Source organism: Chryseobacterium gwangjuense, from assembly GCF_021311115.1.
GTDB lineage: Bacteria > Bacteroidota > Bacteroidia > Flavobacteriales > Weeksellaceae > Chryseobacterium > Chryseobacterium gwangjuense.
In genome coordinates this window covers 307,732-365,402 of record NZ_JAJTNP010000003.1, presented here as the reverse complement: position 1 = coordinate 365,402, position 57,671 = coordinate 307,732, and the positions used below count along the sequence as shown (strand labels likewise).

General features: G+C 34.5%; 56 protein-coding genes and 7 tRNA genes (1 of these 63 running past the window's edge). 16 read left to right on the top strand and 47 right to left on the bottom strand.

Annotated elements, in window-relative coordinates:
* Positions 1-205: the 3' portion of an AraC family transcriptional regulator gene (locus LV842_RS08290; protein WP_233110973.1), read on the top strand. It extends 650 nt beyond the left edge of the window; 205 of the gene's 855 nt are visible here — the last part of the coding sequence; the start codon falls outside the window, past its left edge; it ends in the stop codon at positions 203-205.
* A gap of 93 nt (positions 206-298) precedes the next feature.
* Here LV842_RS08290 and lipA read toward each other — a convergent pair whose 3' ends face one another.
* Together lipA and LV842_RS08280 are read right to left on the bottom strand one after the other, a co-directional pair.
* Positions 299-1,165, bottom strand: coding sequence for a lipoyl synthase (lipA, locus tag LV842_RS08285; protein ID WP_047437713.1), 867 nt, complete (start codon positions 1,163-1,165; stop codon positions 299-301).
* Positions 1,166-1,292: 127 nt separating this feature from the next.
* Entirely contained in the window at positions 1,293-1,853 is a 561-nt protein-coding gene (locus tag LV842_RS08280) for an RNA polymerase sigma factor (RefSeq protein ID WP_233110972.1), read from the bottom strand.
* Between the two features lie 186 nt (positions 1,854-2,039).
* Between LV842_RS08280 and tyrS the strand changes: the two genes are divergently transcribed.
* Positions 2,040-3,335 carry a tyrosine--tRNA ligase gene (gene tyrS / locus LV842_RS08275; RefSeq protein WP_233110971.1) on the top strand — a complete coding sequence of 432 codons (1,296 nt, stop codon included), beginning with the start codon at positions 2,040-2,042 and terminating at the stop codon, positions 3,333-3,335.
* Between the two features lie 145 nt (positions 3,336-3,480).
* Here the strand turns inward: tyrS and LV842_RS08270 are convergent, their stop codons facing one another.
* A complete protein-coding gene (locus LV842_RS08270) occupies positions 3,481-3,927 on the bottom strand; it encodes a hypothetical protein (protein ID WP_233110970.1) in 447 nt (148 codons plus the stop codon).
* A gap of 228 nt (positions 3,928-4,155) precedes the next feature.
* Between LV842_RS08270 and LV842_RS08265 the strand changes: the two genes are divergently transcribed.
* From LV842_RS08265 to LV842_RS08255, 3 genes are all read left to right on the top strand, one after another.
* Positions 4,156-4,794 carry an alpha/beta hydrolase gene (locus LV842_RS08265; protein WP_233110969.1) on the top strand — a complete coding sequence of 213 codons (639 nt, stop codon included), beginning with the start codon at positions 4,156-4,158 and terminating at the stop codon, positions 4,792-4,794.
* Positions 4,795-4,904: 110 nt separating this feature from the next.
* The gene (locus LV842_RS08260; RefSeq protein ID WP_233110968.1) at positions 4,905-6,230 is read left to right on the top strand and encodes a PDZ domain-containing protein; all 1,326 of its coding nucleotides are present in this window, start codon (positions 4,905-4,907) and stop codon (positions 6,228-6,230) included.
* Position 6,231: 1 nt separating this feature from the next.
* On the top strand, positions 6,232-6,756 hold the full coding sequence (locus LV842_RS08255; protein ID WP_233110967.1) for a hypothetical protein: 525 nt from the start codon (positions 6,232-6,234) through the stop codon (positions 6,754-6,756).
* Here the strand turns inward: LV842_RS08255 and LV842_RS08250 are convergent, their stop codons facing one another.
* From LV842_RS08250 to abc-f, 31 genes are all read right to left on the bottom strand, one after another.
* The gene (locus LV842_RS08250) at positions 6,757-7,797 is read right to left on the bottom strand and encodes a L,D-transpeptidase (protein WP_233110966.1); all 1,041 of its coding nucleotides are present in this window, start codon (positions 7,795-7,797) and stop codon (positions 6,757-6,759) included.
* A 176-nt stretch (positions 7,798-7,973) separates the two neighbouring features.
* Positions 7,974-9,095 carry an ABC transporter permease gene (locus LV842_RS08245; RefSeq protein ID WP_233110965.1) on the bottom strand — a complete coding sequence of 374 codons (1,122 nt, stop codon included), beginning with the start codon at positions 9,093-9,095 and terminating at the stop codon, positions 7,974-7,976.
* The gene (locus LV842_RS08240; protein ID WP_233111062.1) at positions 9,092-10,198 is read right to left on the bottom strand and encodes an ABC transporter permease; all 1,107 of its coding nucleotides are present in this window, start codon (positions 10,196-10,198) and stop codon (positions 9,092-9,094) included. The genes LV842_RS08245 and LV842_RS08240 overlap by 4 nt, the downstream gene beginning before the upstream one ends.
* Position 10,199: 1 nt before the next feature.
* Positions 10,200-10,940, bottom strand: a complete 741-nt coding sequence (locus tag LV842_RS08235; protein WP_233110964.1) for an ABC transporter ATP-binding protein — start codon at positions 10,938-10,940, stop codon at positions 10,200-10,202.
* A complete protein-coding gene (locus LV842_RS08230; RefSeq protein ID WP_233110963.1) occupies positions 10,941-11,867 on the bottom strand; it encodes an ABC transporter ATP-binding protein in 927 nt (308 codons plus the stop codon).
* Between the two features lie 6 nt (positions 11,868-11,873).
* On the bottom strand, positions 11,874-12,809 hold the full coding sequence (locus LV842_RS08225) for an HlyD family secretion protein (RefSeq protein WP_233110962.1): 936 nt from the start codon (positions 12,807-12,809) through the stop codon (positions 11,874-11,876).
* 12 nt (positions 12,810-12,821) lie between these two features.
* A complete protein-coding gene (locus tag LV842_RS08220; protein WP_233110961.1) occupies positions 12,822-14,120 on the bottom strand; it encodes a TolC family protein in 1,299 nt (432 codons plus the stop codon).
* 42 nt (positions 14,121-14,162) lie between these two features.
* Positions 14,163-14,786, bottom strand: a complete 624-nt coding sequence (locus tag LV842_RS08215; RefSeq protein ID WP_233110960.1) for a TetR/AcrR family transcriptional regulator — start codon at positions 14,784-14,786, stop codon at positions 14,163-14,165.
* A 257-nt stretch (positions 14,787-15,043) separates the two neighbouring features.
* Positions 15,044-15,117: transfer RNA gene (locus tag LV842_RS08210), tRNA-Asp, on the bottom strand.
* Positions 15,118-15,149: 32 nt separating this feature from the next.
* A tRNA-Asp gene (locus LV842_RS08205) sits at positions 15,150-15,223 on the bottom strand.
* A 32-nt stretch (positions 15,224-15,255) separates the two neighbouring features.
* Positions 15,256-15,329: transfer RNA gene (locus tag LV842_RS08200), tRNA-Asp, on the bottom strand.
* Between the two features lie 32 nt (positions 15,330-15,361).
* Positions 15,362-15,435, bottom strand: a tRNA-Asp gene (locus tag LV842_RS08195).
* Between the two features lie 126 nt (positions 15,436-15,561).
* Positions 15,562-15,879 carry a thioredoxin gene (gene trxA / locus LV842_RS08190; RefSeq protein ID WP_233110959.1) on the bottom strand — a complete coding sequence of 106 codons (318 nt, stop codon included), beginning with the start codon at positions 15,877-15,879 and terminating at the stop codon, positions 15,562-15,564.
* Between the two features lie 85 nt (positions 15,880-15,964).
* A complete protein-coding gene (locus LV842_RS08185) occupies positions 15,965-17,140 on the bottom strand; it encodes a cysteine desulfurase family protein (protein WP_233110958.1) in 1,176 nt (391 codons plus the stop codon).
* Positions 17,141-17,142: 2 nt separating this feature from the next.
* The gene (locus tag LV842_RS08180; protein ID WP_233110957.1) at positions 17,143-17,610 is read right to left on the bottom strand and encodes a hypothetical protein; all 468 of its coding nucleotides are present in this window, start codon (positions 17,608-17,610) and stop codon (positions 17,143-17,145) included.
* A gap of 23 nt (positions 17,611-17,633) precedes the next feature.
* Entirely contained in the window at positions 17,634-18,221 is a 588-nt protein-coding gene (locus LV842_RS08175) for an HAD family hydrolase (RefSeq protein WP_233110956.1), read from the bottom strand.
* A 6-nt stretch (positions 18,222-18,227) separates the two neighbouring features.
* Complete coding sequence (locus tag LV842_RS08170) at positions 18,228-18,953, bottom strand: SDR family NAD(P)-dependent oxidoreductase (RefSeq protein WP_233110955.1); 726 nt, start codon at positions 18,951-18,953, stop codon at positions 18,228-18,230.
* Positions 18,950-20,275 carry an FAD-binding oxidoreductase gene (locus LV842_RS08165; protein ID WP_233110954.1) on the bottom strand — a complete coding sequence of 442 codons (1,326 nt, stop codon included), beginning with the start codon at positions 20,273-20,275 and terminating at the stop codon, positions 18,950-18,952. Before LV842_RS08165 ends, LV842_RS08170 begins: the two co-directional genes overlap by 4 nt.
* Positions 20,276-20,351: 76 nt before the next feature.
* A complete protein-coding gene (locus LV842_RS08160) occupies positions 20,352-21,239 on the bottom strand; it encodes a decaprenyl-phosphate phosphoribosyltransferase (protein WP_233110953.1) in 888 nt (295 codons plus the stop codon).
* Positions 21,240-21,350: 111 nt separating this feature from the next.
* Positions 21,351-22,040 carry an OmpA family protein gene (locus tag LV842_RS08155; RefSeq protein WP_233110952.1) on the bottom strand — a complete coding sequence of 230 codons (690 nt, stop codon included), beginning with the start codon at positions 22,038-22,040 and terminating at the stop codon, positions 21,351-21,353.
* A gap of 24 nt (positions 22,041-22,064) precedes the next feature.
* Positions 22,065-22,556, bottom strand: a complete 492-nt coding sequence (locus LV842_RS08150) for a hypothetical protein (RefSeq protein ID WP_233110951.1) — start codon at positions 22,554-22,556, stop codon at positions 22,065-22,067.
* A gap of 124 nt (positions 22,557-22,680) precedes the next feature.
* Positions 22,681-24,357: a S8 family serine peptidase gene (locus LV842_RS08145; protein WP_233110950.1), complete on the bottom strand. Its 1,677-nt coding sequence runs from the start codon at positions 24,355-24,357 to the stop codon at positions 22,681-22,683.
* A gap of 1 nt (position 24,358) precedes the next feature.
* Positions 24,359-24,982, bottom strand: coding sequence for a WbqC family protein (locus tag LV842_RS08140; RefSeq protein ID WP_233110949.1), 624 nt, complete (start codon positions 24,980-24,982; stop codon positions 24,359-24,361).
* A gap of 55 nt (positions 24,983-25,037) precedes the next feature.
* The gene (gene lepB, locus LV842_RS08135) at positions 25,038-26,699 is read right to left on the bottom strand and encodes a signal peptidase I (protein ID WP_233110948.1); all 1,662 of its coding nucleotides are present in this window, start codon (positions 26,697-26,699) and stop codon (positions 25,038-25,040) included.
* Between the two features lie 114 nt (positions 26,700-26,813).
* Positions 26,814-27,515 (bottom strand): 4-hydroxy-tetrahydrodipicolinate reductase, encoded by a 702-nt coding sequence (dapB, locus tag LV842_RS08130; RefSeq protein WP_233110947.1) that lies wholly within the window; start codon positions 27,513-27,515, stop codon positions 26,814-26,816.
* Positions 27,516-27,568: 53 nt separating this feature from the next.
* Positions 27,569-28,216 (bottom strand): DUF5683 domain-containing protein, encoded by a 648-nt coding sequence (locus LV842_RS08125; protein WP_233110946.1) that lies wholly within the window; start codon positions 28,214-28,216, stop codon positions 27,569-27,571.
* Positions 28,217-29,107: a ParB/RepB/Spo0J family partition protein gene (locus tag LV842_RS08120; protein WP_233110945.1), complete on the bottom strand. Its 891-nt coding sequence runs from the start codon at positions 29,105-29,107 to the stop codon at positions 28,217-28,219.
* A gap of 30 nt (positions 29,108-29,137) precedes the next feature.
* Entirely contained in the window at positions 29,138-29,911 is a 774-nt protein-coding gene (locus LV842_RS08115; RefSeq protein ID WP_233110944.1) for a ParA family protein, read from the bottom strand.
* A gap of 164 nt (positions 29,912-30,075) precedes the next feature.
* Entirely contained in the window at positions 30,076-30,921 is an 846-nt protein-coding gene (locus LV842_RS08110) for an energy transducer TonB (protein ID WP_233110943.1), read from the bottom strand.
* Positions 30,922-31,147: 226 nt separating this feature from the next.
* Positions 31,148-32,434 (bottom strand): adenylosuccinate synthase, encoded by a 1,287-nt coding sequence (locus LV842_RS08105; RefSeq protein ID WP_233110942.1) that lies wholly within the window; start codon positions 32,432-32,434, stop codon positions 31,148-31,150.
* 352 nt (positions 32,435-32,786) lie between these two features.
* Positions 32,787-34,376, bottom strand: coding sequence for a ribosomal protection-like ABC-F family protein (abc-f, locus tag LV842_RS08100; protein WP_233110941.1), 1,590 nt, complete (start codon positions 34,374-34,376; stop codon positions 32,787-32,789).
* 607 nt (positions 34,377-34,983) lie between these two features.
* On the opposite strand from abc-f, the gene LV842_RS08095 reads away from it, so the two are divergent.
* The 3 genes from LV842_RS08095 to obgE all read left to right on the top strand — a co-directional run bounded on the left by LV842_RS08095 (position 34,984) and on the right by obgE (position 37,334).
* Positions 34,984-35,538: a phosphoribosyltransferase gene (locus LV842_RS08095; RefSeq protein ID WP_233110940.1), complete on the top strand. Its 555-nt coding sequence runs from the start codon at positions 34,984-34,986 to the stop codon at positions 35,536-35,538.
* A 155-nt stretch (positions 35,539-35,693) separates the two neighbouring features.
* Positions 35,694-36,272, top strand: a complete 579-nt coding sequence (locus LV842_RS08090) for an adenylate kinase (RefSeq protein WP_233110939.1) — start codon at positions 35,694-35,696, stop codon at positions 36,270-36,272.
* A 78-nt stretch (positions 36,273-36,350) separates the two neighbouring features.
* On the top strand, positions 36,351-37,334 hold the full coding sequence (obgE, locus tag LV842_RS08085) for a GTPase ObgE (RefSeq protein WP_047437783.1): 984 nt from the start codon (positions 36,351-36,353) through the stop codon (positions 37,332-37,334).
* Between the two features lie 82 nt (positions 37,335-37,416).
* Here the strand turns inward: obgE and LV842_RS08080 are convergent, their stop codons facing one another.
* Positions 37,417-38,916 (bottom strand): T9SS type A sorting domain-containing protein, encoded by a 1,500-nt coding sequence (locus tag LV842_RS08080; protein WP_233110938.1) that lies wholly within the window; start codon positions 38,914-38,916, stop codon positions 37,417-37,419.
* A 282-nt stretch (positions 38,917-39,198) separates the two neighbouring features.
* Here LV842_RS08080 and LV842_RS08075 point away from each other — a divergent pair, with 282 nt between their 5' ends.
* Both LV842_RS08075 and LV842_RS08070 read left to right on the top strand, forming a co-directional pair.
* Positions 39,199-39,687 (top strand): DUF6438 domain-containing protein, encoded by a 489-nt coding sequence (locus LV842_RS08075; RefSeq protein ID WP_233110937.1) that lies wholly within the window; start codon positions 39,199-39,201, stop codon positions 39,685-39,687.
* 84 nt (positions 39,688-39,771) lie between these two features.
* The gene (locus tag LV842_RS08070; RefSeq protein ID WP_233110936.1) at positions 39,772-41,067 is read left to right on the top strand and encodes a DEAD/DEAH box helicase; all 1,296 of its coding nucleotides are present in this window, start codon (positions 39,772-39,774) and stop codon (positions 41,065-41,067) included.
* A 26-nt stretch (positions 41,068-41,093) separates the two neighbouring features.
* Here the strand turns inward: LV842_RS08070 and LV842_RS08065 are convergent, their stop codons facing one another.
* The 8 genes from LV842_RS08065 to LV842_RS08030 all read right to left on the bottom strand — a co-directional run bounded on the left by LV842_RS08065 (position 41,094) and on the right by LV842_RS08030 (position 49,333).
* The gene (locus LV842_RS08065; protein WP_233110935.1) at positions 41,094-42,257 is read right to left on the bottom strand and encodes a hypothetical protein; all 1,164 of its coding nucleotides are present in this window, start codon (positions 42,255-42,257) and stop codon (positions 41,094-41,096) included.
* 7 nt (positions 42,258-42,264) lie between these two features.
* Complete coding sequence (locus LV842_RS08060) at positions 42,265-43,029, bottom strand: TatD family hydrolase (RefSeq protein WP_233110934.1); 765 nt, start codon at positions 43,027-43,029, stop codon at positions 42,265-42,267.
* A gap of 5 nt (positions 43,030-43,034) precedes the next feature.
* Positions 43,035-43,562, bottom strand: coding sequence for a DUF4269 domain-containing protein (locus tag LV842_RS08055; RefSeq protein WP_233110933.1), 528 nt, complete (start codon positions 43,560-43,562; stop codon positions 43,035-43,037).
* On the bottom strand, positions 43,555-44,514 hold the full coding sequence (locus LV842_RS08050) for a GSCFA domain-containing protein (protein WP_233110932.1): 960 nt from the start codon (positions 44,512-44,514) through the stop codon (positions 43,555-43,557). Before LV842_RS08050 ends, LV842_RS08055 begins: the two co-directional genes overlap by 8 nt.
* A 76-nt stretch (positions 44,515-44,590) precedes the next feature.
* Positions 44,591-45,562, bottom strand: a complete 972-nt coding sequence (locus LV842_RS08045; protein WP_233110931.1) for a polyprenyl synthetase family protein — start codon at positions 45,560-45,562, stop codon at positions 44,591-44,593.
* 101 nt (positions 45,563-45,663) lie between these two features.
* On the bottom strand, positions 45,664-46,806 hold the full coding sequence (locus LV842_RS08040; RefSeq protein WP_233110930.1) for an inorganic phosphate transporter: 1,143 nt from the start codon (positions 46,804-46,806) through the stop codon (positions 45,664-45,666).
* Positions 46,807-46,826: 20 nt separating this feature from the next.
* Positions 46,827-47,465, bottom strand: coding sequence for a DUF47 domain-containing protein (locus tag LV842_RS08035; protein WP_233110929.1), 639 nt, complete (start codon positions 47,463-47,465; stop codon positions 46,827-46,829).
* A gap of 152 nt (positions 47,466-47,617) precedes the next feature.
* Positions 47,618-49,333 carry a DEAD/DEAH box helicase gene (locus tag LV842_RS08030; protein WP_233110928.1) on the bottom strand — a complete coding sequence of 572 codons (1,716 nt, stop codon included), beginning with the start codon at positions 49,331-49,333 and terminating at the stop codon, positions 47,618-47,620.
* Positions 49,334-49,607: 274 nt separating this feature from the next.
* On the opposite strand from LV842_RS08030, the gene LV842_RS08025 reads away from it, so the two are divergent.
* From LV842_RS08025 to LV842_RS08015, 3 genes are all read left to right on the top strand, one after another.
* Positions 49,608-50,273 (top strand): DUF2461 domain-containing protein, encoded by a 666-nt coding sequence (locus tag LV842_RS08025; protein WP_233110927.1) that lies wholly within the window; start codon positions 49,608-49,610, stop codon positions 50,271-50,273.
* 137 nt (positions 50,274-50,410) lie between these two features.
* On the top strand, positions 50,411-51,205 hold the full coding sequence (locus tag LV842_RS08020) for an FkbM family methyltransferase (RefSeq protein WP_233110926.1): 795 nt from the start codon (positions 50,411-50,413) through the stop codon (positions 51,203-51,205).
* Between the two features lie 8 nt (positions 51,206-51,213).
* Positions 51,214-52,692 (top strand): lipopolysaccharide biosynthesis protein, encoded by a 1,479-nt coding sequence (locus LV842_RS08015; RefSeq protein WP_233110925.1) that lies wholly within the window; start codon positions 51,214-51,216, stop codon positions 52,690-52,692.
* Here LV842_RS08015 and LV842_RS08010 read toward each other — a convergent pair.
* From LV842_RS08010 to LV842_RS07995, 4 genes are all read right to left on the bottom strand, one after another.
* Complete coding sequence (locus LV842_RS08010) at positions 52,685-53,752, bottom strand: hypothetical protein (RefSeq protein WP_233110924.1); 1,068 nt, start codon at positions 53,750-53,752, stop codon at positions 52,685-52,687. The two genes, LV842_RS08015 and LV842_RS08010, sit on opposite strands and share 8 nt — an antisense overlap.
* Positions 53,749-54,603, bottom strand: coding sequence for a glycosyltransferase family 2 protein (locus tag LV842_RS08005; protein ID WP_233110923.1), 855 nt, complete (start codon positions 54,601-54,603; stop codon positions 53,749-53,751). Before LV842_RS08005 ends, LV842_RS08010 begins: the two co-directional genes overlap by 4 nt.
* A gap of 62 nt (positions 54,604-54,665) precedes the next feature.
* Positions 54,666-56,066: an aspartate ammonia-lyase gene (aspA, locus tag LV842_RS08000; RefSeq protein ID WP_233110922.1), complete on the bottom strand. Its 1,401-nt coding sequence runs from the start codon at positions 56,064-56,066 to the stop codon at positions 54,666-54,668.
* Between the two features lie 67 nt (positions 56,067-56,133).
* A complete protein-coding gene (locus tag LV842_RS07995) occupies positions 56,134-57,159 on the bottom strand; it encodes an N-acetylmuramoyl-L-alanine amidase (protein WP_233110921.1) in 1,026 nt (341 codons plus the stop codon).
* 136 nt (positions 57,160-57,295) lie between these two features.
* Between LV842_RS07995 and LV842_RS07990 the strand changes: the two genes are divergently transcribed.
* The 3 genes from LV842_RS07990 to LV842_RS07980 all read left to right on the top strand — a co-directional run bounded on the left by LV842_RS07990 (position 57,296) and on the right by LV842_RS07980 (position 57,580).
* Positions 57,296-57,380 (top strand) — tRNA-Ser (locus LV842_RS07990).
* An 18-nt stretch (positions 57,381-57,398) separates the two neighbouring features.
* Positions 57,399-57,473, top strand: a tRNA-Pro gene (locus LV842_RS07985).
* A 33-nt stretch (positions 57,474-57,506) separates the two neighbouring features.
* Positions 57,507-57,580, top strand: a tRNA-Arg gene (locus tag LV842_RS07980).
* Positions 57,581-57,671: the final 91 nt, after the last annotated feature.

Here is a 57,671-nt window from a genome sequence, read left to right as displayed (position 1 = left end):
AACCAATATGACCTTTACCGATTTTGTGAATAATTACAGAATCAATCAAGCAAAACTATTTCTTTTACAAAATGAATGTGTCACAGATGTTTGCTTTCATGTGGGTTTTGAAAGCCTTTCCTATTTTAATAAATTGTTCAAAAAATACACTGGTGAAACACCAACCGAATTTAAGAAAAAGCATTTGACGAAAATGGCAGGCTAGCTGCTCAAGCAGTAAAGTTTTTTGAGATTGCTTTATTTTCCCATTCTTCGTAATACCAATAAAAAAATCGCTCCGGAAAGGAGCGATTATATTTTAATGAATATGTTTTTCAGCGTGATAAGAACTTCTCACTAAAGGCGAACTTTCAACATGTCTGAAACCTAAGCTTCTTGCAAAATCTCCGAATTCATCAAATTCTTCAGGAGTAATGAATTTCTTTACAGGAAGATGTTTTTTTGTCGGCTGCAAATATTGACCCAAAGTAATTACATCTACATTTGCATTTCTGATGTCTTCAATCGTCTGGAAAACTTCATCTCTTGTTTCACCCAAACCAAGCATTACCCCTGTTTTTGTTCTTCTTTGCCCTGCTTCTTTTAAATATCTTAGGACTTCAAGGCTTCTTTCATATTTTGCCTGAATTCTCACTTCTCTTGTCAAACGTTTTACAGTTTCCATATTGTGAGAGATTACTTCAGGAGCCACTTCTACCAATCTGTCAAGATGTTTTGTAATCCCTTGGAAATCCGGAATCAATGTTTCCATTGTGGTTCCCGGAGAAATTCTTCTTACGGCATTTACAGTTTCACCCCATAGAATTGAACCCATATCTTTCAAATCATCACGGTCAACCGAAGTTAAAACCGCATGCTTGATTTTCATTAATTTGATTGAACGTGCTACTTTTTCAGGTTCATCCCAATTTACATCCATTGGTTTTCCTGTTTTTACCCCACAAAATCCGCAGCTTCTTGTACAGATGTTTCCAAGAATCATGAAAGTAGCAGTTCCTTCTCCCCAACATTCTCCCATGTTCGGGCAGCTTCCACTCTGGCAAATTGTATTTAATTTATATTTATCAACCAAAGTTCTCAATTCTCTGTAATTCTTTCCGGTAGGAAGTTTTACACGAATCCATTTTGGTTTCTGAACGGTAGTATCTTGAACTAAATTCTCCATTTATTTCTCAAATTGAGGTTCAAAGTTAAGGATTTTTTTATCGAAACAATCAAAGACTAGGATTGATGGAAATTATAATTTATTTCCTCTTATCAGATTTTACCAATAAAAGAGAGGTAGATTAAGATTAATTATCTTCAAACTCATTGTTTTTCAACAACTCAGCTAAGACTTTTTTCGCACGCATGACACGAACTTTTGTATTGGCAACGGAAATTCCCAATTCTTCAGCAATTTCTTTAATGCTTTTTTCTTCAAAGAATCTTAGTCGGATGATGTCTTGATAATTAGCATCTAAAGACTCAATGGTTTTAATGATTTTCTTTTGCTCTTCATCGGAAATCATTAATTCTTCCGGAGATTTTGCATACTGATTCTTTACTTCATCCAGATTTTCCGTAGGATCCTGATTTTCTCTGGTCTTTTTTCTCCAAAAATCGATAATGGTATTTTGAGCAATGGTGAGCATCCAGGTTTTAAACTGAAAATGCGGATCGTACATATCAAGCTTTGATAAGACTTTTGAGAAAACATTCACCGTAATTTCATCTGCATCATTTTCATCATGAACTTTTTTCATCACAAAAGAAAAAACATCAACCCAAAAGATGTTGATGAGCTTTGTCTGAGCTTTCTGGTCTTTCTCCTTTGCTTTGCCAATAAGCAGGAATAATTGTTCGTCGTTCATTATTAACAAATATAACTGATTTTAGACAAAATGCAATAAACCCTATCCTAAAAAGAGCAGAACATGGAAACCATAAAATAAAAATTTTATAAAATTGAAAACTTCATTCACAGCTCCTTCCCATCTTCGCCATATTCCCTTGAATTTATTATCTTTGCAGGGTAAAAATTTTAAAGAAACAAATCAATGAATTCCTTTATAGAAGAACTAAAATGGCGTGGTCTTTTTGCCGATATGATGCCCGGAACCGATGAGCAACTGAATAAAGAGGTAACTACTGCGTATATTGGATTTGATCCAACAGCTGATTCTTTGCATATCGGAAGTCTTATTCAGATAAAAATTCTGGCTCACTTTCAGCAGCACGGTCATAAGCCGATTGCTTTGGTAGGGGGTGCTACAGGAATGATTGGTGACCCTTCAGGAAAGTCTGCAGAGAGAAATCTTTTGGATGAAGCTACCCTTCTTCACTATGTAGATTGTTTGAAAAACCAACTTTCAAGGTTTTTGGATTTTTCCGGAAATGAGCCTAACAAAGCAGAATTGGTTAACAATTATGACTGGATGAAAAATATTTCTTTCCTTGATTTTGCGAAAAACGTAGGGAAAAATATTACCGTAAATTATATGATGGCGAAAGATTCTGTGAAAAAGAGATTTTCAGGAGAATCGGGCGCAGATGGGATGAGTTTTACGGAATTTACTTACCAATTGATTCAGGGATATGACTTTTTACATTTATACCAAAACAATAATGTAAAGCTTCAAATGGGAGGTTCTGACCAGTGGGGAAATATCACAACCGGTACAGAACTAATCCGTAGAAAAGCTCAGGGTGAAGCATTCGCATTGACTGTTCCATTGATTACTAAAGCTGATGGTTCTAAATTCGGAAAGTCTGAAAGCGGAGAAAACTACTGGCTGGATAAAAAGAAAACTTCTCCTTATAAATTCTACCAGTTTTGGCTGAATGCAACGGATACTGACGCTGAAAGATTTATTAAATTCTATACTTTCCTAGGAAAAGAAGAAATTGAAGCATTGATTGAAGAACACAAAACGGCTCCACATGAAAGAAAGCTTCAGAAGAAACTTGCTGAAGAAGTAACTGTCTGGGTTCACGGAAAAGAAGAATATGAAAAGGCCTTAAAAGCTTCTGAAATTCTTTTCGGACGTTCTACTGCTGAAGATTTGGTAAGTCTTGATGAAGAACTTTTCCTTGAAATTTTTGACGGAGTTCCTCAAAAAGAAGTAGCAAAAAGTGATGTTTTAGGAGTGAATATTGTAGATCTTCTTTCTGAAAAATCAGGTTTCCTTAAATCCAAAAGCGAGGCAACAAGAGAATTGAAAGGAAATTCAATTTCTGTAAATAAACAAAAGATAAATGAAGTTTATACCGCCAATGAAAGTGATTTAATTGATGGAAAATTCTTATTACTTCAAAAAGGTAAAAAAAGCTACTTTATTGTAAAGGTAGTTTAATCCTTAATAAATCAATATTATAAAGATTGCGGCGAGATTTTATCTCGCCGCAATCTTTTTTTTGGTTAATCAAAAATTATCATTAAACCAATAAACAAAAAACCACCAAAGTTGGTGGTTTTATTATATGTAAACGTTCTTGTTTTTATAATTCAAGGAAACTATGTGCAACAGAAGCACTCTTAATTCCATTTCCTGTTACAGTAGCTGTTTCTGCAATCTCTCCATCGATCCAGATCGTTACTGTTAGCTTAGAATCAGCATTAGGAAGATCCGCATTAGCTGCTAAGTTTAATTGTGATTGGCTAGAGTTTACGAAAAACTCTCCGCTTGTCCAAACCAGCCCTTCAGTATCAAATTGAGTCTGTTGGTTAGTTCCTACCTGAGTAACAATTGTTTTAAAAATCTTAATAGGAGGTGTTGGAGGAGTCGTTCCACCAGGTACTATTTTTGCTTCAAACTGAACAACATGATCTACATATTCATCATCGTCGTCTTTTTTACAAGAATTAACCACTACAATTACTGAAAATAGTACAGCAAATAAATAAGAAAGTCTAAGTAAATTTTTTGATTTGTAAAATTGCTTCATTTCTCCAAATAAATTTTTATGTTTCAAATATAGGCTTTTTATCAATATAAAAATAACTTTTATGAAAATTTTCCAACAAAGATTTCTAAAAAATATCAAATCATTAAAAGTCACCTATTAAGATAATATGATATCTCTACCATAAGAACAATCCTCAAAAATTTAATTTACTTATATAATGATGATTTCCAATTCAATCCATTTGATTAATTATTTATCTTTGTTCCCATGAATTTAGATTACATCGTAAGAGAACCCGAAAATATAACTTCCAGTACCCCAATCCTTTTTATGCTACACGGATACGGAAGTAATGAACAAGATCTTTTCAGCTTTAGAGAAACACTTCCAAAAGAATGGATTATCGTGAGTTTCAGAGCACCTAAAACTACTCAGTTTGAAGGATTTTCATGGTATGATATTGACTTTAATAACCCGGAAAATTTTATCGACGTTCCACAGGCAGAAGAATCCTTACAATCGGTTTTGGAAAATATTTTAAAAATTGTAAATCATTATGGACTTGTTGACGGCAAAACTCATCTTTGTGGTTTCAGCCAAGGAGGAATTTTATGTTACTCTTTAGCTCTAAGGTATCCTGAAATATTCAATTACGTAGCTTGCTTAAGCAGCTATCCTGAAGAAAAAATATTAGGAGACATCGTAAAAGATAAGAAGAAACTGGAAAAACTACGCTTTTTTGTTTCCCACGGAACCGACGATGCTGTGATTCCGTTAGAATGGGGAAGAAAAGCTGCCGATCTTCTTTATGATCTGAGCTGCTATTTCACGTTCAGGGAATATATGAGCGGACATGGAGTAAATCAAAAAAACTATATGGATTTAATGGAGTTTTTCTCAAAATAAATTAAATAAATCTCAAAAATATTCTGTTCATCATGAACAATTCACAAACATTCTCAACATTTGAGAATGTTTTTTATTTAAGCTAATGAAAAAATCACTAAATTCATTAGATGAAATTTTGGTATTCGATATTACTAATCACCCTCAGCATTTTTCTAAATGCCCAGAATTCATTTGAATTACAGGATACAAAAAAAACAGTGGTTCCTTTTAAATTAATTAATAATCTGATTTTTATTCCGGTGAATGTAAATGGTGCTGATTTAACCTTCCTTTTGGATACCGGAGTTGCAGAAACGTCAATTTTCAGTCTTGAAAACAAAGAATTAAAATTAGCCAGTCTCGAAAAAATAAAATTTTCAGGATTGGGAGGTAATGCAAGTATCGATGGCTTCCGGTCAGATAATAATATTGCCAGAATCGGGAAAGACTATGTAAATTATACTTCTACGCTTTTCATCATCACCGATCAGGATTTTAATATCTCCTCTCACGTCGGGATTCCTGTAAATGGAATTATGGGATATCACTTTTTTAAGAACCATCCTGTTCTAATCGATTATTCATCAAAGAAAATTACCATTTATAATGATGAAAGCTTATTTAAGAAAAAAATAAAAAAATACGATGCGCTTGACATTAGTATTGAAAAAAGCAAACCCTACATTGTTGCAGATGTAGAAATGACCAATGAAAGGAAAAATTCTAAATTATTAATAGATCTTGGGAATAGTGATGCTATTTGGTTATTTCCCACTTTAATTAAAAATTTCGTTTATAACCGACCTAATATTGATGATTTTTTGGGAAGAGGATTTAATGGAGACATTTATGGCAAAAGAAGTAGGATTCACAATTTCTACTTAGGCAATTTTAAATTTGAAAAACCACTTACTGCAATGCCTGACGAATATTCAATTCAATATGTAAGTTTGGTTGAAAACAGAAAAGGTTCTATTGGAGGTGACATTTTAAGACGTTTTACCGTAGCATTCGATTATGCTAATAAAAAACTTTATCTAAGAAAAAACGGAAATTTTAACGATCCGTTTCATTTTAATATGAGTGGGCTTGATTTCCGGCAAGATGGCTTGGAATGGTCAAAAGATCTGGTAAATCTTCCAGCAACCAATAAAGATGTTCCAGCCGGAGGAGTTCAGGTCATCAACAACACGGTGCAATATAACTTTGCCTTAAAGCCTATTTTTGCCATTGCAGGGGTAAGAAAAGATTCTCCTGCATACAAAGCAGGACTAAAAAAAGATGATAAACTGATCAGCATCAACGGAAAAAAAACCGTAGATATGACGATGGAAAAAATAATGGAAATGATGAAGTCTGAGGAAGGAAAAACGATTAACATGCAAATTAAAAGAAAAAATCAGGAAATGACCTTAAGTTTCAACTTAGAAGATCCAATCCCCTATCAAGAATAATATGAATACCGAAGAAACCACTTTAGACAAAATAAGAAGCAGACCAAGGTTTAAAATGTTTACCCATCTCAGTAAAGAAGAATATGCTCAGAGTCTCAAAAAATACCTCACAGATCACAAAAATGAATTTTCAGGAAACATTAATCAAGAAGTAGCTACCATTTGGGTAGAAACAAAATACGATAATTACTGGAAACCCAGACTATCTTTAAGAATAGAAATTGAAGACGAAGAAACTGCAATACGAGGTATTTTCGGACCCAGTTCTGCAGTTTGGACCTTCTTTATGTTTTTATATTTTTCTTTTTCGATTCTTTGGATGACTTTTTTCACCATGCATTATGTAGAAAACCAGATTAACAGTCATGAATTTCCGTGGGCTCTTAATGCTTCTTTTGTGATGTTACTTTGTCTCGGGCTTACTTATGCTGCGGCAAGATTTGGTCAACACAAAGGCAAAGAAGAAATGCAAAAGCTCAGAAGATTTGCAGAAGAATCTACTCTACAATTTGAAAAGAAAGATTAATTAAGGAGCTTCTGTCTTAGGATTTACCGGCATCTGCTCCAATACAGCTTTTGCAGCTTTAATAGAATCTACTACAACTTGTCTGTTATCTTGTTCTTTCAATATTTTCTCGACATTCGGCTCGATCATTTTTGTCATCTCTTCAACTGAAACATTATTGGCATTAGGATCATTCAATAGTTTTTTCCATGGCTTTCTTCCACCCCACTTATAATCTCCGTATACCAATACCGCTGTGCCCCTTGCTTTCGTTGTTGCACCACCAGGATTTAAAACCCAGGTATCCGCATAAGAATATAACCATTGTGCATCTTTTAATAATAATCTCAAGCATGAATGCGAAGCCGGATAACCCGGAAGATCATATTGATGCCACCCGATTCCGTCTGTATTAAAAATATTGAAATTATAAGGTAACTTCCATTCACTGTCAACTGTGGAAATTGCCAATTTCTTTTTCCAATTGGCAAACGTAAGCCCTCTCTTTGTCTGCGCCGCTTTTTTTCCCATACTTGTTGGTCCCCATTTCACCAAGCTTCCATTCGAATATACCCCATAAGCCTGAATAGGATACGAAAAAACCACAAACTTTTTTACCGGACTCAATACATCCAATTGCATAGGAAACGGCGAATATTCCATTAATGTAGTGTCTATTTTGGCAGGAACGACTAAAGTATCCGCATTCCATTTATTCTTCGAATCCAGCCTATTTAAAGCATAGATTGCATAACGTTCTTTTTCCGTGTATTTTTTATTAAAAATAGAAAATAAAGAGTCTTTTAGTTTTTTATCTTTTGGGAAAATAAAAGCATTATAGAAACCATCTTCCTGCATTGCAGGAGGCATAGATTCTTTTTGAACTACAGGTTCTTTTTTCACGGAATCCTGTTCCGCGACCGGAGTTTCTTCCGTTATAGAATCGGTAGTATTCTGAATAACATCACTTACTTTTTCAATTTCTTTTTTACATGAAACCAGAAGCAATGCAAAGAATAAGGTGTATAAAAATGTTTTTTTCAAGGTTGTGTGTTTTTTCATAAATAAAATTCGTCATTTAGTTGGGCTACTCAATACAAATATCAGACCTAATGAATTATAAAAATAAGAAAAATACTTATTGAATTGAAAGCCAAATTACAATCCCCAATAAAAATGATCAATAAAATTTTAAAAAGCATCTTTAAAAACAAAATTAAAATAATCAGAAGATGATTTCAACTGGTTTTTCGGTAATTATAAATTGCCAAAGAATTAAGTACAACGGCAAAAGCAATTAAATAAAACAATTCATTCTTCACTTCTGATAATCCGCTACCTTTTAATACAATAAGCCTTACAACGTTTATAAAATGCGTTACAGGAGTAAATGCAGACATCGTTCTCGCCCAATCCGGCATACTGTCTGTACTGGTGAAAAAACCGCTCATCAGCATAAAAATCATCATAAAGAAAAATGCAATGAACATCGCCTGTAATTGTGTATCCGCAAAAGTAGAGATCAAAAGTCCTAAACCCAACAACGCAACAAGGTAAACCGCAGCAAAAAGATAAAGGACAAACAAACTTCCCTGAGGAAAAATTCCGTACACCACATACATTACGGTCAATCCCAGTGTAAAAACAATCATCCCGACAATCCAGAAAGGAATCAATTTTCCTAAGATAAATTGCCATTTTTTGATAGGCGTCACATTGATCTGCTCAATGGTACCAATTTCCTTTTCCCTTACAATATTCAATGCTGTGATAAAACCTCCGATCAACGTGAGCAGCAATACCAAAATCCCCGGAACCATATAATATTTATATTCTGCTCTGGGATTGTACCAATTGGAACTTACCACCTGTATATTCGCTTTTGAACTGGTTGAGGCTGTAAATGTTTTCATCGTAACATCCAGATCATTATTAAAGTCTGCAATCACAGACATCAGATAAGCTCCACCTAACGATGATTTGGTTCCGTTAATTGCATCTACCGAAAGATTCACTTTCTGACTTCCTTCCCGAACAAGGTTCCGTTCAAAACCGGCAGGAATTTCCAGTACAAGATCAGCCTCACTTTCCTCAATCATTTTTAATCCTTTTTGATAAGAATCCGGAGTTCCGGCAATTTTAAAGTATCCCGATGAAGCAATTTTATGAATCAGCTTTTGAGAATAACTGCTGTGATCATGATCAACATAAGCTATATTGACATTTTTCACTTCAAAATTAGCCGCCAAAGGCATGATGATCAGCTGAATAATCGGCATCGCAAACATCATCGCCAGTATCGTTTTGTCTCTGAAAATCTGACGAAATTCTTTCTGTAAAATGAATCTTAATACTTTCACGACAGTCTGATTTTAAAATTCTTCAAAGCTAATGTCAATAAAACAATACACATTCCTACTAAAATCAACGTTTCTTTCCAGATATAGCTGAATCCTAGTCCTTTCAACATTACCGCTTTTACAATAGCATAATAGTACCTTGATGGCAATATGTGCGATATGATCTGAAACAGCATCGGCATATTTTCTATCGGGAACATAAATCCCGTCAACAATAATGTCGGCAACATCATTCCCATCATCGAGATCAACATTGCGGTTTGCTGCGAATTGGTAAGATTTGAAATCAACAGTCCTAATGCAAGACAAGTAATAATAAACAGAATACTTTCCGCAAAAAGTAAAATCAAACTTCCTTTTATTTCAACGTCTAATAAATACACAGAGAGTAAAAGGATGATGATAAAATTAATCAAAGAAAGAACCAGATAAGGGATTGCTTTGGCAATTAAAACCATGATAGGTTTAAAGGGTGATACCAATAAAATTTCCATCGTTCCCAGCTCTTTTTCTTTGACAACCGCTACTGATGTAAGTGCTGTACTTACAATCATAAAGATCAGAGCGATTACACCGGGAATAAAATTCAAGGACCCGTTTTGATCTTCATTATACAGTTGTCTCAATTCAGGAATGATCTGATAAGAAGGTTTGGTTGTTGGATTTAACTGTTGTTGATAATTATTGATAATCGTTGTAAGATAATTGGTAAGAATGGTCGCCGTATTCGGATCTGAAGCATCTGCAATAATCTGTATCTTCGCACCGTCTTTTCGGTAAAGATCTTTTCCGAAATTGGCAGAAAATATAACTGCACATTTTATGCTTCCGTCTTTAAATCTTTTTTCAATCTCGGGATAATTCAAAACAGGTTCTTTTACTTTAAAATAAGAACTTGACTGTATTTTAGCAATGATCTGCTCCGACTGTACATCATGGGCATTATCCAAAATGGCAACGCCAATGTTTTTCACCTCACTGCTCAAAGCAAAACCAAAAAGAACGATCTGCACCACCGGCAAACCGAAAAGGATCAGAAGCGTTCTGCGGTCTCTGAATACGTGATAAAATTCTTTCCGGATAAATACTAATAATTGTTTCATATCAATCTCCTGATCGTTTGGCATTCCTTGCAAGCTGATAGAAAACATCATCCATGGAATGTGTGTTGAACTGTTTTTTCAGATTAGCCGGAGTATCCAGTGCTTCTACCCTACCATCTACCATTACGGTGATCCGGTTACAATATTCTGCTTCATCCATATAATGCGTGGTGACGAAAACGGTAATTCCGTCCGCAGCTGCCTGATAAATCATATCCCAAAACTGGCGTCTCGTTATAGGATCTACTCCACCAGTAGGTTCATCCAGAAAAACAATCTTAGGGCGATGAAAAATAGCCACGGAAAAAGCAAGTTTCTGTTTCCAGCCGAGTGGTAAAGCTCCCACCAATTTTTTAGCTTCTTTTTCTAAACCGAGCGTGGTGATTAATTCGGCACTTCTTTTTTTTATGTCGGAACGTGAAACCCCATATACTCCGCCATAAAATTCAATATTCTCAAGAATAGTAAGATTATCATATAATGAAAACTTCTGGCTCATATATCCGATATTCCTTTTGATCTGTTCTTGTTGTTTATACACATCAAAACCTGCAACGGTAGCTGAACCTGATGTAGGAAAAGACAACCCGCAAAGAATACGCATCGCGGTTGTTTTTCCGGCACCATTAGCACCAAGAAATCCAAATATCTCTCCCTGATCAACATCAAACGTGATGCGGTCAACCGCTCTAAAGTCGCCAAACTGCTTCGTAAGTTCTTTACAAATGATTGCTTTATCCATCTACTCGGTTTTTACTTGCTGTTCCTGCATCAATCTTATAAAACTATCTTCTATGGTCGGGGTGATTTTTTTCACCTCAAAATCTTCCGGATTATATTTTTCTGCTAAATCTTTTACCGTCTGTTCATTGTCATTTTCCGCAATTAATGTCACATGAATATATTCTCCGAATGCATAGCAGCTTTCTATATTGTTGTCAGATCTTAAATCCTCTAATAATTTATAGATATTTTTAGCCTTCACTGCAAAAAGAGTTTTAGGAAAATTCCTGACAATATTTTCAGGTTCATCTACCGACATTATTTTTCCGTTTTGAATCAGAGCAATACGGTCGCATAATTTCGCTTCATCCATATAAGGTGTCGATACCACAATGCTAATATTTTGCTCTTTAAGTTTTGCCAGCATATCCCAGAATTCCTTCCTGGAAACCACATCTACTCCGGTTGTAGGTTCGTCAAGAAATAAAACTTCAGGTTTATGAATCAATGCACAGCACAATGCCAGTTTTTGTTTCATTCCTCCCGAAAGCTTTCCTGCTCTCCGGTTACTAAAAGGTTTTATCTGCTCATAAATATCTTTGATCAGATCATAATTTTCCTCGATCGTTGTTCCGAAAAGTGTTGCAAAGAAATTCAGGTTTTCAGACACCGTCAGATCCTGATAAAGAGAAAATTTTCCGGGCATATAACCCACTTTGTTTCGGATGACCCGATAGTCTTTTACTACGTCATGTCCTTCAACCGTTGCAGTTCCGCTGTCTGCTAGCAATAAAGTCGTGAGAATACGGAAAATTGATGTTTTACCAGCTCCATCCGGACCGATCAGTCCAAACAATTCTCCTTTTGACACTTCAAAAGAAACATCGTCAACGGCTTTTACCTCACCGTACGCTTTGCTTATATTTTTTACAACGACAGAACTCATCCCTTTTTATTTTGACCAGATTGCTTCCCCATACATTCCTATTTTAAGGTATCCGTCATTTTTCACTCTAATTTTAATCGCGTAAACAAGATTCGCTCTTTCATCTTTGGTCTGAATGGTTTTTGGAGAAAACTCGGATTTACTTGAAATCCATGTTATCGTTCCGGTATATTCCTTATACTTTTTTTCACCCTGATCGATTCTTACTTTGACCTTCTGATTCAATTTAATCTGAGGCAATTGAGCTCCTGTAATATAAGCTCTCAGATCAAGCGTATCAGTATTGGCAATTTTATATAATGGTTTTCCTACTACCTGCATTTCGCCCTGAAGAGCATAGTTGACAAGCACGGTTCCATTGATCGGATTAATGATCTGTCCTTTATTGATCTGCTCCTGAAACTGGGCAACCGTTTTCTCCAACGGAGCCGTTCCACTTAAGATACTGCGATTTTGCGTATCAGTATTCGAATTATTTACCGAAAGTTGCTGTCGGGTTGCCACGATCTGTTTTCTTAACTGATCGATTCCTGCATCAATATCATCAAGCTGCTTACGGGTTGCAGCATCTGCTTTTACCAAATTTGCAGTGCGTGTTCGCTCATGAAGCTGATGTTCCAATTGAGATTCCTGTACAGCCAGTTGTTTTTTCACCAATTCATCCTGAGCATCCGATGTGCTTGTTTTCTGATGCAACGCCTGGATATTGGCTTCAGCCTGCTCTTTTTGCAGCACTGCCGTTTTCACATCGATCTGTCCTACTTGATCTCCTTTTTTAAAATACGCTCCTTCCTGAACGGAGTAAGCAATCAGTTCTCCATTTTGCTGAGCAGAAACAATCACCTCATCGGCTTCAAAATTCCCGGAAGCATCAAAATCATCTTTTTTCTCACAGGAATTCAAGAATAAAACAGCAGTAAAAAATATAATAAGCTTTTTCATTGTCAATAATAATTAGTTTCCGGTTATAAATTTCTGATTGTATTTTGCCTGTAATAGTTGGATCTGATGAAGAATCAGAGTCTGTCTGGCAAGATTTTCGGCATTTGTCTTTTGAATATATTCATGAGTTGTAATCACTCCATTACTTAATTGGGCTTCAGCAGATTTTCTCACAGATTCACGCAAAGCGATCGCCTTTTCATCCTGTCGAATCAATTCATTATATTTTTTGATCTGCTCATCCTGCTGAGTGAGATCCAGTTTGGTATTCAGTAAAAATGTTTCTTTATCTGCATTTACAGCCTCCCTGTTCAATTTTAAAATTTCCTTCTGATTCGAAGAAGTATACAGACTTTCCAATGACCAGTTGAATCTTACTCCCGCAATAAACCAAGGTCCAAATTTATTTTCGATAATATTAAGCGTTGGTCTTCCGTAAGCTCCCTGAACAAAAGCACTTACTTTTGGTAAAAGATCAGATTTCAACTGACTTTCCTGAAGATCATAAATTGATTTCTGAAGCTCAAAACTTTTTATTTCAGGTCTTTTCATTTCGGTTTGAAAAACTTCGCTATCAGGAAGCTGTAGTTCTTCTGAAGACGAAACGTTTTTCCCGATAAAAACAGAAAGCATCTTAAGATAAGTATCCCGATTTGTTTTGTATTCAGTGCTCATCATATCGATATTGATGATTTCCGCTTTCAGTTCATCCAGATTGCTCCGATAAGCCACTCCGTATTTTAAAGCTGCTTCTGTTTTCTGTACCTGTGTTTGAAGATTAGCTTTATTGATTTCATTTTGCTTAAGTTGCGAATCCATGAGAAGAATAGAAAAGAAAATCATGTTGATTCTCTGTCTTATTGCATAAAGATTGGTTTCAAGATTCTGCGTTTGTAATTCTGCATTAGCTTTTATCAGATCTTTTTGATTGCGTATTTTTCCTCCGTCATAAAGCAGCTGATCGACTTCTCCTTGAATTTTATACTGGTCTTTACTTAATGATGGTAATGCCATATTAATCGGTAGTGAACCTAAAGCGTTAGAAAAATTGATTGTCTGTGACTGATAGGTAGCCTGACCTGAGAACGAAACCTGTGGAAAGTATCTTTTATTGGCATTCTCCACCGTAAAATCAGCTGTTTTATCAATAATATCCATCTTCTTTATCATCGGATAATTTTCTTTCGCAAGATGATAACATTCCTCCAATGATAAACTTCCGGATTGCGCTGTTATCAAATTAAAACACACCATCAAAAGTACACTCCAGATTCTTTTTTCTTTAATTTTAAAATAAATCATGTTATTCATCTTTTTGTTTTAATCATTTGATTAATTCACAGCCAAAAAAAATCATTTTCCTTTCATCATAGATTTAATCCATATCGGGATCAGTTTTTTCCGCTCAGCCATCAATGCATTAAATTCAGAATTATCAATTCCTCTTCCTCCCATCAGCAAAGGTTTTGCAATGAATGGAAAGATCACAAGCCCCATCATATTCATTAGAAAGTGTAAAGGGTTGGGCTCCGAAATTTCACCATTATCCACCGCCGTTTTATGTTGTTTAAAAAACACAGAATTAGCCAAAACCTGTTTAATCGGTAGTTTCTCCAGCAACACATTGGGGTTATTGCGAATTTCCGTTACGATAAACGTCGGAATTTCCGGCTCTTTAGTAATCAGATCGATATATCTTGACGCAATTTCTTCAACTTTTCGTTCTAAAGTTGTTTTCTCATCATTCAGAACGACAACCATATTTTTAATGAAACCTGATAAGGTTTCCATCATGATCATTTCGAATAATTTTGCTTTACTTCTGAAATAATAATTAAGCAGGGCTAGGTTAATATCTGCTTCCTCTGCAATATCTCTTGTACGCGTAGCCGCAAATCCCTTTTTATAAAAAACAGTACGAGCTGCTTCTTTGATTTTTTCTTCTGTACTTACATCTATTTTTTTTGACTCTTTCATTCCTATCCTAACCTTTTTCATTACAAATATAAAAAGTAATTTTCAAATTAAACAAAATTTTTAATCATTTGATTAAATTTTAATTTTGATATTTTTTTATTGTACTTTCTAAAAAAAATACATCGTTTATTCACTCAATAAAATTGTTGGAATCTTAAAATTTATCTAAATAAAGAATAGAAGAAATGTTTGTCTTTAACTCAAATGGTTAAAAAACAAAAAAGCTATAAACAATGTTTATAGCTTTTACATTCTTGCGATCCGGACGGGACTCGAACCCGCGACCTCCGCCGTGACAGGGCGGCATTCTAACCAGCTGAACTACCGGATCAATTTTTTTAAAAGAAATTGAAAAAACTTCTGCGATCCGGACGGGACTCGAACCCGCGACCTCCGCCGTGACAGGGCGGCATTCTAACCAGCTGAACTACCGGATCAATTTTTTTAAAAGAAATTGAGAAAACTTCTGCGATCCGGACGGGACTCGAACCCGCGACCTCCGCCGTGACAGGGCGGCATTCTAACCAGCTGAACTACCGGATCAATTTTTTAAAGAAATTGAAATAAAACTTTTGCGATCCGGACGGGACTCGAACCCGCGACCTCCGCCGTGACAGGGCGGCATTCTAACCAGCTGAACTACCGGATCATGTTTTCTAAAGAACTTCGTTTCTTTTTTGTGATTGCAAAACTACGACTTTTTTCCTTACCTGCAAATTATTTTTCAAAAAAAGCCTCCCAAAAATGGAAGGCATTCATTATCAAAGTTATTTTTTTATAAGTGTGCGCTTAATTTTTCAGCGATTACTTCTTTTGGCGTTACTCCAACCAATTTGTCAACTACTTCACCATTTTTAAAAATTAAAACAGTAGGGATATTTCTGATCCCGTATTGCATAGAAATTTCCTGGTTGTTGTCTACATCTACTTTTCCTACTACTGCTTTACCTTCAAAATCTGTTGCAACTTCTTCGATGATTGGTCCCAACGTTCTGCATGGTCCACACCATACTGCCCAAAAGTCTACTAATACCGGCTTATCTGAGTTTAAAACCGTGTCCTGAAATGAGCTATCTGTAATTTCTAAAGCCATTTTGTTTCTTTTATTTTAATTAATATTATTCTTTTTTAATTTTCTTCAATTGAATAGTCAAAATTACACTTTTTGAGTAATAGACCTATCTATGCTCAATATTTGTATTTTCTATAACGAAATCTTTTGAAATTTCCTTCAACGCTGTTACCAAAGCATCAATTTCTTCTTTAGTCGTCAGATGGCTGAAAGAGATACGAAGCGGTGTACAATGATCCATTTCATCTTCAGACAATACCATCATCATCACCATTGAAGGTTTTGAAGCTCCTGAAGAACATGCGCTTCCCTGAGAAACAGCAATTCCTTTCATATCTAACTGAAGTCCGATTAAAGGGTTTTTATAAGGTAATAAAGCACTTAAAACGGTATAAAGACTGTTTTCCTTCTCTGCACTTCTTCCGTTGAATTTAATACCCGGAATTTCGGCTGTTAATCTTTCTTCAGCATAACTTTTAACATCCTGCATGTGGTTGGTGTAAGCCTCCATATTTTCAAGAGATAGCTCTAATGCTTTTCCTAAACCTACAATTCCCGCAACATTTTCAGTTCCTGCTCTCAAGCTTCTTTCCTGAGGACCTCCTGTAATGATTCCTTTCAAACCGCTTGACTTTCTTACAAAAGCAAAACCAACTCCTTTCGGACCATGGAATTTGTGAGCACTGCAAGATGCAAAATCAACCTGAATATCAGAGAAATCCAAATTCATATGAGCCATTGTCTGTACCGTATCTGAATGGAAAAGAGCATTGTGAGCTTTGCACATTTCTGCTACTTTTTTAATGTCCATCAGGTTTCCAATCTCATTATTGGCATGCATCAAGGTTACCAGCGTCTTTTTATCTGAAGCTTTTAAAAGTTCTTCTAATTTATTAAGATCAATATCTCCTTTTTCGTTCGGACGGATATAGTTTACTTCAACTCCTTTTCTGTTTTTCATATCCAGAACACTCTCAGAAACACATTTGTGCTCCAAAGGAGAACTGATGATTCTTTCTACACCAAGATGTTCAACACTAGATTTAATAATCATGTTGTTAGACTCTGTTCCGCAAGAAGTAAAAATAATTTCCGCAGGAGTTACATGAAGATAATCAGCAACTTGTCTTCTTACGTTTTCGATAAGAATTTTCGCTTCCTGTCCAAAACTGTGTGTAGAAGAAGGGTTTCCAAAATTCATTTTCATGGTAGCTACCATTGCATCGATCACTTCTTCTGAAAGAGGCGTAGTTGCAGCGTTATCAAGATATACTTTGTTCATTTTTATTTAGAAGATTTTATTTCTATAGAATTAAATTTATAATGGGAAGGAACTGTAAAAATCACGTAAGGATTAGAGATCATCTGTATTTCCATCCCGCCATGTTCTACATAAGGAATTTCTATCTGTAAAACATTTTCTTTTACTGTGATATTTTTAATTTCAGTAATTCTGTGATCTCCGGATCTGAAAGTTCCCAGATTATACAAAACTACTTTTTTATCTTTTGGAAACGTTGGAGTTTGTGCCGCAGAATCTTGACCAGCTTCTACTAAACCCGTTGAATTCCCTTTTAATGCTTTTTGAAATTCCTGTTCATCTTTAATAATGCTGAAACCTGAAGCCCCTGTTCCGCCTTGTGATTCGGAAGCAAGAATTTCTGTTTTTGTTTGCATATTTGATGACTTTTGGGATGATGTACTGGTACAACCGATAATTGCAACCAGTCCCAAAATAAGCAGCCTTTTCATTTTTACATTTTTACCTCCCAAAATTAGTGAAAAAATTGGTAATGTCCTTCATTTGCCCATTTCAGCATTGGCTTATCACCTGAGGTATCTCCGAAAGCTATTATTTTATCATATTTTTTATTATTTATTTCTTCTTTTATCCTTTCCAGTTTCTCTTTTCCGTTGCAGTTTTTACCAATGAAATTTCCTGTAAAAACTCCATTTTTAAACTCTGCACGCGTAGAAACCAGCTGCATTTGAAATGCATTTGCAAAAGGTTTTGTCCAAATATCTAGTGAAGCAGTCACCAATAGACTTTGCGTATTGCTTCTATCAATATTATGAATAAAATCCAATGCATTTTCTCTTACAATCTTGGGATAATTATGTTCGAAAAACTGTTGAGATTTTTTCTCGATTTTTTCCTGTGATTGCCCTTTTAAGATGGATCCTATAAAGCTTTTCTTCACTTTTTCGGTCTGAGCAAGTTTTAATTTTAACAGAATAAAAAGAGGAACGTGTCTTAAAAACTGTATGTGGTATTTTGTAGGATTGTAGAATTTAAGATACATAAACATAGTATCTTTATACGTAAGTGTTCCGTCAAAATCAAAACAGTACAATTTTTTCATATTTAACTAAAGCTTTAATTTTTTAAATATAAATTCAGGAATATTCCTGATGATCATCATAATAACGCCCCAAACCGGTAAAACGTATGCCGTATTTTTTTGTTTTTTAAATGCTTTATAAATACAGTCAGCCGCTTGCTTCGGACTAGCCGTCAGCTTCGGATTCAAAGGCAGTCCTTCTGTCATTTTAGTAGCCATAAAACCAGGCTTTATGGTCATGACATGTACTTTTTTATCAAACAGATAATTCCTCAGTCCACTCAGATAAGCTGTAAAAGCCGCTTTTGCACTTCCGTAAATAAAATTGCTCTGTCTTCCGCGATCTCCGGCTACAGACGAAAGACCTATAATCGTTCCTGATCTTCTGTTTTCAAATTTGTGAGCAAAATAATTAATCACAGGTATTAGCTTTGAGTAATTGATTTCAATTATCTGTTGTGTATTTTTATTATCATACAATCCTTCTTCTGTTCCTTCACCTAAATATCCTACCGCACAAAATAACAGCGTTGAATTGATATTCTCAAATGCATTATAATCTATTTCTTTCGTCAGATCCAATTCTATGACTTCAGACTGTTGCAGAAATTTAACATCTAAATGTCTGGCAAACCTCTCCGTTGTCTCTCTGTTTGAAGTAAAAAGATAGATTTTTTCAAACTTTTCACCTTCCTGCAATGCTTTTTCTACAAATGCCTGTGCAACTTCAGACGTACTTCCTAAAACGATCATGAGCCTTGATTATTATTGATGATTCTTTTATGCTGCAAAGACACAAATTTTGAGTTCTGAATATTTTTGAGATAGTTGGTGAGTGATGATTTACTCATACTGTCTTTGGTAAGGTAAATTCTTCCTCCATATTCCTGAACAATATTATCTAATTGCCCAATCAACGCTTTCAATTTTGAATTCACTCTGAAATCCAGCGCCAACGTATATCCTTCCATCGGAAAAGAGTTATAAGCTTCCGGGTTATTTTTTCCAAAAAGTTTCAAAACAGCCAGAAAAGAACCATTTCCGCTTCCTGCAATGATTTCCAGAATTTTTTTCATCCCTTCTTTCCCTTTTTCTTTAGGAATCACCATCTGATACTGGACAAAACCTGATTTACCATAGATTTTGTTCCAGTCATTCACCACATCCAAAGGATAGAAGAAAGTTTCGTAATCAACAATACTTTTAACTTCTTTTTTCGATTGTTTTTTAAAATACAGCAGATTAAAAATCTTTACGGTCAATTTATTTAAAATAAAGCCCGGAAAATAAAAAGGAACCGTTGGTTCAAATTTTTTCTTTAATCGCAAAGGTTTTTCTTTTAAATTTTGAGGAAGTTCATGCTGAAATGCATGTTCCCCTCTCATTAAGATACTTTTACCTATATTTTTCCCTGTCTGAAGGCAATCTATCCATGCTACATTATACGTCCAGTTTTCACTTTCTTCAAATAATTTGAAGATTTCATCCAAATTTTCCGCTTTAATGCTTTCCTGACGAATATAAGCCGATTCGATATTTTTAAGTTTAAATTTTGCAGAAAGAATAATTCCCGTAAGTCCCATTCCTCCTATCGTAGCCCAAAATTTTTCTGAATTCTCTTCTCTTGAGCACATAATGATTTCCCCATTTTCGATCATTAATTTGAACTCAATCACATATTCTGAGAAACAACCTTCTGCATGATGGTTTTTTCCATGAACATCAGAGGCAATTGCCCCTCCTACAGAAACGAACTTCGTTCCGGGAGTTACATACAAAAAATATCCCTGTGGAACCGAAATTTCCAATACTTCGGAAAGTAAAACTCCGGATTCACATTCAATGATTCCATTTAAACGATCAAAACTGATAAATTTATTGAGTTTTTTGGTTGAGAAAATGTTTTCTCCTAAGGATGCATCTCCATAACATCTTCCGTTTCCTCTCGCGATTACTTCATTATGGGTAAGTATAAAATCCTTGATTTTCTTAAAACTATCTTCAGATTTCATCTCTTTTTCCACTATGGGAAAATTCCCCCAGTTTGTAACTTTTTGTACGAAATTCGGTTTCATCTGTAATTGTTTATTTTTTTAAGGTCAGATGCAATTGCCATTTTTATCACAGTCTGTGATTGTAATGATAGCCATCTCATTTTTTAAAATAAATTAAAATTAAAAATGCTGCCACCCACAATATCAAAGTTATCTGTATATATCTGTCTCTGTAAACAATTTTCGTAGGCGATTCTGTTCTGTTGTATACCAAAGTCTGCTGTAAATATCTTAAGAAAGCAAATACTACGAATATTACCGTGTAAAACACTGCAGAATGTAATCTTACCTGAATTTCCGGGGATAATGTAAACATGAGATAGCAAACAATAGCCAACGCCACAGAAATTGACAGTGCAATATCTGCAAACTGAACATTGTAGCCATCCAAAGCTCTTCTGGTTTTCCCGGAAACCTGTGCATTAATAAGTTCACCTCTTCTTTTACCGATTGCCAATACCAATGCTAAAACAAACGTCAGCAATATGGCCCATTGAGAAATACTGATTCCGGTGATATATCCTCCTGCCAAAACCCTCAGGACAAAACCAATGGCGATAATACAAATATCTACAATAGGAACATGTTTCAGTTTAAAGGTATAGGCCAGATTCATTACGAAGTAAACAGCAATAATTATCGCAAACTTCCATAGAAACTGATGAAAATAAAATTGAGCTGCAAAAACCAGTACTATACTCGTAATAAGCAAACCCGCCAAAATCCCTAATGCTTTTGTCTTAGAAATTGCACCGCTTGCTAATGGGCGTCTTCTCTTTTCAGGATGCTTTTTATCAGCTTCAATATCATTATAATCGTTTAAAATGTACACTGAACTGGCAACCAAAGAAAAAATGATAAACGCAAAAATACTTTTAGTAAGTAAATCTAGATTTGTGATATTACCCGAAAAAAAGAGGGGAACAAATACAAACAGGTTTTTCACCCATTGCTCTACTCGAAGTAGCTTCAAATATTTCTTCATTTATGCTGTTTCAGTTACAAAAATAAAAATTTCAGAATTGATTGGTATAAAAATACAAAAAAACCGCAGAAGCGGTTTCTTTAAAACAATATTTATGTCTTAATTTTTTAACTATTGCCCTTGTTGAGCATCGTTAATCATTTTTTCATTTGCAGTGATTGCAAATTCCACTCTACGGTTTTTAGCTCTACCCTCTTCGGTATCGTTAGATGCAACCGGCTTACTTTCTCCTTCACCTAAAGCAAATAGTCTGCTGGAAGCTATACCTTTACCAGATAAATATGATTTTACAGCGTTAGCTCTTCTTTCAGAAAGCTTCATGTTATAGTCATCAGCACCTTTACTGTCTGTGTGACCATAAATATTAATATTTGTATCAGGATTGTTAATCAAAACCTGAGCTAGTTTATCCAAATTCGTAATGGATGCTGCTTTTAAGTTTGAAGAGTCAAAATCAAAGTTTACAATACTTTCGTTCAAAGTAATTTTGATACCATCTCCTACTCTTTCTACTTGAGCTCCAGGCAAAGTTTCTTTAATTTCTCTAGCCTGTTTGTCCATTTTACTACCGATTACGTTACCGGCAACACCTCCGATTACTCCTCCTAAGACAGCTCCTAATGCAGCGTTTTTACCTTTTCCTACATTGTTTCCTAAAATACCTCCAATAATTGCTCCAGATGCAGCACCTACTGCTGTACCTCTTTGCTGGTGGTTAGAATTCTGTACAGCTTCGCAACTTGTCAATAATAAAGCTGATGATAAGAAAAGGGCTCCGATATATGTTTTTGTAAATTTCATTTTTTTTATATTTAAGTTAAACTATTACTTCATTCCCGTTCTCTGAAAGTTGTATACAACTCTTACATTTTCTCCGTCAAAAGGAATGTTTTGCTCTAATGAGAATTGATCTGTGGTTTGGTTAATTAACGTTAAAGTATATCCTGCTGTATTTTGCTTTGCTTTTGTTCCCTCAGCGATTTTCTTAAACTCAAAAGTATTGCCGCTTTTCACATCAATTTTAATAGGCTGTGTAATTGCCGGGCAAGATCCGCCTCCATTTAAAGTATAAGCACCTGTCCAATTGTTTGGAATTAATCTCCAATGACTTCCTACGAAGCATTGTGCGTCTGCTCCTTCATCGAAAGGCTTAATTTTGAACTGCTTATCATAATCAATGCTTACGATTTGCCAGTCACCTTTCATTTTAAGGAATTCTGATCTTTGGTTTTGTGATGTTTTAGCGTTGTTTACTGAGGAACAAGACACTGCAAAAAGTGATGTTCCCAACATCCCTGCAAGTAGTAACTTTTTCATTTTGTTGTTTATTATTTTATTACAATAAAGTTACAAAAAACCATGCCAAAATGATAAATAAAAATAAAAAAAGTCCGAAAATTTCGGACTTTATATCTACAAATGTTAAAAACACTAAGATAAATTATTTTTTAACAGTCTTTTTTACAGATTTCGTAGCCTTTTTTGTACTACCAGATTTTCCGTTGTAAAAATTAGTATAAGCGTATTCTGCTGCTCTTTTAACGTCAATTACACCTCCTGCCTGAGAGAAGTTTCCAAATTCATTTGTTGTACTTGAATTGCTTGACTTCACTAAAGATTCAATGATCTGAGCCGGAGTAAGGTTTGGCATATAAGCTAATAATACTGCTGCTGCGCCTGCAACAACCGGAGAAGCCATTGAAGTTCCCTGTAAATATTTATACTCGTTATGAGGTATTGTAGAATAAATCTCGTCACCCGGAGCAAAAACATTTACCATTTTTTTGTTATAGTTAGAGAAACCAGCTCTTAAATCATCATTTTTATTGGTACTTGCTCCTACTACCACAACATTGTTTACAAATGGTTTTTCATCTGTAACATTTTTAAAGTTAGTAGGGTACGCTAAATGTTCTGCAACATCTTCATTTTCGTTACCTGCTGCTTTTACTAAAAGGACTCCTTTATCCTGAGCATATTTAAAAGCGTCCCAAACTACGCTTTTACCCGGAGAAACTGGTTTACCAAAGCTCATGTTCAAAACTTTTGCTCCGTTATCTACAGCGTATCTGATTGCGTTTGCAACATCTTTATCCCTTTCATCTCCGTTTGGAACGGTTCTTACCGACATAATTTTTGCCACTTTAGAAGCCACTCCGTACTGAATTTCTTTTCCTTGAGGAAGGCCTGCGATAATTCCAGCAACGTGAGTTCCGTGCATTGCATCCGGACCTTCATAATGATTGTTTCCGTAGTTTTTTTCAGAATAATCATCATAGTTATCACCTACAATCTCTTTTCTCGGATCGTAAGACAGATCATATTGTTTTGCCTGAGGACCGAAATAATCAAGAGCTTCTTTCATTTGGTCTTTCATGATTTTCTCAAATTCCGCAGGAGTTTTTCCTTGAAATTCAGGACTTCCCGCAACTTGTTTCAACACCTGAAGAACCATTGTTTCTTTTTGATCAGCTGCTTTAATGGCTGCAACATTTTCCGGAGTAACATTCTTTCCACCAAGCATTTTTACCATAGTAGGAATTGCATCGTTAATCATAGAATACGTCTGGAATCCTTGTTTTGCTTCAACACTTTTCTTAGAAAAAAGGTCTTTAGCTTTCATATACATTGCAAAATCTTCCGGCATTTTTGCTTGATTTACTTTGTTTTTTGCAGAATCGTCGCCTTCGAAAACTGATTTATATTTCGCAACTACTCTCGTTACTTCCATGTTGTCGATATCAATATCACCGTTTTTTCCACCGATAAAATTCCATCCGTGAATATCATCTACATATCCGTTTCCGTCGTCATCTTTTCCGTTATTCGGAACTTCATTTGGGTTTGACCAGATATTCTTTACCAATCCCGGGTGATCTACCTGTACACCACTATCTAAAACACCTACTAATACCGTTTTAGGCTTAAGTCCTTTAGATTCTAAAAATTTGTATGCGTTTTCTGTATTTACACCATATACTTTTGCAGAAGAAAAGTCTTTATGATACCAAGTCATTAAATCTTTATCTTCTTTTGGATCTACATTACCTTTAGCTTCCTGAGCATAAGTAAAACTAAAACCTGCTAAAAAAACAGCAGCTAATAATATCTTTTTCATTTTAGTACGATTGTTTAATATTTTTTATATAAGTCAAAGTTTCAGGCCCTTTGTTACAAATTAGGTCTAAAATTGATAAATCTTTTACGAATCCCAATTTATCTGAGAAGGTCTGATAATATTCTTCCATTTCAAATTCCGAAGGTTGTTTTGCTGAAAACTTTTCTCTGAAATTAATCTCTTCCGGATTTTTGATATACTCTGTATTCAAAGACTGTGCCTTTTCCGTTTTCAGAATCTGCTGTAAAATAGCCAATGCTTTTAAGTTGAAGTCTAAAAGATTGGTTTCTTTCAGATCGAATATTTTCTTCAGTTTATCTTCATAAAACTCAAAATAAGGAGAACTTTGATAAGCTGTTTTTATTGATTTCCAATGAAGACTTCTCCAATCTTCCCTGTAAGAGATTTCAATATCTTTTAATTCTCTCTTTCCGTTATGATTGATTGGAATAATTAATGACAATTTCCCATTGGCTCCAAAAATATTGGCCCTGTTTCTATACGTCTGTTTGGGAAAATTCTCAAACTGTTCAAATACAATTTGATTTTCAGGATTTAAAAACACTGAAAACCAAGAAATAGGTGGTAAATAAAATACCGGTAATAATACATTCGTCATATTCATAATGCAAAAATGAAGTATTTTTTCAAATACTTCATTTTATTTCTATTTTATTTAATTATAAATCTTCTTCTTTTTTATTCTTTCTGAATAGTTTCATAAAATATTCCCAACCAAAGAACAAGATAAGAATCATCGCTGCGATCCACCAGTACGAAGTTTTATTGGCTTCTCCTGTGTTGGTCGCTTTAAACATTCTTTCCCAACGGATTTTTTTAGGAGCCTGATAAGTTGAACTTGCATCAGAGAAAGCTCCCTGAATACTCATCCAAGTAAACATCGGTTTTCCTACAATGTTTTCTTCAGGAACGAAACCAAAGAATCTTGCATCTAGTGAAGCATCTCTGTTATCTCCTATCATCATATAATAATCTTGCTGAATAGTATATTGATTGGTTTCTTTTCCGTTAATAAAGATTTTTCCGTTTTTGTTTTCTAAACTGTTGTGCTCATATTCAGAAATAATCCATTGATACATTGGAAGAGATTCTTTATTAATAGCCACAACATCTCCTTTTTTAGGAATTCTTAATGGACCATACCAATCCTGATTCCAAGGTTTATTAACCGGGAAAATAGATTGAGTAGTATCTATGCTTTTTGTATAAGCAGATTTATCAGCGTTTAATTTATAAGAAATCGTAGCAGAATCTTTAGGGAAAATACTTTCCTCCATACTTACCACATTGGGTAAAGCTTTTATTTCTGCAGCCGTTTTATCAGTTAATCCCTGGAATGCATACAAGAATCCTTTTTCAGTCTGCATTTCTCTTACAGGCAAAAATCCGTAAGTATTATATAAAGAAGGAATATCTAGTTGAGATCCTGTATTTACCGTATAAGCATGTTGAACTTCCTGGTCTCCTAAAACCGTTTCTGGTTTTCCGTTTACAAAAAGTCTTCCTCCTCTCATTTCAAAAGTATCTCCTGCAACAGCAACACATCTTTTTACATAAGGATCTTTTCTGTCAATGGCTACGTGTACAGAATCCTGAGGATAATTGAATACTACTACGTCGTTTCTTTGAGGCTTGTTAAATTGTAGGATTCTTGAATATGGTAATTTAACTCCTTCTGCATAAGATTTAGGATCATCTTTAGGATTTCCTTTTTCTCCCGTATCCATAATGGTTCCCTGTAAGAAAGGAATTGCAACCGGACGCATAGGAAGTCTGTATCCATAGCTCCACTTGTTTACGAAAAGGAAATCACCTACTAAAAGTGTTCTTTCCATAGATCCCGTAGGAATTCCGAATGGCTGCGTAACAAAAACGTGGATAATCGTTGCAAAAACTACCGCAAATGTAATAGAACCTGCAAAAGTATCTTTTTTCTTGTTGCTTTTTTCTTCGTCTGTTAAGAATAGATCATCAGCACTTTCGTCTTCAATTTCTACATCTTTAGAATAATTTACACTTGCCATGTAAATAAACGGAAGAATTACTGTAAGAAGCTGATGCTGGAAAAGATTTTTTCCAAATTTCTTCATTAAATAAATATGAAAAACAGACATCATAATAGGTCCTACAATTGGTAAATAGGATAAAACCGTCCACCATTTCGGATGTTTTGTTTCTTTTAAAATAATGAAATAATTATAGAAAGGGATAAAAGCAAATAGCGGACTATATCCCATTTTCTTAAACAGCTTCCAAGTAGAAATTCCCATCAATACAGATAAGATGAGAACATAAACTGTGTACGTTAAAAAGTAATTCATAAAATTCTTGTGCCTAATCTATAATATAAGTAATCTGTAATGAGCAATGGGTAATTTTCTTTCATTGATCATGTACTACTAATTAGTTTACAATGTAAGGATTTTGTTACAAAATTAAAGACCTAAAACGTCTTTCATTTCAAAATTTCCTTTTTTATCTTTAATCCATTCTGCAGCGACTACAGCTCCTAATGCAAAACCGTTTCTGTTGAATGCGGTATGCTTGATTTCAATTTCATCGACTTCGCTTTTGTAAAAAACACTGTGCGTTCCCGGAACCTCATCTTCACGAATTGCAAAAATACCCAATTGGTTATCTTTTGTTTCATCCAATTTCCAGGCATCAAACTTTGAGTTATGCTTAAAAATACCTTCCGCAATAGAAATTGCCGTTCCGCTTGGCGCATCTTTTTTATGAATGTGATGAATCTCTTCTAATTGACATGAATACTCATCTACACTTTTCATTAAATCTGCCAATTTCTCGTTTAAAGCAAAGAATAAATTGACTCCTAAACTAAAATTTGATCCATATAAAAATGCTGTATTATTTTCAATTGAAATTGTTTCGATCTCAGATTTTTTTTCCAGCCAACCAGTTGTTCCGCAGATTACAGGAATTTTATTTTCAAGACATGCTTTTATATTTTCAAATGCCACTTCGGGAAGTGAAAACTCAATAACAACATCCGGATTATTAAGATTTTCAGCAGTTGGAGTTTCTTTTAGACGGGCTACGACTTCATGACCTCTTTTCTGAGCAATTTCATCGATGATTTTACCCATTTTACCATATCCAACTAATGCTATTCTCATATACTTTATTATTATTTTAATTATCCAAAATTTAGAAAATTCTGTACAATTTGTTAAAATCTATAACTTAAACTTAAACCCGTTTTAGGAGGGGTAATTCCATATTGATCCTGAATAACAGCAGGTGAAAAAGAGAGATCCGGATCGTGGCGGCTTTCATAAAGATGGGAATCTACCACCGCATCTACAATATTCAGAATATAAATAAGTCCTGTGATTGCAATAGCGTAATCTCTTTGCCTTTTTGCTCTGTCTTGTGCATTTCCCAAAGCAATTTTATCCAAGAAAGGTTTGTCGCTTAAAAACTCATTGGGTCTGCCATTTAACTTATCCAGATAATATTGTCGGTATTTTTTGTACTGATTGTCATTCCAGATGGCAATTCCAACTCCTGTTCCTACAGCTCCCCATACGATCGGAATTTTCCAGTATTTTTTATTGTAATATTGTCCTAATCCGGGTAAAACAGCAGAATACAACCCTGCTTTCGTAGGGTTGAGCTTTATTGTTTTTCTGGTAGGTCCGTTTGCACTTTCTAAATCTTCTACAATTTTTGCTTCCGATTTCAGCTGTTTTTTAGGCTTTTCCACAGATGCTTTCTCATTCGTAAGAGAATCTACCTTAATAGTATCATTAGGTATTGTTTGTGAATAAGCCACTGCGAACAGACACAGAAAAAATGTGAAAAATATTTTCTTCATTTATTTTATATGGGATAAAATATATTCCAGCTCATCTTCATTTTTGAAATCCAGAACAATTTTACCTTTTTTACCATTTCCGGAGGTTTTGATCTCCACTTTTACATCTAATATATCAGATATTGTTTTCTGAACTCTCTTATAGTTATTAGAAAGCTCTGCTTTTGCTTTTTTGGCAGCAGGTGATTTCGGATTTTTTAAAGCCGTAGCTGCTTGTTCAGCCTGACGAACATTCAATTGTTCTTTGATAATTAAATCAAACAGAATCTGCTGATGTTCTTCATTTTCCAGACTGATGATCGCTCTACCGTGTCCTGCAGAAATCTCTCCGCTTCTGATCGCGTTCTGAATATCCGGACTTAATCTTAACAGTCTTATCGAGTTGGTAATGGTACTTCTGTCCTTCCCTACTCTTTGGCTAAGATTTTCCTGTGTTAAACCAATTTCTTCTAAAAGCCTGTGATAAGTAAGTGCAATTTCAATAGCATCAAGATCCTCTCTCTGAATATTCTCAACAAGAGCCATTTCCAAAAGCTCCTGATCATTCACCAAACGAATATAGGCAGGAATACTGGTAAGACCGGCAATTTTACTTGCTCTGAAACGTCTTTCCCCAGATATAATTTCGAATCTTTCTCCGTCTTTTCTTAAGGTAATGGGCTGAATAATGCCTAAATTTTTAATAGACTGAGCAAGTTCATTTAATGCTTTTTCATCAAAATAAGTTCTTGGCTGGGTCGAATTCGGATAAATATCTTCTATGGATACTTCTACAATATTTCCCACAAATTTATCTGCTCCCACATCGGTAGCAGAATTAATCGTCGCTTTGGATTCAGCACTAAGAATAGCACCTAAACCGCGCCCCATCGCTCTTTTTTTGTCCTTCATATTTTGCTTTTAGCTTTTGGCTATTTGCTTTTAATTCTTTACTAATTTTTCGTTCTTCAACAAAACTTCTTCTGCCAGCTGAATGTACTGAACCGCTCCTTTACTTTCTGCATCATAGTTCAAAATACTTTCTCCAAAACTCGGCGCTTCACTCAATCTTACGTTTCTGCTGATGATGGTTTCAAATACCATTTCAGGGAAATGCGAGTTTACTTCCTCCACTACCTGATTAGACAATCTCAATCTGCTGTCATACATCGTTAAAAGAAGTCCTTCGATATCTAAATCTTTATTATGGATTTTCTGAACATTTTTAATGGTATTCAACAATTTACCCAAACCTTCCAATGCAAAATATTCGCACTGAATCGGGATAATTACAGAATCTGCAGCAGTAAGCGCATTCACGGTGATCAAACCTAAACTCGGAGCACAATCGATAATGATATAATCATAATCATTTCTTACGCTTTCCAATGCTTTTTTCAGCATATATTCACGGTTGTCTTTGTCTACCAGCTCAATTTCCGCTGCTACCAAGTCGATGTGAGATGGCACGATATCCAGATTAGGAGTCGCAGTCTGTTTGATACAGCTTCTTGTATCAATACTGTGCTCCAACAAATTGTATGTAGAATACTGAACATCATCAACCCCTAAACCTGAGGTAGCATTCGCCTGAGGATCAGCGTCAATGATTAATATTTTCTTTTCCAATACCCCTAATGCTGCTGCTAAATTCACTGCGGTTGTAGTTTTTCCAACACCTCCTTTTTGATTAGCGATACCTATGATTTTTGCCATTCTTAGAACTTTAAGATTCAAAAATACACTTTTTTCTTTGCTCTAGGTGAGTCACAAAATCAAAAATAGAGTTAAAATACTGTTAATAAGGTTTTTAGTAATAAAAAAAATTATCCACAAAAAAAATTCTTTGTGGATAACTGTCAAGATTTATTATCGAGATATTAATTATCAAACTTCATCGATATAGGAAATTTAAAAGAGCTTCTTACAGATTCTCCTTGTTTATTTTTTCCAGGTGTCCATTTCCCTTTCCCAGAAATAGCTTTTATAGTTCTAATTGCTTCACTATTAAAATCTGCGTTGGTACCATTTGCTTTAATTCCTGAAATTGTTCCGTCAATTTCTACAATAAAAGTAATTGTTGTTCTCATGATATCACCAGACTCAAAACCTGATCCATCAAAGTTATTCATTACCTTATTTCTGAAAGCTTCTATCCCGCCACTAAAATTAGCTTCTGCGCTTAATTCAGTTTCGATTTTATTTTTATCTACTTTGGGTGCTTCTGGCTTTACATATGGAGCTACAGGTCCTTTTATAGTAGTTTCCGTATTTTGAATGGGAATATATGTATTTACCGGAGGATCTGCTTTTAAATTAGTTGTTAATCCCGCCACTGCATCATTTGGTATTTCTTTTTTCTCACTTTCAATCGCATCCCTTTTAGGTTCAACCACTCTTGAGTCAAAGGTTTTCACATTAGGAGGAGTGGTAGGTTTTACAGGCTCTATTTTCACTGGCGGTGTATCCGGACGATCTACCCGATCTAATTTAATAACTACGGGAGGACCATCTGTAGGAACATGTACCGTACTTTCACTATTGAATGCATTAATCACAAATGGTGTAATAGAAACTGCAGCCAATAAACTCACACCTACAAAAAGTGCTCTTGTTAATATTCTGTCTGATTCATTTCTTAAAACATAAGCGCCGTATTCTTTGTTGCGGCCTTCAAATAAAACTTCATTAAAACGAAATTCTTGATTTTGGTGTAGGTGTTTCATCACTAAAAATTTAAACTGTTAAAAATAAAATTATCAGTTTTTCAAATACTGACAACTAATCACCAAACGTCTATCAAAATATTTGCCAAAAATTTACCAACCTAACATCAAAATAAAACTTTCTATAAAAACAATTAAAATAAGCTATGTAATAAATATATTTTATAAGGGTATATAAAAACAAAAAATCCCGCTAAAAAGCGGGACTCAAAATATCTAAATGATCTTAGAATAATTCTTTTCTGATAATGTTCTGACTTCTTTCAGGACCAACAGATACTAAGTATACGTTGATTCCTAAATACTTCTCGATAAACTCGATGTATTCCTGAGCCGTTTGCGGAAGCTCATCATAGCTCCTTGCTTTCGTGATGTCTTCATTCCAACCTGGTAAATCTTGGTAGATTGGTTCGTAGTTGTATAATTTTTCTGTTGAAGAAGTGAAATAATCGATGATTTTTCCGTCTTCAGTTTTATAATGTGTAACCACTTTCAGGTTTTCAATTCCTGTAAGAACGTCTAATTTTGTAATTACTAAGTTATTGATCCCGTTGATCATACAAGCATGCTTCAAAGAAACTAAGTCTAACCAACCTGTTCTTCTTGGTCTCCCTGTAGTTGCTCCGAATTCTCCACCAATTTGTCTGATTTTCTCACCCAATTCGTTGTCTAATTCAGATGGGAAAGGTCCGTTTCCAACTCTTGTACAGTATGCTTTAGCAACACCGATTAAGTTTTGAAGTGATGTTGGCGGAACTCCTGCTCCTGAGCAAACTCCTCCTGTAGATGGAGAAGATGAAGTTACGTATGGATAAGTTCCGAAATCGATATCAAGCATCAAAGCCTGCGCTCCTTCGAATAAAACGTTCTTGCCATCTCTGATTGCTTCGTTTAATTCCAGTTCCGTATCAACGATTCTGTCTTGAAGCTGTTTTCCGATTTCTAAATATTCGTTGTAAATTTCTTCAACGTCTAACGTCGGTTTTCCGTAGTATTTTTCAAAAAGAGAATTCTTAATTTTTAAGTTTTTCTCGATTTTGTCTCTTAAAATTTCAGGATTCAGAAGATCGATCATTCTGATACCCACTCTTGCAATTTTATCTTCGTAGCAAGGTCCGATTCCTTTCTTCGTCGTTCCGATCTGCGTTCCTCCTTGCTCTTCTTCACGGTAAGTATCCAAAAGAATGTGGTAAGGCATGATCACATGCGCTCTTCTGCTGATGAAAATGTGGTCAGTTTTCAAGCCTTTGCTTTCGATCTGATTCACCTCCTTAATGAAAGATTTAGGATTTACCACTACTCCGTTTGCAATGATACATTTCCCTTTGCACTGAAGAACTCCCGATGGAAGAAGGTGCAAAACGAATTTCTCCTCACCTACATAAACCGTGTGACCAGCGTTGTCTCCCCCTTGGAAACGTACAACGTAATCCGATTTTGCCGATAAAACATCCGTGATTTTTCCTTTACCTTCATCTCCATACTGAAGACCTACAACTACGTAAGTTGACATATTTTTCTTTTATTTTAGATTCATGCAAAATTACTTTTAAAAAATTGGGTGAGCAAATTTGTGGCGGATTTTATTTTTGGGTGGGGTGGAAATCATGTGGTTGAAAGATTTACTTATTATACATTTATGGTTTAAATTTCAGAGAAATTGATAACTACTAAAAACATTAAAATAAAATACTGGAAAACATTCAAGATGAATATATAAATCTTCACGTTGATATTATTAACACAAATGTGCATCTTAACTGGACATTATCTGAAACCAAATCATTATTATTTCACTAGAAATCTTTCGACAGCTTAGATTCCTGCGGAATGACAAAAAGTATGGATATTATTTTTATTATTCTTTACTTCAACAAAACCTCACCCATCACCCCAATCTCCTCCAAAAACATCTCATCATGCGAAATCACTACCAAAGTTCCTTGATAATCCTTAATAGAATTCGTTAGAATTTCCACATTCTGAAGATCTAAATTATTCGTCGGTTCATCGAGGATAATCATATCGGGCGCTTTATTACTGATGGAAAGTCCGCACAGAAGAAGTCGCAGACGCTCTCCACCACTCAGAACATCGCACTTTTTGTCCCATGTTTCCTTTCCGAATAAAAATCTTGACAATAAGGTTTTCACTTCAGATTCCTGCAACGCATTATCGTTGAACTGTTGGGCAAAATCATAAACCGTTGCCTGTTTATCAATCAAAGAATATTCCTGATCAATATAAATCGTCTGAAAATCCGATCTCGAAATCATACCAACAGAAGGTTTTAAATCTCCTAATAATAGCTTGATTAAAGTCGTTTTCCCCGAACCGTTCGAACCTTTAATCGAAATTCTGTCACCGCTTCGGATTTCAAGATTGAGGTTTTCTTTCCAAAGATTTTCATTATCATATTTAAAATTAATTTCTTCCGCCGAAATCAAAAATTTCCCCGAATGCAGACTAGAATCATTAAAATTAACCTTCATCTGATCCGTATTTCTCACCGACGAACGCAAATCTCTCAAATCACCTGAAATATCATTGATTTTCTCAGCATGAACAGACTTTAATTTTGAAGAATTTTTCTCGGCATTATTTCGCAGTGTGTTCATCATGATTCTCGCCACGCCCGACTTTTCCTGCTTTCCTTTTCCTCTCGCATCGAGTTTTTGCTTTCGTTCGATTGTTTCTCTTTCTTTTTCTTTTGCCTTTTTCAGCGCCCGTTCTTTGGAATGAATATCGTTTTGCAAGGCTTCATTTTCAATTTCTTTTTGTTCAGCATAAAAATCATAATTTCCGCCATACGTCGAAATTCCCTGATTGCTCAGTTCAAAAATCGTATCGACTAAATTCAGCAAAATACGATCGTGACTCACAATCACAACCGTCGAACTTGTTTTTTCAATAAAATCATACAACAAATTTCGACCTTCCAGATCAAGATGATTCGTCGGTTCATCCAATAAAATAATTTCAGGTTGGTTGATTTGAATTCCCGCCAGAAAAACCTTTGTTTTTTGTCCGCCACTCAGGCTTTCCAGTTTTTGATTTAAATCTAAATTTTCAAGTTTCCAATATTGTAAAGCTTGCTGACAACGTTCTTCGACGTCCCAATCGTCATTCAATGTTTCAAAATAGATCTCATCCACTTCCCCACTCGTAATTTTTTGGAGAGCGTTGAATTTTTTGTCAATTTTTAAACATTCTGCAACGGTCAGATCATTAAAATTTCCGAACATCTGAGGAACATAAAATAGATCACCCTGAATATTGACCGTTCCTTCCAACGGTTCAATTTCATTAGCTATGATTTTCAGCAAGGTCGATTTTCCCATGCCGTTACTTCCGACCAAAGCAGATTTTGTATGTGATGGTATTGTTAAGTGAATAGAATTAAAAAGCAGATTCCCCGCAGGAAACCCAAAGGATATATCGTGTAAAAAAAGCATAATTTCTTTCTGTAATTAAGTTAGAACTGCAATAACTTTATTTGTTATCGCTTATGAAATCTGAAAGAAATTGTATCCTACATGCTGATATTTTGGGTTTTGTAAGTGGCAAAGATAGGGATTTTAAAATATTTCAAAATTTATATCCATTGTCATTCTGACGAAGGAAGAACCTCTATTCTCAATTTTGTAAACTTTCTTTATTCTAGCTTTTTCCAGCTATCCACTCATACTCCTCACACCAATGCTTTTCCACCGCTTGCTGCGGGGTAACCGTTTCTATCTGGGCTAGGTAATGATTGCGTTTCAAACCACCCCGTCAAAAATTTCTTTGAAATTTTCGCCACCCCTCCAAAGAAGGGGAATTCCAGCGAGGAAGGAACGAAGTAACGAAGCAGTCTCAAAAATTATCACAAACAATATTAAAAAAAGATTCTTTACTCCGCTCTGCTTCGTTCAGAATGACAGAGTGGACTCTCATTATAGTGTCATTTTGAAAATAATAATAAAGATTTATATTTAAACAAAAACACAGATTATCAAACGCTTAAAAGTCATAAAATATTTTCATCAAAAATCCGTAACTTTGCAGCCTACTAAAAATTTTATGGAAAGTATTAAAGTTCACGACAAAACTTTTGTTCCTTATTTGAAGGATGCCGAGATTCAGGAGATTGTAAAAGCTACGGCTTTAAAAATTTATGAAGATTATAAGGATGAAGTTCCTGTTTTTATTGGAGTTTTGAACGGAGTAATTATGTTTTTCTCAGACCTTTTGAAGCATTATCCGGGAGAATGTGAGATTGCTTTCATCCAGATGAGTTCTTATGTAGGAACTGAGTCTACAGGAATCGTTTACCAGAAAATGGAACTGACGAAAGACGTAAAAGACCGTCATATTATCCTTGTAGAAGACATTGTAGATACTGGAAATACGGTTGAAAGTCTTTTCAAATATTTTAACGAAACCCAGCGTCCAAAATCTGTAAAAATTGCTTCATTCCTATTAAAACCTGCAGTATATAAGAAAGATTTTAAACTGGATTATATCGGAAAAGAGATTCCAAACAAATTTGTTCTAGGTTACGGATTGGATTATGATGAATTGGGTAGAAATTTATCTGATTTATATCAATTGGAAGACGGACAAATCAACCATTAAACGCTGTTGGCTATTAGCTGATAGCTTTTAGCTTAAAAAGTAAAATAAAGAAATATATTTAATAATAACTTAAAAACGCTAAAGGCTAAAAGCAGGTAAGCTCAAGGTAAAAAAGCCAAAAGCAAGCTGCCAATCGCCGGAAGCAAAACAACATTATGATAAACATTGTTCTGTTTGGCCCTCCAGGAAGTGGAAAAGGAACTCAAGCACAAAACTTAATCGAGAAATTTAATTTAAAGCAAATCTCAACAGGTGATCTTTTCAGATTTAATATGAAAAATGATACTGAGCTTGGGAAACTGGCAAAATCATATATCGATAAAGGAGAATTGGTTCCTGATCAGGTAACAACAGATATGCTGATTGACGAGATCAGAAAGCCTACGGATGCAGCAGGATTTATTTTTGACGGATATCCAAGAACTGCTGTTCAGACAGAAGCTTTGGAAAAAATCGTAAAAGAGGAATTAAATGATGAGATCGACGTGTGTCTTTCTTTGGTAGTGGAAGATTCAATTTTGGTTGAAAGACTATTAAAAAGAGGAGAAATCAGTGGAAGATCTGATGACAGCAATGTTGAGATCATTGAAAACAGAATAAAAGAATACTACGCAAAAACAGCAGAGGTAGCCGAACTTTACAAGCAACAAGGTAAGTATGTAGAGATTAACGGTGTTGGAGATATTAATGAAATCTCTGAAAAACTTTTTGCTGAAGTAGAACAAGTAAAATAGATTACAGTTGATCGTTGGCAGTTGATAGTTGTCAGCAATCACAATCAACTGACAACCATTAACTGACAACTAAACTATATGTCAAATTTTGTAGATTACGTAAAGATTCATTGTAAAAGCGGTCATGGAGGTGCAGGTTCTGCTCATCTTCGCCGTGAAAAGTATATTCCTAAAGGTGGTCCTGATGGAGGTGACGGAGGTCGCGGCGGACACATCATTATGAAAGGAAACGGTAATGAATGGACTTTACTTCCTCTTCGATACACCCGTCACGTAAAAGCGGAACGTGGTGAAAACGGAGGCAAAAACCAGCTGACAGGAGCTTACGGAGCTGATGTCTATATTGAAGTTCCGATCGGGACTATCGCTAAAAATGAAGATGGAGAAATCATCGGCGAAATCATGGAAGATGGTCAGGAAATCATCCTGATGGAAGGAGGAATGGGAGGAAAAGGAAATGAGCATTTCAAATCTTCTACGAACCAGACTCCAAGATTTGCACAACCGGGAATGGACGGACAGGAAGGTTATGTCGTTTTCGAGCTTAAAATTTTAGCGGATGTAGGTCTTGTTGGTTTTCCAAATGCTGGGAAATCTACCCTTTTAGCGTCTGTTTCTGCTGCAAAACCAAAAATTGCCAACTACGCGTTTACAACTTTAACTCCGAATTTAGGAATTGTGGATTACAGAAATTACAAATCTTTTGTAATGGCAGATATTCCGGGAATTATTGAAGGGGCTGCAGAAGGTAAAGGTCTTGGTCACAGATTTTTAAGACATATTGAAAGAAATTCAATTTTATTGTTTTTAATTCCTGCAGATTCTGAGGATCATTTCCAGGAGTTTAAAATTTTGGAAAACGAATTGAAAGAATACAATCCGGAATTATTGGATAAAGATTTCATCGTTTCTGTTTCAAAAGCGGATCTTTTGGATGACGAACTGAAGAAAGAAATTTCTGCTGAATTCCCTGAAAACAAACAGCCGTTGTTTTTCTCAGGAGTGACTGGTGAAGGTCTTGTAGAGTTGAAAGACGCGATCTGGAAGCAACTTCACGGATAAAAATTCGAAACTTAAATAATATTCAAAAGGAGAAACAGTAATGTTTCTCCTTTTTTTACAATTGAACTTTTATAAATAACTCTTATTTTTTAATGAATTTCTTAGTTATTTTCCCTTCTTTTGTTTCAATAGTAATGATATAAGTTCCTGCAGGCAGGTTTTTTACATCTACTTTATTGTCGCGGAGATTTACATTAATATTTTTTCCTGAAATATCAGAAACACTTACATTTTCAACTTTCAAATCGGTTTTTACCGTAAGAAAATCAGAAACAGGATTAGGGTATATCTCAATATTTTTATTCAGTAATCTTTTGTTTCTTTCTTCCTGATCTAACATTAAAACCATTCTTTTTTGATTGGGATTTGACTGCTGCTTAGATATCATTTTGTTGCCATCTAGATCTAATGCAGGAATTAATTGTGGTAACCCGTATCCGGTACTTCCTGTGCCTCCTAAATATATTGCATTCAAATCTACTCCAATGCCTGGTCCAAATACATCTGGTTTTAGGATCTGAGCCAAATAAAGTTGATAATTTTTACTGAAATAAATATCATCTTTTGCATTTCTCTGGATCGCCATACCTGAACCTGAAGAATAAGGCTGCGGATCATCATACACCATCATAGAATGAACTGATGTACCCGAAGAGTTGAGTAAATCAACCGCATAAAGATCTTTAGCTCCTAAAAAAAGTACAGAGGCATCTTTATTAAACTCAGCTGAATACGTTCTTAACCCATTCGCTTCCAGGTAAAAGTCAGGAGCAATCTCACCAGTAGCAGCGTTAAAAGAATATACTTGGTTAGTAAAATAAGTATCCGGCAAACTCCAGCCTGCATAAGTATCTGACCACGGAGAAATACATATGTAATGGGTAAAATGACCATTGTAAACTTTTGGAGATGCTTTTATACCGTAATGGTTACCACTTATTGGTTGATAAAGATTACTTATAACAGGATTTCCATTATCAAAACCATTAGCATCCAAACGATAGGCAAACAATCTTTTATCATTCGGTATTAACACCCAAAATGAAATCCCGTCTGTATTAGGTACAATAGTGATCGCTTCAGAAGTAAAGACATTTCCCGCATCATCCAACACCGGAATTTGCTTAAAACGATACATGACATCTCCCAGAGGAAATCCATTGGTTCCAATACTTCCCAAAGTCATATCAACAATTGAATAATTGATTCGATAATTAATATTGTTAAGGCCATTTGCACCAGTCGTGAAAATATAATATTGACTATCATTTGCCGGGTTTTTCACAATAGCAAGTTGTTCTGCGGTATCGCCATATGAAACTAAAACTCCATTTGACATCACCTGGTTTTGTCTATTCCAAATTTTTTGAGAGCTGGCATAAAAAAGCAAATTGCCATTACTATCACTTACAGAACCACAACCTTCCAGTGTTTCCATAGCACTGTTCGTAATGGCTACAGGTGTAGAATTAGAAAAGTTTACAGCTCCTTTATATCCAAAGTACCAATTATCATTTTCACCTTGCCCAAATAATGTATTAAAACTCAATAAAAGAATAGGAAATAAAAAAAGTTTTTTCATTTTCATTAATTATTTATTTTTAAGTTATTTTGATAATCTGTAATCATAAATCATCAATATTTACATTGAAATTTTATCATTAATATTATCATAAAAGATTATTAATTTATTTAAGTGCTTAAAATTAGCTCTTGACATATGATTACTATTATATAATTACATTTGTTTTTTACATAATTATTTCACTTTAATAAGAATTAATTATTTTAAATAAATGAAAACACTTATCTGACAACTATTTTTTGGAACAATTCTTGAAAGACATCAGCAAAATTTAAAACTATGAAATATCTATTCGGCTTATTGACTGCATTGCTTTTGTTCTCATGCTCTACTCAGAAAAACACTTCAAAATATTCAACTGTAGAATATGAAGCAGGAGCATGTTTCGGATCTTGCCCTATTTTTAAGATCACGATTAATCCCGACAGAACGGCTGTACTAGAGGCTGAACATTTTAATTTTTCTAAAGAGTTCTCTAAAGCTGAATTTTCAAAACCAAGGGAAGGAACTTTCAAAGGAACCATCAAGGAAGAAGATTATAAGAAACTGACTGCATTATTGGATGGATTAGCTGTACAAAACCTTAATGAGAAATATGGAGAAAGAAACGTAACCGATCTTCCCACTTCTTATTTAAGAGTTAATTTCACCGATGGAAAATCTAAGAATATTGAGGACTACGGAAAAAAAGGAACTGAGAAATTAGCAGAAGTGTACCACTTTTTTGAAGATTTGAGACATAATCAACAATGGACAAAAGTGAAATAATCCACTTAAAAATATTTAAACTACCTTTGCAAAACATAATTCCTTCATTTTGAAGGAATTTTTATTTAATTAAAAATAATTCACTTGAATTTTACAGACTTAAACTTAATAGATCCTATTGCAAAAGCAATTCAGGAACAAGGATATACCAACCCTACTCCTATTCAGGAAAAATCGATTCCTGAAATCATAAAAGGGAGAGATTTTCTAGGTTGTGCACAAACAGGGACAGGAAAAACAGCAGCATTTGCGATCCCTATTTTACAGAATCTTTCTAAAAATAAAACGCCCAATAAAAATATTAAAGCTTTAATATTAACTCCTACAAGGGAATTGGCAATACAAATTGAAGAAAACATCAAAGCCTATGGAAAGTATCTTCCCTTAAAACATTTGGTGATTTTTGGAGGGGTAAAACAGGGAAATCAGGAAGCTGCACTGAGAAAAGGTGTTGATATTTTGGTGGCTACACCGGGAAGATTATTAGACTTTATTGCTCAGGGAATTATCAGTCTGAAAAACCTTGAAATCTTTGTTTTGGATGAAGCAGACAGAATGCTTGATATGGGGTTTGTACATGATGTGAAAAGAGTAATCAAGCTTTTGCCTCAGAAAAGGCAAACTTTGTTTTTCTCAGCGACCATGCCTGCAGAAATTCAAAAGTTGGCAGGTTCTATCCTTAACAATCCTGTAAAGGTAGAAGTAACCCCGGTTTCTTCGACTGCAGAGACCATTAAGCAATCGGTATATTTTGTGGAAAAAGAAGACAAATTAGATCTTCTTACTCATATTTTAAAAAACGATATTTCCGATTCTGTTTTAGTTTTTGCAAGAACTAAACATGGAGCTGACAAAATCGCAAGAAAACTTCAAAAAGACAATATTTCTACTGAAGCCATTCATGGAAACAAATCTCAGAATGCCCGTCAGAATGCTTTAAGCAATTTTAAATCCGGAAAAACCAGAGTGTTAGTAGCTACTGATATCGCAGCAAGAGGAATTGATATTGACGAGCTAAAATATGTGGTAAATTTTGAGCTTTCAGACGTCTCTGAAACCTACGTTCACCGAATTGGAAGAACAGGAAGAGCAGGAGCTGAAGGAACTTCTATTTCTTTTGTAGACGGTTTGGATTTATTAAACTTAAAAAATACCGAGAAATTAATCGGAATGAAAATCCCGATTGTAAAAGATCATCCGTTCCATACCGATAACTTGGTAGCACAGAAAAGAGACTCAAACAATAAACCTGTTTCTGCAGGAGGTGGAAGACCTCAATCCTCCAATTCATCGAGACCTCCTAAGAAAAAACAGGGAACCGCAACCCCAACTTTGGGTTTTAAAAAGCCAAAAAATAAAAATTTCACAAGAAAAAAATAATGGTAAAACCTTCCGATTGGAAGGTTTTATTTTTGGGTATACAATTTTGTTTTGCCATCTTTATCTAAAAGAAAACAATAACTTACAATACAAAACGGTAATGCTGCTGCTAAATAGGTAATATTAAAAAAATTATAGCTACTTCCTCGGATTGCTTGTTCAATGAGATGAGCAGACATTAAGCAGAAAATGATAATAGTTGATAAATAAAAAATCTGTTTGATATTCTTTACAAACAGCGAAAAAAATGCTGTTAAAATAAGGAAAAATAACACGACAATAGTATTTGACTGACCTTGCATTTGCAAAGGGTTGTGTTTTAATATATAATCAAAGTCTTTGGCAGGTAAAAGAACAGACATTAGCAATGTACCTGCAATTATTAAAAACGCTAAAGAAAATTTGATTTTACTTCCCAAGCTCGCACTGAAAAAAGGTTTAAATAAAAATAATACTAAGGGAATAATAACAACGCTTCTCGTAAGGCAGATTACTCCCAAAATAATTCCTAATAAAACTGGCATCTCAAAATAATTTTTCTCAAATTTTTTATGCCAGAATATGATAAAAACTGAGGTAATGATAAATGAAGAAATAAAGTCACTTTTACAAACAGCCTCATAAATAAACGATAATGAAGTCCCCAACAGTAGAATACCCCAAAGACGAATATTATTATTTTTAAATTCTTTTACAATAGCAAAACTGAACAACAACAAACTTGCTACCTGTATATACCCTACATTCCCTAAAAAACGAAATATCACTAAAAAAAGGAGTTGTCCCGGCAAATAGGAAGGAATATTTCCCATGAAATTCTTAGTATCATAGATATATTTCCCATTCAACCAATAATCTAAGGAGTACTCTATGGTTTGCCATCTATCAATCTTAAGCTGATAAGGATCTTTAATCAAATGTGATAATACTAGATAGAAAAGCCCACTGAAAAGTATGAACCCATAAAGAATTTTTCGAGATATTTTAATCCTTTTAATAAAGAAATCATATCCACTAAAAATCAGAAAATGAAAAACACAAAACAACACAATTAAAATAAAAACAGGAACTTTATCCTGCCTTATTCCATACTTAACTAAAAATAAAGTATTAATAACAAAATATATAAAGAACATTATATACTTCATTATTTTTTCATTTTCAAAAAAATTGAATACTTTATCGATCATTCACTTTCTATTTATTAAATAAATTTAAAGCATTCTCCGTTGTTATCTTATCAATCTCCGAGAAATCTACTTTATAAATATCCACCAATTTTCCGGCAACCAAATCAAGATAGGAGCTTTCATTTCTTTTCCCTCGGTGCGGAACCGGTGCTAAATAAGGAGAATCTGTTTCCAGAACAATTTTATCTAAAGGAATTTCATGTAAAAACTGATCAATTTTACCATTTTTAAATGTGACTACTCCACCGATTCCCAAAATGAAATTTAAGTCAATTGCGTGTTTTGCCTGTTCTAAATTCCCCGAAAAGCAATGGAAAATCCCTCTTAATTTCGGATGCTTTTTTCTTTCCAGTACCTCAAAAGTTTCATCAAAACTTTCTCTGGTATGAATGACAATCGGCAGATCCTTTTCAATCGCCCAATCAATTTGCTGTTCAAAGACTTTTACCTGAATATCCAGTGTCGTTTTATCCCAGTACAAATCAATTCCGATTTCTCCGATAGCCGGAAAAGCTCTCTGATCAAGGTAATTCTTAACAATTTCCAATTCTTTTTCCCAAGTTTCAGGTTTTACATAGCAAGGATGTAATCCCATCATGGAAAAAATATGGTTCGGATACTCCGCTTCCAGCTGTAGCATCTTTTCATGAGATTCTGAATCGATCGCCGGAAGATAAAATTCTGTAATTCCTTTATCTAAAGCCCTTTGAATTGTTTCTTTTCTGTCTTCATCAAATTCTTCAGCGTATAAATGCGTATGTGTATCAATCATTGTCTTTAAAATTTCAATAGATCTTCATAAGGATTATCCAACCCCAGCAACATTCCGAAAGCAGGTTCTGTTTTGATTCCTTTGTTCTTTAATTCTATTATTTTTTGTTTAAAATCCTCTCCTTTTGCCTGTAATATTTTGTATTCAGCAATCATATGTCGATAAGCATTTTGCTCAATGGTCGGTTTATTTTGTCCAAAAATTTCAACAGGAAATTCTTCTAGTATAAAATTTAAAACAATACATTCCTCACCATGAATAATAGGATGTTCAACATTAACTTCCATATCATCAGGAATAAGTTTACCGAACATTAAATCATCCAAAAAGTCTTCTTCAAATTGAAGATCAACCTCGCAAATAATATCCAGATCACTTCCTTCAATATCAATCTCTATAGGAATTGTTCCTGCTAAAATGGGAGAATACTCTTTTAATTTTTCAAAAAACCGATGTCTCGTAAGAACGTCATAAGCTCTTTTTTGCTTATCATTTCCATTCTTCAAATATTCGATGGTCGTAAAATCAACCATTTGAAAATATTTTATGTTTTACCTTCTGCTTTTGAGCCTCAATTCTTTGGCTTAATTTCTCCTTAAACTCAATATATTTAGGATCTTTTTCATCATCCGTTCTGTGTTCCAAAGCTTTACTGATTTTAAAATTCTCTTTGATAAAATCTTTTGTCAACTCAGAAAAATAAGCATTCCCGAACTTCTCAAAAATATAATTAACTGCTTGATTGTTAGGATGAATCATATCTTCTTTATAAAAACGATAATCCCGAAGATCATCCATTAAAATTTCATAAATCGGAAGGTAATGACAGTTTTCGAACTGCGGAATAATTTCATGAATTGCAGTGATTAATTTTGATTTACTCAACTGATTTTCAACCATTCCGTCCTTTGTGTGACGAACCGGTGAAACCGTAAATAAAATCTGAACATCATTTGTACAGATATCATTTAAATTTAAAACTGTATGGTAAATAGATTCGGTAAGCTCCTGATGAGTCAGCAATCTTTTTTCGAAAAATTTTTGTGGGATTTTGTGACAGTTTGCCACCAGTTTTTGCTTTGGAATAAATTCATAAATAAATGAAGTTCCGTACGTTATGATAATCCAGTTTGAATTTTGAAGAAAAGAATTTCCTTCTTCAATCTTGGCATTAATTTTAGCTAAAGTCTGATGAATATATCTCGTATCAAAGCTTGTATGATGATCTAACGAAATAAATTCATCGTTAAAGGCAATTAAATCATCTTCAATATAAAACTCAGCATCGTGAAGCCTTTTTATTGAATTATTAATCGAAAACGGGTTAAAAATAGTTCCAAACGGATTATTTACGGTCTGTAATTGTCCTTTTTGGAATAAATCCGACATTTCTGACGCAAAACAGGAGCCTATCGAAAATAGTTTATCTTCAACTTCAATCTTCTTCTCCGATTCTTTAAGGTCAACTTCCGTCCTGAATTTCATTTGTAATAGATGATAGGTTGCAGGTCTTAGGTTGCAGGTAAATCTGCTACCTGCAACCTAAGATCTACTATCTTTTTTAGCTTTCTCTTCTCAATAAATAATTTGCCAGTTCTGTAAATGGTTTTTTCTTTTCTTCCGGAATATCGATCTTCTGAAGGTAGCTTTGCCCGATTTCATTATGTTTTTCGATCAAACGCAATGCTTTCTCGTCTACTTTTGTTCTTCTGAAAATCTTTTCAACTCCGTATACCTTATCGATATTATCGGTCTTTTTAGAGTACCAGTAATCCAGTTCTTTTCTTTCTTCTTCTGTTGCATATTCTCTCGCCATCAGATAAAGAACCGTCTTTTTATTTTCATAAATATCTCCGGCGTGCTTTTTACCGAATTGTGCCTGATCTCCGAATACATCCAAATAATCATCCATAATCTGGAAGGCAATCCCAATGTGTTTTCCGAAGTTAAAAATAGCTTTGGCATCTTTGAAATTCGCTTTTGCAATCAATGCTCCGATTTCAAAAGAAGAAGCACTCAAAACACCTGTTTTATAGGTAATCATTCTGATGTAATCATCAAAAGTTACATTTTCCTGTGTTTCAAAATTAATATCATACTGCTGTCCTTCACATAAAAGCAAACCTGTATGAGTGAAAATTCTGATACAAGCTTTGAAAATCTCTGGTTCAAGATCTTCAAAAAACTTATACGCTTTCAGCATTAATCCATCTCCTGAAAGAATTCCTACATTAATACCATGCAAAGTATGGATAGTTGGTTTATTTCTTCTCAAAGGAGCTTCATCCATAATATCATCATGGATAAGCGTGAAATTATGGAAAAACTCGATAGCCAAAGCCGGTTTTATTGCCTGCTTCAAATCTCCTCCAAATAAATCACACGCCATTAAAACCATAATCGGACGAAGACGCTTTCCACCATGTGAAATAATGTAATTCATCGGATCATATAATTCTGCAGGTTTATCTTTGAAAGTATACTTTTGAATAGCATCCGCAACAAGCTGTTGGTATCTGTCTAAAAATTCCATAAATTCTAATAATTTGAACAAAAATACGATTTTTCAGGGCTTTATAAAACAAAAAACTTTGCCCAAATGAGCAAAGTTTAATTATATTCTAAATTTTTATTTTAAGATAAAAATGTTACCAAAAGGTACGTCACTCCTGCAACAATTGCAGAAATTGGAATGGTTAACACCCAAGCCCAAAGAAGGCTTACAGTAATCCCCCATCTTACAGCAGAGATTCTTTTCGTTAATCCAACCCCGATGATAGAACCTGTAATCGTATGTGTTGTAGAAACAGGAATACCAAAGTGATCTGTAATGAATAAGGTAATCGCACCTGCTGTTTCAGCACTTACACCTTCCAGTGAAGTTACTTTTGTAATTTTAGTTCCCATTGTTTTGATGATCTTCCAACCTCCACTCATGGTTCCCAAAGCAATTGCAATGAACGAAACCAATGGAACCCAGATATAATGAGAAGCAAAATAATCGAAACGGTCTGCAGAAGGAATATTTAAATATTGTGCATCCTGAAGCATGTTCACATGATAGTAAATCACTGCTGCTCCAATAATACCCATTACTTTCTGAGCGTCATTCAAACCATGTCCCAAACTGAACAATGCTGAAGATGCCAATTGTAATCTTTTGAAAGACTTATCCGCTTTATGTGGGTTTGATTTCTTATAAAGATGAACGATAATTAAAGTAATAATAATTGAAATAATCATCCCTATAATTGGAGCCATGAAAATAAATAGGAAAATAGGAATTACTTTCTCAAACTTAACCACACTCTGATGGGTAACCTGATTAAAAGCTTCTTTAATTGTGTCCCACATGCCTAAATCCGGCTGTGCTGTAGCAACTGCTTGATAATCCATCATGAAAGCATGCATTAAAGCGGCTCCCAAAAATCCTCCGATCAATGTGTGCGAAGAAGAGGAAGGAATACCAAACCACCATGTTAAAAGGTTCCAAGCGATGGCAGCTACAAGTCCGGAAAATATGACTTCAAGGGTGATAAAATTCTCGTTTACGGTCTTGGCAATTGTATTACCAATTTTAAATTCTCCAATAATATAAGCAGCAATAAAGAAAGCGGCAAAGTTCCAAAGTGCTGCCCAAAGTACAGCCTGGAATGGAGTTAAAACTTTTGTAGAAACAATAGTCGCAATTGAATTGGCAGCATCATGGAAACCATTGATGTAATCGAAGATTAAAGCCAAGGCAATAATAACTATAAGTAAAATCGGAAATTCCATTTGTTAATTATAATTATTAATTAAGCGTATTTAATCATAATGTTCTCAATCGTATTGGCAACATCTTCTGCTTTGTCAGTTACTATTTCAAGATAATTAAGTACAGATGAAACTTTGATAATATTGATCGCATCGTTTGTTTCGAATAATTCTACCATAGAATTTGACAACAAATCGTCTGCAATGTTTTCAATAGAGTTTACTTTGATACAAGCTTCTTTTACCTGCTCCATATTTTTGAACCCTTTAAGGTTTTTCATTGCATTCTGAATTTCAAGACATGCTTTATGAATCAATAAAGAGAAATCTGAATACGCCCTCATTTCTGGCGACTTGTATAAGAAAATATATTTTGTAGAAGCGTAGATGTAATCTGCGATATCATCTAATCCTGTTGCTAACGTATGGATATCTTCTCTATCGAACGGAGTAATAAAGTTTTTTCCCAATTCTACGAAGATCTCATGAGTAAGCTCATCATTTTTGTGTTCATAATCGCTCATCTTCTTCAACATAGAATCGTCATTAAGATCGAAGTCTTTAATTCCGTGGTTGAATTCCTCAGACATTGCTACTAGGTTTTCAGTTACTTTTTCAAAAAGCACAAAGAAGATTTTATCTTTTGGTTGAAAAGCGTGGAAAATATTACCAATTCCCATTTTTAAGTTTTTATAATTCGTGTGCAAATTTCTTAAAAAAGCATCTTACCTGAAAGCATGTTGCATTAAGTTTTGTTAACATTGCATTAACTCCTGATTATCAAATAAAAAAACCGACTTTACAGTCGGTTTTTTATATTATTTTCAGATGATTAGTTAGCCTCTTCAGCTCTCATATCTTTACCTCTGAATTTCATACTTGAGATATTGCTCAAAAGATCTCCTTTGAACGATTTTTCAACTTCAAAGAAAGAGAATTTCTCTAAAATTTCAATATCGCCAATTTCAGCTCTTTTTTTGCTTTTTCCGTTTGATGTAGCCTTATTGATAATGTCTAAAACATCAAGCTTCTTCAATTGATCTTTTTTACCAAGATTAAAGAAGAATCTTACCATATCATCATTCTTTTTTCTAGGTTTTCCACCACGTTCTCTTCTGTCTCCACTTCTTTCGCTTCTCTCTCCTCTATCGCGGTCACGATCTCTACCTCTGCCATCACGATCTCTTCTGTCTCTTCTAGAACCTCCGTCATCATCTCTGCTGCTTAGTTTCTGCTCCATAAGATCATGTCTGTCTTTATAATAAAGAGCAATATCTTTCAATTGGAACTGAAGTAATTTGTGAACCAATTCTTCTTTTGTAAATTCTGATAAATCAGGAATTAAAGCATCATCAAATTCAAAGAAATCTTCGTGTACTTCAAAAAGACTTTCAAAAACCCCTCCTACTTGAGCTTTAACGATATCTTCTCCCGTAGGAATTCTAGCTTCGTTAATCTCAATTTTAGTAACTGATTTTATCTGCTTAAGTTTTCTGCTTTCTTCAGGCTTGATTAAAGCAATTGAAATACCGTCTTTTCCAGCTCTACCCGTTCTACCACTTCTGTGAACGAATACTTCCGGATCATCAGGTAAAGAATAATGGATAACGTGAGTCAGAGAGTTTACATCCAATCCTCTTGCTGCAACGTCAGTCGCAACCAAAATATCGATGTTTTTCAATCTGAACTTCTTCATTACCGTATCTCTCTGAGCCTGAGAAAGATCACCATGAAGCGCATCTGCTGCATAACCGTTCTGCATCAAGAAATCTGCAATTTCCTGAGTTTCCATTCTTGTTCTACAGAAAATGATTGAATACTGATTCGGGTTTGAATCGATCAATCTTTTCAAAGCTTCTTTTTTCTGACGGTAACCTGTCACATAGTATTCATGCTTAATGTTCTTCTTAACCTCGTTAATAGAACCTACAGAAATTCTGTGTGGTTTTGTAAGATAATTCTTAGAAATTCTCTCCACTTCTTTACTCATCGTAGCCGAGAATAAGAAAGTTTGTTTCGTTTCAGGAGTTTCGCTCAAAATTGTTTCCAATTCGTCTTTGAAACCCATTGAAAGCATTTCATCAGCTTCGTCTAAAACCAACCAATGAATAGCCGAAAAGTCAAGCGCTTTTCTATTAATTAAATCAATAACTCTACCCGGAGTTCCCACAATAATTTGCGGTTTATCCTTCAAAGATCTGATTTGCTCCATAATACTGCTTCCACCATAAACTGCTGTAGTTTTGATGTCTTTCATGTATTTAGAGTAATTTTTTATGTCTTTAGTAATCTGAAGACATAATTCTCGTGTCGGACAAAGCACCAATAATTGGATTTTGCGACTCGTTTCGTCAATCATATCCAAAATCGGAAGCGAAAACGCTGCTGTTTTGCCTGTCCCTGTTTGCGCAAGTGCGATCAAGTCGCGAATATCTGAAAGAATAAAAGGGATAGTCTGTTTTTGGATTTCTGTCGGGCTTTCGTAACCCAGTTCGCCAATTGCCTTAAGAATATCAGGACTTAAATTGGTTTCCGTAAATAAATTCATTAAATATTTTAAAATTTTTGCAAAGATACAATTATTATTTGGATTTTATTTTATACTATATTACGAAATCAATAATTTTATTTTTGAAAACCTTAATTATTTTGAATTTTCTACAGAAAAAGCATAAAATAATTATTTTTAATTTATCAATACATCAAACCATATTTCACGCATCAAATCACAATAAAAAGCATTAAAAATTACCAATTAATTAAAACATTATGAATTTTGACAACAACTTAGATTTCATTATTTTTGAGTAAAATAAAAAAATATGCCCGCTGAAATATCTTCAAAAACCCTGAATTTCCTACAAAAACTGGAACAAAATAACAATCGGGAATGGTTTACCGAAAATAAAGTACTCTACACAGAGTCTCAGCAAAATCTTATTTCTTTCATCGAAGGACTTCTTCATGAAATGTCAGACTTTGATCCTGAACTTGCTAAAATAGATGCCAAAAAATCTTTATTCAGAATCTACAGAGATACAAGGTTTTCCAAAGACAAATCTCCTTACAAAACCAATTTCGGAGCTTCTTTGGGGATGGGAAAAGGAAGTCAGAAAGGAGGTTATTATTTCCATATAGAACCTGGAAAGTCTTTTATTGCCGGAGGAATTTATATGCCTGATTCTGCCGTTTTAAAAGAACTTCGAAAAGAAATTTCGTTATACGGAAATGAATTTCTGAATATTTTGAACAATAAAGATTTCAAAAAACATTTTCCTGAACTGGATCAGGATGATAAATTGAAAAAAATTCCACAGGGTTTCGAAAAGGAAGATCCGATGGGAGAGTTTCTAAAGCTAAAAAATTTCATTGTAGTCTATTCTCTGAAAGATGAAGAAATCCTGGATAAGGATGCTGTAAAAAAACTGGCAAAAATTTTCAGACTGATGAAACCTCTGAATGATTTCTTAAATGCACCTTTTTTATAGTTTTTTTTCGTTTTATGATAATTTTATTTTTCTAAAAAACTAAATTAACAACTGATAATCAAATAAATACAATTCATTAACTTTAACAACAATTTAACATTTTTGTTTATCTTTGCATTTCCTCTAAAATTACACCAATGTCTTTATACCAAAGGATTGCAGAAAAACTTCAATATATAAGTCCGAGTTTTTACAAAAGAAGATACTTTAAAAGCTTATACAAGCTTAATAAAGAAAATTTTTCTACACGTAATGTAGAACCTGAATTGGTTTGGATTAAAGAATATCTTCAGGACAATGCAGTTATTTTTGACATTGGAGCGAATGTAGGAACGTTTTTATATCAATTGGAAGATAAACTGAAACCTCAGAATATTTACGGTTTTGAACCCAATAAAAAACTGTATCGCAGATTAAAAAGGCTATTTCCTAAAATGAATGTTCATTCTGTAGCCCTTTCTGACGAAAATACGACTGCAGAATTTAAGGTTCCGATTATTAACGGAAAAATGATTGCTTCACGAGGAACACTAAATACTTCATACAAAGAAAAAGGAGAAGAAAAGAGCTACACCGAAAAGGTAGAAGTGATAAAATTGGATGACTGGGCAAAAAAAGAAGCCATCAGTAAGCTAGACTTCATAAAAATAGATGTTGAGGGTAATGAAATGAAAACCCTGAATGGGGCTAAGGAAACGATACAAAAATTTCAGCCAACATTGATGGTAGAGATGGAACAAAGACATCACAGCACTCCTATCTGGAATGAAATTGCTGAAGTAGCTTCATGGGGATTTGATGTAAAATACCTGAACAGAAAAAACTTTAAGCTGGAAAAATTAACGGAAGAGATTCTGTTAAAAAATATTAGCGACGAAAAAAATAAAACAGAATACATCAACAATATTATTTTTACCCCTAAAAACCAATAAGAAAACCTATGAGTTTAGTAGCAAGACAAGGCTTCAAATATTCCATTATCGGATATATCGGTTTTTTACTGGGAACAGCTTCGGCGCTTTTTATTTTCCCGAACGATTTTGAATTCTACGGAAAGCTTCGCTACAGCATGCAAACGGCAGAAATGTTGGTTCCTTTTGTTGTTTTCGGGATTTCGTATGCCAATGTGAAGTTTTTTCATTCTTTACAGAAAGATGGCAAAACCCAGAACATGCTTTCATTGTCACTGATCAGCATTTTAATTAATTTCCTCATATTTTCTGTTGTATTTTTTGCTCTTCCTTATTTTTACCCGAAATTCATTCATTCGGAAGCCTGGAAAATCAAAAAAATTATTTTACCACTAATTTTAGTTTTATCACTCTGCGCGATTTTCAATAAATACATTTCTAATTTCAAGAGAATTGTAGTTTCTAATATTTTTGATAATCTTTTCCCTAAAATTGCCAATCTAGGAGCATTTTGTCTTTTCTTTTATTTTTCTCTGTCACAAAATATTGCATTGGCATTCTTTTTCGGAATATTTGCTTTAATGCTTTTCGGATACATTTATTACACCAATAAACTGGAAAAAATAAACTTTGATGTAAGTACTGATTACTTTAAAAAAGATGGTTTTTGGAAAGAATTTTTCAATTACAGTTTCTTTGGATTTTTAGGAACTTTCGGAAATTATCTTGCCATCAACAGCTTTATGATCGGTGAGTTTATGGGAATGGAAGAAAACGGAATTTACTCTGTTTTGTATGCCTTGATTTCTTTAATTTCTATTCCGCAGTTGGGTTTATTTAATATTTCCGCTCCTATTATCAGTCAGTATCTTGCAGATGGTGATATGGAAGGGCTCGATAGATTTCACAAAAAAACATCACTCACTTTATATTTTTTAGGAGCAGTTTTGTTTTCATGCATTATGGTCGGATTTCCTTACCTAACTCAGTTTATGCCTAAAAACGGAGTTATGCTGAGAATATATGAACCTGTAATCTGGATTTGGGGTTCTGCTGTTTTGATCGATTTGGCGACAGGATTCAATGGGAATATCATTTCTCTATCTAAATATTACCGTTTCAACATTTTAGTAATGCTTTTACTGGCGGGTTTAACAATCGGACTGAATCTTTATTTCATTAAAAATACAGAGCTTAAGCTTGTCGGAATTGCCTTATCCACTGCAATTTCTTTAACAACATATAATCTGGTTAAAATTATTTTCAACTATATTGTTTTTAAAGTTTCTCCGTTGACAATAGAAATGATTTTTGTTTCCATCATCTGCACTTTAGCAATTACAGTAGCGATTGTTTTGCCTAATTTTGACAATAACTTCATCAATCTAATCTATAAACCAGCTGTTGTTTTGATCTTGATTTTTATCGGAAATTACTTCACAAAAGTTTTCCCAATTGAGGATTATTTGAATAAAAACTTTATCAAAAGTATCTTTAAATTTAAGTAGAAATTAAGCTCATCAAAGTATTTTCCAGATTTTCCTGAACGGATTTCCTGTTATACTTTTTCTGAAAGTCGTATGGAGTATTTTTAAGCGTTTCGAATTGCTCCATTATATTTTCTTCTTCAGGAAGAATAAAGTTTAATTTTGAAGGATAATTACGCGGAAAAACAGCCAATTTTCCGAATTTGATAGCGTCTCCTAAATTACCGGTCATTTTGGTCTGTCCGTACACTTCTTTTTGGCTGAAAAATTCTGTTTCCTGCTGAATCGGACACCACAAAACATCAGCTTTCTGCATCCATTTTTCAAAGTCTTCTGAGGAAACCCTCTCCGGAAAATACTGAAGAGTAGTATATTGAAGAGAGCGCTCTAAGTCTGTAATTTCTTTTAATTCAACTCCTTTTGCCTTTCCTAAAAAAACGAATTCAATTAATTGTTCTGCTGATCCTTTTTCTTTAAAGCTATTTTCAATTTCTTTTATCTTCGAAAAAACTCTTTTATAATCTCTTCTTTTCTGGGAAACACCTCCCGGAATAACTACAATTAGCCTTTTCTCTGATTGCTTTTCACCATTTTCAGTATAAAAAAGGGGAAAAAATCTATATTTTTCAGAGCAGAATGCTTCATCCAAGACCAATAATGTTTTTGACTTTTTATAAGCTGTAGAAACAGTAAAAAGTCCTTCTTTCCACCATAATTTTATTCTGTAAATAAGATCTTCTTTGAAAATATTTTTAAAGAGATTAAATTTTGACAGGGTGGTAAAATTGATATTATGAACAATAAAAGCTGTGTTGTATTTTTCTGCAATCGACTGAAATGTATTGAAATACCGATGAACCGTCCCAACAATAATCAAATCGTATTGTTTTGATTTCAATTGCTCAATAATCATCGAACTGTCTGAAAGAAAAACGTTTTCTCGATCCGTCTGAATCTGTTTTTTAATTTTTTCAGAAAAATAATAGTCTACCTCAAAATTCTCTGAACCTCGCATAGTTCCTAAAAAGTTTTGTGCGATTTCAGCATGGGTATCAATTTCTATGTAGGCAATTTTTTTCAAATTTTCAACCATTTCTTTTTCAAGGCATTCCAACGCTGATTGTTGATTACCTGCTGTTCTTCTTTCGAAATTTTCAATTCTAACTTTTGTGATCGACAGTTTTCATAGGCTTTAACAATCTGTAAGAAAAAGGATAAAGATTTATTCTTCATCGCTTCTTTTGACGATGCTACATAAGCCAGAAACCTATTTAATCCTAAGAAATAAAAGTATCTTCCGTAGTAATCTGCCGGTTTTATGGTATAATCGCTTCCTTTTACTTTTAATAATTTCACTTGCAATTCGGGTAAAACAACTTCTTTCCAGCCTAAATTTTCGAGTAAAATAGCATCAATATTATCCCAACCCAAGGTTTCTCTCATTCCTCCCATTTCCTCAAAGCATTCTTTTCTGTAGGCTTTCATCGGACCTCGAACGTGATTTTTATTTGAGTTGCCTTCATATACCCAGCTTCCGTTTTTTTCCACATACAACAACCCTCCAACCAAACCGTATTTAGGATGATTCTGAAAGGCTGTTTCTACGGTTTCAAGGTAATGATCAGGAAGAATGATATCTGCATCAAATTTACAAATGATATCAAATTGGTCAAGATTTTGGGTATTTAAGCCGTTTTTAAAAGCAGCAACTACTTTTGACCCAGGTTGATGTGCAGATTTTTGAAGATTGATGGTTTCAAAACGTGAATCCGTATCTGTAAATCGTTTAATGATTTCAGGGGTTGTATCGATAGAACCATCGTTAACAATCACTACTTTAAAGTCTTTAAAACGCTGATGCTGTAAAGATTCTAATGTAAATGACAAATGCGCTTCTTCATTATGCGCTGGAATTATGATTAAAAATTTCAATTTTTTAAAGTAAAAAGCAAAAGGTAAAAGCAAAAAATTATTGCTTTTACCTCTTACTTGTATTATTTATTATGTGGTTTCAGCATATTTTTCGGATCAAGAATTTCATCCAGTTTTTCCTGAGAAAGCACTCCTTTTTCCAACACTAAGTTATACACACTTTTTCCTGTTTCTAAAGCTTCTTTGGCAATTTGAGTCGATTGTTTGTACCCAATGTAAGGGTTAAGTGCCGTTACAATACCGATGCTGTGTTTCACCATGTTTAGGCAAACTTCTTTATTCGCAGTAATTCCCACTACACATTTCTCACGAAGCGTATCTAACGCATTGCAAAGGAAATGGATGTTTTCCATGATGGCATGAGAAAGCACAGGTTCCATTACATTAAGCTGCAACTGACCTGCTTCTGCTGCAAAAGTAACGGTAAGATCATTTCCAATTACTTTGTAACACACTTGGTTTACTACTTCAGGAATTACAGGATTTACTTTCCCCGGCATAATAGATGAACCTGGCTGCATTGGAGGTAAATTAATTTCAAAAAGCCCGGCTCTCGGTCCTGATGATAATAGTCTTAAATCATTACAGATTTTAGATAATTTCACAGCAAGACGTTTCATTGCTGAAGAGTAAATTACGTACGATCCTGTATCAGGAGTCGCCTCTACCAAATTCGGTGCAGAAATGACAGGATAACCGATAATTTCCGCCAGATTCTTAGCACAAAGCGTTGCATAGCCTAACGGAGCATTGATTCCCGTTCCGATAGCCGTTGCTCCCATATTAACTTCTACGAATAAATTGGCATTATTGTTCAGTTTAGAAATATCTTCTTCCAAAGTAGCAGCAAATGCCTCAAACTCCTGTCCTAAAGTCATAGGAACCGCATCCTGAAGCTGAGTTCGCCCCATTTTAATGACATCCTGAAACTCATTTCCTTTTTCACGGAACGCTTCAACGATTTTCACAAGCTTGCTTACCAAAGTATCGTTCATCTGCAGCAATCCCATTTTGATCGCCGTAGGATAGGCATCATTGGTAGACTGAGAAAGGTTAATATGATCGTTCGGAGAACAGAATTCATATTCTCCTTTATTTTTTCCAAGTTTCTCCAAAACTCTGTTGGCAATCACTTCATTCGCATTCATATTGATTGAAGTTCCCGCTCCTCCCTGAATCATATCTACAGGAAACTGCTCATGCAATTCTCCATTCACAAGTTCATCACAAGTTTCTGCAATTTTGAAATATAAATTTTCATCAAGAAGACCTAATTCATAATTGGTTTTAGCTGCTGCTTTTTTTACAAAAGCCAATCCTTTTATGAACTCTGGATATGAGGACAGCAACTGTCCCGAAATTTTAAAATTCTCTATTGCTCTTTGAGTCTGTACACCATAATAAGCGTCTATCGGTACATTTAGCTCACCTAAAAGATCGCTCTCCTTTCTATAATTTTCCATTAAAATATTTTTTAACTTAATGATTCCTTGAAAAAAATGCATCCTAAAAGATGCACTTCAAAATTACTTATTTTATTGGATATTTTTGATTTAAAGCTTGTAAAATTGCCCAAGTTTCCGCATCCATCACTCCATCATATTTCTGAGGTCTGAAGTGATACTGAAATGCTTCAATTGTTTTTTTGGTAGTATCATCCCAAGCTCCGCTAAGCTCAACTCCATAGCCAAATTTCTGCAAAGTTGTCTGAATCAAGAAAATAAAAGGGGGCTCATTGTATTTTGTGGTAAAATCCAACTGTGCCTGATCAAAGAAAGTTTGTTTAGTCGCTTCATCATACCACATTCCGATTTGATATTCGTCATATAGTTTTTTCCATGGGAACAGCGGTCCCGGATCTTGTTTTCTCGTTGGTGCAATATCCGAATGCGACAAAACATTCGTTGGAGGAATCTGATATCTTGTAATAATATCTTTTGCCAATGCAGCTACTTTTTTCATCTGATCATCACTAAAAGCCGCAAACACTCTACTTCCTGTCGAATCCGCTCTGAACCCTGCGTTCACGATTTCTATTCCTATAGAAGTATCGTTAAGATTTTTGTCACTTCTCCAAGAGCTCACCCCTGCATGATAGGCACGCTTGTTTTCGTCTACCAACTGATAAATCTCATTATCTCCTGTATTATTTACAAGATAATGTGCACTTACTTCTTGCTGGGTAAGCACCGTGATCGATTTATCATCCGGTAAAGCGGTATAATGAAGAATCAAATAACGCTGTCTGAAATTTTGTCCTACAGCAGGAAAATATGTTTTTACCACTTTGTATCCAACCGGTTTGGCAGACACGATAGAACCGTAACTTATTGTATTATTATTTTTAGTAGGATCTGCAATATTTGTTGTAAAAAACTCTGCGCCTCCATCATGGGTAATCTGAGGCTTCTGCTTCTCACTACTGGTCTTTGCAATCGTTGTTTTTGGCTGTATCACTTGTTTATTCGTACGGGAAGCATTTTGTTTAACACTTTTCTGTGAAGTGCATGAAAAAACAAAAAAACTTAAGCCGATGATATATAATGTCTTACGCATTCGTTTACTTTTTTAATCATTTATTAGCGTAAAAATACACAAATTTTTCTTGAAAAATATTTGGTAAATAAAGAAATCTGTTCTATATTTGCACTCGCAATAACAGAACAACGATCATTAAAAAATAAGATAAACAGGAGGGTTGCCGGAGTGGTTAACGGAGCAGTTTGCTAAACTGTCGACGCGAAAGTGTCGCAAGGGTTCGAATCCCTTACCCTCCGCTTTTCTATATATCTTTTCGGGGCGTAGCGTAGTCCGGTCATCGCGCCTGGTTTGGGACCAGGAGGTCGCAGGTTCGAATCCTGCCGCCCCGACAGTTTTCAATAATTTTCTCAAAATTATTCAATGGGTGCGTAGCTCAGCTGGATAGAGCATCTGCCTTCTAAGCAGACGGTCAAAGGTTCGAATCCTTTCGCGCTCACATAAAACTCACAATTTTTATTGTGAGTTTTTTTGTTTATATTAGTTCCATGTGTTATTGCTACATATTATATTCCAAATCTTTAGATCAA

Excerpts from the sequence above, each read along its gene's own strand:
- trxA (WP_233110959.1), bottom strand. The coding sequence starts at position 15,879 with ATGGCTTTAGAAATTACAGATAGCTCATTTCAGGACACGGTTTTAAAC.
- LV842_RS08040 (WP_233110930.1), bottom strand. The coding sequence starts at position 46,806 with ATGGAATTTCCGATTTTACTTATAGTTATTATTGCCTTGGCTTTAATC.
- lipA (WP_047437713.1), bottom strand. The coding sequence starts at position 1,165 with ATGGAGAATTTAGTTCAAGATACTACCGTTCAGAAACCAAAATGGATT.
- LV842_RS08160 (WP_233110953.1), bottom strand. The coding sequence starts at position 21,239 with ATGAAGAAATATTTGAAGCTACTTCGAGTAGAGCAATGGGTGAAAAAC.
- LV842_RS08165 (WP_233110954.1), bottom strand. The coding sequence starts at position 20,275 with ATGAAACCGAATTTCGTACAAAAAGTTACAAACTGGGGGAATTTTCCC.
- LV842_RS08030 (WP_233110928.1), bottom strand. The coding sequence starts at position 49,333 with ATGAATTTATTTACGGAAACCAATTTAAGTCCTGATATTCTTAAGGCA.
- LV842_RS08075 (WP_233110937.1), top strand. The coding sequence starts at position 39,199 with ATGAAATATCTATTCGGCTTATTGACTGCATTGCTTTTGTTCTCATGC.
- LV842_RS08170 (WP_233110955.1), bottom strand. The coding sequence starts at position 18,953 with ATGATCGTTTTAGGAAGTACGTCTGAAGTTGCACAGGCATTTGTAGAA.
- LV842_RS08235 (WP_233110964.1), bottom strand. The coding sequence starts at position 10,940 with ATGGATAAAGCAATCATTTGTAAAGAACTTACGAAGCAGTTTGGCGAC.
- dapB (WP_233110947.1), bottom strand. The coding sequence starts at position 27,515 with ATGAGAATAGCATTAGTTGGATATGGTAAAATGGGTAAAATCATCGAT.
- LV842_RS08230 (WP_233110963.1), bottom strand. The coding sequence starts at position 11,867 with ATGAGTTCTGTCGTTGTAAAAAATATAAGCAAAGCGTACGGTGAGGTA.
- LV842_RS08155 (WP_233110952.1), bottom strand. The coding sequence starts at position 22,040 with ATGAAATTTACAAAAACATATATCGGAGCCCTTTTCTTATCATCAGCT.
- abc-f (WP_233110941.1), bottom strand. The coding sequence starts at position 34,376 with ATGCTTTTTTTACACGATATATCCTTTGGGTTTCCTGCGGGGAATCTG.
- LV842_RS08180 (WP_233110957.1), bottom strand. The coding sequence starts at position 17,610 with ATGAAAAGGCTGCTTATTTTGGGACTGGTTGCAATTATCGGTTGTACC.
- LV842_RS08090 (WP_233110939.1), top strand. The coding sequence starts at position 35,694 with ATGATAAACATTGTTCTGTTTGGCCCTCCAGGAAGTGGAAAAGGAACT.
- LV842_RS08280 (WP_233110972.1), bottom strand. The coding sequence starts at position 1,853 with ATGAACGACGAACAATTATTCCTGCTTATTGGCAAAGCAAAGGAGAAA.
- LV842_RS08060 (WP_233110934.1), bottom strand. The coding sequence starts at position 43,029 with ATGATTGATACACATACGCATTTATACGCTGAAGAATTTGATGAAGAC.
- LV842_RS08240 (WP_233111062.1), bottom strand. The coding sequence starts at position 10,198 with ATGAAACAATTATTAGTATTTATCCGGAAAGAATTTTATCACGTATTC.
- lepB (WP_233110948.1), bottom strand. The coding sequence starts at position 26,699 with ATGAATTACTTTTTAACGTACACAGTTTATGTTCTCATCTTATCTGTA.
- LV842_RS08185 (WP_233110958.1), bottom strand. The coding sequence starts at position 17,140 with ATGAACAAAGTATATCTTGATAACGCTGCAACTACGCCTCTTTCAGAA.
- LV842_RS08145 (WP_233110950.1), bottom strand. The coding sequence starts at position 24,357 with ATGAAAAAGATATTATTAGCTGCTGTTTTTTTAGCAGGTTTTAGTTTT.
- LV842_RS08255 (WP_233110967.1), top strand. The coding sequence starts at position 6,232 with ATGAATACCGAAGAAACCACTTTAGACAAAATAAGAAGCAGACCAAGG.
- LV842_RS08020 (WP_233110926.1), top strand. The coding sequence starts at position 50,411 with ATGTCTTTATACCAAAGGATTGCAGAAAAACTTCAATATATAAGTCCG.
- LV842_RS08035 (WP_233110929.1), bottom strand. The coding sequence starts at position 47,465 with ATGGGAATTGGTAATATTTTCCACGCTTTTCAACCAAAAGATAAAATC.
- obgE (WP_047437783.1), top strand. The coding sequence starts at position 36,351 with ATGTCAAATTTTGTAGATTACGTAAAGATTCATTGTAAAAGCGGTCAT.
- LV842_RS08065 (WP_233110935.1), bottom strand. The coding sequence starts at position 42,257 with ATGATCGATAAAGTATTCAATTTTTTTGAAAATGAAAAAATAATGAAG.
- LV842_RS08225 (WP_233110962.1), bottom strand. The coding sequence starts at position 12,809 with ATGAAAAAGCTTATTATATTTTTTACTGCTGTTTTATTCTTGAATTCC.
- LV842_RS08080 (WP_233110938.1), bottom strand. The coding sequence starts at position 38,916 with ATGAAAAAACTTTTTTTATTTCCTATTCTTTTATTGAGTTTTAATACA.
- LV842_RS08110 (WP_233110943.1), bottom strand. The coding sequence starts at position 30,921 with ATGAAACACCTACACCAAAATCAAGAATTTCGTTTTAATGAAGTTTTA.
- LV842_RS08250 (WP_233110966.1), bottom strand. The coding sequence starts at position 7,797 with ATGAAAAAACACACAACCTTGAAAAAAACATTTTTATACACCTTATTC.
- LV842_RS08055 (WP_233110933.1), bottom strand. The coding sequence starts at position 43,562 with ATGGTTGATTTTACGACCATCGAATATTTGAAGAATGGAAATGATAAG.
- LV842_RS08050 (WP_233110932.1), bottom strand. The coding sequence starts at position 44,514 with ATGAAATTCAGGACGGAAGTTGACCTTAAAGAATCGGAGAAGAAGATT.
- LV842_RS08175 (WP_233110956.1), bottom strand. The coding sequence starts at position 18,221 with ATGAAAAAATTGTACTGTTTTGATTTTGACGGAACACTTACGTATAAA.
- LV842_RS08150 (WP_233110951.1), bottom strand. The coding sequence starts at position 22,556 with ATGAAAAAGTTACTACTTGCAGGGATGTTGGGAACATCACTTTTTGCA.
- LV842_RS08095 (WP_233110940.1), top strand. The coding sequence starts at position 34,984 with ATGGAAAGTATTAAAGTTCACGACAAAACTTTTGTTCCTTATTTGAAG.
- LV842_RS08115 (WP_233110944.1), bottom strand. The coding sequence starts at position 29,911 with ATGGCAAAAATCATAGGTATCGCTAATCAAAAAGGAGGTGTTGGAAAA.
- LV842_RS08215 (WP_233110960.1), bottom strand. The coding sequence starts at position 14,786 with ATGAAAGAGTCAAAAAAAATAGATGTAAGTACAGAAGAAAAAATCAAA.
- LV842_RS08120 (WP_233110945.1), bottom strand. The coding sequence starts at position 29,107 with ATGAAGGACAAAAAAAGAGCGATGGGGCGCGGTTTAGGTGCTATTCTT.
- LV842_RS08045 (WP_233110931.1), bottom strand. The coding sequence starts at position 45,562 with ATGGAATTTTTAGACAGATACCAACAGCTTGTTGCGGATGCTATTCAA.
- LV842_RS08265 (WP_233110969.1), top strand. The coding sequence starts at position 4,156 with ATGAATTTAGATTACATCGTAAGAGAACCCGAAAATATAACTTCCAGT.
- LV842_RS08015 (WP_233110925.1), top strand. The coding sequence starts at position 51,214 with ATGAGTTTAGTAGCAAGACAAGGCTTCAAATATTCCATTATCGGATAT.
- LV842_RS08125 (WP_233110946.1), bottom strand. The coding sequence starts at position 28,216 with ATGAAGAAAATATTTTTCACATTTTTTCTGTGTCTGTTCGCAGTGGCT.
- LV842_RS08025 (WP_233110927.1), top strand. The coding sequence starts at position 49,608 with ATGCCCGCTGAAATATCTTCAAAAACCCTGAATTTCCTACAAAAACTG.
- LV842_RS08105 (WP_233110942.1), bottom strand. The coding sequence starts at position 32,434 with ATGTCAACTTACGTAGTTGTAGGTCTTCAGTATGGAGATGAAGGTAAA.
- LV842_RS08270 (WP_233110970.1), bottom strand. The coding sequence starts at position 3,927 with ATGAAGCAATTTTACAAATCAAAAAATTTACTTAGACTTTCTTATTTA.
- LV842_RS08220 (WP_233110961.1), bottom strand. The coding sequence starts at position 14,120 with ATGAATAACATGATTTATTTTAAAATTAAAGAAAAAAGAATCTGGAGT.
- tyrS (WP_233110971.1), top strand. The coding sequence starts at position 2,040 with ATGAATTCCTTTATAGAAGAACTAAAATGGCGTGGTCTTTTTGCCGAT.
- LV842_RS08260 (WP_233110968.1), top strand. The coding sequence starts at position 4,905 with ATGAAATTTTGGTATTCGATATTACTAATCACCCTCAGCATTTTTCTA.
- LV842_RS08140 (WP_233110949.1), bottom strand. The coding sequence starts at position 24,982 with ATGAATATGACGAATGTATTATTACCGGTATTTTATTTACCACCTATT.
- aspA (WP_233110922.1), bottom strand. The coding sequence starts at position 56,066 with ATGGAAAATTATAGAAAGGAGAGCGATCTTTTAGGTGAGCTAAATGTA.
- LV842_RS07995 (WP_233110921.1), bottom strand. The coding sequence starts at position 57,159 with ATGCGTAAGACATTATATATCATCGGCTTAAGTTTTTTTGTTTTTTCA.